General features: G+C 71.7%; 48 protein-coding genes and 4 pseudogenes (1 of these 52 only partly in view). 28 read left to right on the top strand and 24 right to left on the bottom strand.

The features are described 5' to 3' along the window. Positions 1-234 carry the start of a phytanoyl-CoA dioxygenase family protein gene (locus ACLZOT_RS38145; protein ID WP_416973739.1) on the bottom strand. 585 nt of this gene lie to the left of the window's left edge, so 234 of the gene's 819 nt are visible here — the first part of the coding sequence; the start codon lies at positions 232-234; its stop codon lies beyond the left edge, outside the window. Between the two features lie 82 nt (positions 235-316). On the opposite strand from ACLZOT_RS38145, the gene ACLZOT_RS38140 reads away from it, so the two are divergent. Genes ACLZOT_RS38140 through ACLZOT_RS38130 form a run of 3 tightly spaced genes read left to right on the top strand, consistent with a single transcriptional unit; the run spans position 317 to position 1,742 of the window. Continuing rightward, on the top strand, positions 317-1,105 hold the full coding sequence (locus ACLZOT_RS38140) for a helix-turn-helix transcriptional regulator (RefSeq protein ID WP_416973818.1): 789 nt from the start codon (positions 317-319) through the stop codon (positions 1,103-1,105). Positions 1,106-1,119: 14 nt separating this feature from the next. Then, on the top strand, positions 1,120-1,359 hold the full coding sequence (locus tag ACLZOT_RS38135; RefSeq protein WP_416973738.1) for a hypothetical protein: 240 nt from the start codon (positions 1,120-1,122) through the stop codon (positions 1,357-1,359). Further along, a complete protein-coding gene (locus tag ACLZOT_RS38130) occupies positions 1,359-1,742 on the top strand; it encodes a toxin Doc (protein WP_416973737.1) in 384 nt (127 codons plus the stop codon). The genes ACLZOT_RS38135 and ACLZOT_RS38130 overlap by 1 nt, the downstream gene beginning before the upstream one ends. A 39-nt stretch (positions 1,743-1,781) precedes the next feature. On the opposite strand, the pseudogene ACLZOT_RS38125 reads toward ACLZOT_RS38130, so the two are convergent. Further along, a pseudogene (locus ACLZOT_RS38125) lies at positions 1,782-2,810 on the bottom strand (endo-1,4-beta-xylanase); the annotation flags it as partial. Between the two features lie 369 nt (positions 2,811-3,179). Here ACLZOT_RS38125 and ACLZOT_RS38120 point away from each other — a divergent pair. Next, a complete protein-coding gene (locus tag ACLZOT_RS38120; protein WP_416973736.1) occupies positions 3,180-4,808 on the top strand; it encodes a glycoside hydrolase family 27 protein in 1,629 nt (542 codons plus the stop codon). A gap of 75 nt (positions 4,809-4,883) precedes the next feature. Next, a complete protein-coding gene (locus tag ACLZOT_RS38115; RefSeq protein WP_416973735.1) occupies positions 4,884-5,762 on the top strand; it encodes an alpha/beta hydrolase family esterase in 879 nt (292 codons plus the stop codon). A 69-nt stretch (positions 5,763-5,831) separates the two neighbouring features. On the opposite strand, the gene ACLZOT_RS38110 is transcribed toward ACLZOT_RS38115, so the two are convergent. From ACLZOT_RS38110 to ACLZOT_RS38100, 3 genes and pseudogenes are all read right to left on the bottom strand, one after another. Further along, positions 5,832-5,972 (bottom strand): hypothetical protein, encoded by a 141-nt coding sequence (locus tag ACLZOT_RS38110; RefSeq protein WP_416973734.1) that lies wholly within the window; start codon positions 5,970-5,972, stop codon positions 5,832-5,834. A gap of 19 nt (positions 5,973-5,991) precedes the next feature. After that, a pseudogene (locus ACLZOT_RS38105) lies at positions 5,992-6,096 on the bottom strand (EAL domain-containing protein); the annotation flags it as partial. A 114-nt stretch (positions 6,097-6,210) separates the two neighbouring features. After that, positions 6,211-6,969 carry a DUF4142 domain-containing protein gene (locus ACLZOT_RS38100; protein WP_416973817.1) on the bottom strand — a complete coding sequence of 253 codons (759 nt, stop codon included), beginning with the start codon at positions 6,967-6,969 and terminating at the stop codon, positions 6,211-6,213. A 535-nt stretch (positions 6,970-7,504) separates the two neighbouring features. Here ACLZOT_RS38100 and ACLZOT_RS38095 point away from each other — a divergent pair. Together ACLZOT_RS38095 and ACLZOT_RS38090 are read left to right on the top strand one after the other, a co-directional pair. Beyond that, positions 7,505-7,693 (top strand): annotated as a pseudogene (locus ACLZOT_RS38095) (hypothetical protein); the annotation flags it as partial. A 155-nt stretch (positions 7,694-7,848) separates the two neighbouring features. Next, on the top strand, positions 7,849-9,852 hold the full coding sequence (locus ACLZOT_RS38090; protein ID WP_416973733.1) for a CASTOR/POLLUX-related putative ion channel: 2,004 nt from the start codon (positions 7,849-7,851) through the stop codon (positions 9,850-9,852). A 41-nt stretch (positions 9,853-9,893) separates the two neighbouring features. Here the strand turns inward: ACLZOT_RS38090 and ACLZOT_RS38085 are convergent, their stop codons facing one another. Further along, complete coding sequence (locus tag ACLZOT_RS38085; protein WP_416973732.1) at positions 9,894-11,387, bottom strand: FAD-binding oxidoreductase; 1,494 nt, start codon at positions 11,385-11,387, stop codon at positions 9,894-9,896. 140 nt (positions 11,388-11,527) lie between these two features. After that, positions 11,528-12,109, bottom strand: a complete 582-nt coding sequence (locus ACLZOT_RS38080; RefSeq protein WP_416973731.1) for a hypothetical protein — start codon at positions 12,107-12,109, stop codon at positions 11,528-11,530. A gap of 410 nt (positions 12,110-12,519) precedes the next feature. Between ACLZOT_RS38080 and ACLZOT_RS38075 the strand changes: the two genes are divergently transcribed. Both ACLZOT_RS38075 and ACLZOT_RS38070 read left to right on the top strand, forming a co-directional pair. Beyond that, the gene (locus tag ACLZOT_RS38075) at positions 12,520-12,843 is read left to right on the top strand and encodes a hypothetical protein (protein WP_416973730.1); all 324 of its coding nucleotides are present in this window, start codon (positions 12,520-12,522) and stop codon (positions 12,841-12,843) included. 11 nt (positions 12,844-12,854) lie between these two features. Beyond that, the gene (locus tag ACLZOT_RS38070; RefSeq protein ID WP_416973729.1) at positions 12,855-13,448 is read left to right on the top strand and encodes a hypothetical protein; all 594 of its coding nucleotides are present in this window, start codon (positions 12,855-12,857) and stop codon (positions 13,446-13,448) included. Between the two features lie 162 nt (positions 13,449-13,610). On the opposite strand, the gene ACLZOT_RS38065 is transcribed toward ACLZOT_RS38070, so the two are convergent. After that, positions 13,611-14,402, bottom strand: coding sequence for a LysR family transcriptional regulator (locus tag ACLZOT_RS38065; RefSeq protein WP_416973728.1), 792 nt, complete (start codon positions 14,400-14,402; stop codon positions 13,611-13,613). A gap of 743 nt (positions 14,403-15,145) precedes the next feature. Then, positions 15,146-15,604 carry a hypothetical protein gene (locus ACLZOT_RS38060; RefSeq protein WP_416973727.1) on the bottom strand — a complete coding sequence of 153 codons (459 nt, stop codon included), beginning with the start codon at positions 15,602-15,604 and terminating at the stop codon, positions 15,146-15,148. A gap of 243 nt (positions 15,605-15,847) precedes the next feature. Here ACLZOT_RS38060 and ACLZOT_RS38055 point away from each other — a divergent pair, with 243 nt between their 5' ends. Next, positions 15,848-16,702 carry a MerR family transcriptional regulator gene (locus tag ACLZOT_RS38055; RefSeq protein WP_416973726.1) on the top strand — a complete coding sequence of 285 codons (855 nt, stop codon included), beginning with the start codon at positions 15,848-15,850 and terminating at the stop codon, positions 16,700-16,702. Positions 16,703-16,771: 69 nt separating this feature from the next. Here ACLZOT_RS38055 and ACLZOT_RS38050 read toward each other — a convergent pair whose 3' ends face one another. Next, complete coding sequence (locus ACLZOT_RS38050) at positions 16,772-17,101, bottom strand: hypothetical protein (RefSeq protein WP_416973725.1); 330 nt, start codon at positions 17,099-17,101, stop codon at positions 16,772-16,774. A gap of 248 nt (positions 17,102-17,349) precedes the next feature. Here ACLZOT_RS38050 and ACLZOT_RS38045 point away from each other — a divergent pair, with 248 nt between their 5' ends. The 12 genes from ACLZOT_RS38045 to ACLZOT_RS37990 all read left to right on the top strand — a co-directional run bounded on the left by ACLZOT_RS38045 (position 17,350) and on the right by ACLZOT_RS37990 (position 30,336). Then, a complete protein-coding gene (locus ACLZOT_RS38045) occupies positions 17,350-17,652 on the top strand; it encodes a hypothetical protein (RefSeq protein WP_416973816.1) in 303 nt (100 codons plus the stop codon). A gap of 69 nt (positions 17,653-17,721) precedes the next feature. Further along, positions 17,722-18,039, top strand: a complete 318-nt coding sequence (locus ACLZOT_RS38040; RefSeq protein WP_416973724.1) for an ArsR/SmtB family transcription factor — start codon at positions 17,722-17,724, stop codon at positions 18,037-18,039. A gap of 167 nt (positions 18,040-18,206) precedes the next feature. Continuing rightward, positions 18,207-20,435 carry an MMPL family transporter gene (locus ACLZOT_RS38035; RefSeq protein WP_416973723.1) on the top strand — a complete coding sequence of 743 codons (2,229 nt, stop codon included), beginning with the start codon at positions 18,207-18,209 and terminating at the stop codon, positions 20,433-20,435. Between the two features lie 89 nt (positions 20,436-20,524). Further along, complete coding sequence (locus ACLZOT_RS38030; RefSeq protein WP_416973722.1) at positions 20,525-21,808, top strand: sensor histidine kinase; 1,284 nt, start codon at positions 20,525-20,527, stop codon at positions 21,806-21,808. Beyond that, positions 21,805-22,464, top strand: coding sequence for a response regulator (locus ACLZOT_RS38025; RefSeq protein ID WP_416973721.1), 660 nt, complete (start codon positions 21,805-21,807; stop codon positions 22,462-22,464). Before ACLZOT_RS38030 ends, ACLZOT_RS38025 begins: the two co-directional genes overlap by 4 nt. A 49-nt stretch (positions 22,465-22,513) precedes the next feature. After that, positions 22,514-23,173: a LuxR C-terminal-related transcriptional regulator gene (locus ACLZOT_RS38020; protein ID WP_416973720.1), complete on the top strand. Its 660-nt coding sequence runs from the start codon at positions 22,514-22,516 to the stop codon at positions 23,171-23,173. 14 nt (positions 23,174-23,187) lie between these two features. Further along, on the top strand, positions 23,188-23,877 hold the full coding sequence (locus tag ACLZOT_RS38015; RefSeq protein WP_416973719.1) for a response regulator transcription factor: 690 nt from the start codon (positions 23,188-23,190) through the stop codon (positions 23,875-23,877). A 281-nt stretch (positions 23,878-24,158) separates the two neighbouring features. Next, positions 24,159-24,605 (top strand): hypothetical protein, encoded by a 447-nt coding sequence (locus tag ACLZOT_RS38010; RefSeq protein ID WP_416973718.1) that lies wholly within the window; start codon positions 24,159-24,161, stop codon positions 24,603-24,605. Positions 24,606-24,887: 282 nt separating this feature from the next. Then, positions 24,888-26,465 (top strand): hypothetical protein, encoded by a 1,578-nt coding sequence (locus tag ACLZOT_RS38005; protein ID WP_416973717.1) that lies wholly within the window; start codon positions 24,888-24,890, stop codon positions 26,463-26,465. A 217-nt stretch (positions 26,466-26,682) separates the two neighbouring features. Next, the gene (locus tag ACLZOT_RS38000) at positions 26,683-28,107 is read left to right on the top strand and encodes a streptophobe family protein (RefSeq protein WP_416973716.1); all 1,425 of its coding nucleotides are present in this window, start codon (positions 26,683-26,685) and stop codon (positions 28,105-28,107) included. Continuing rightward, a complete protein-coding gene (locus ACLZOT_RS37995; protein WP_416973715.1) occupies positions 28,094-28,810 on the top strand; it encodes a response regulator transcription factor in 717 nt (238 codons plus the stop codon). Before ACLZOT_RS38000 ends, ACLZOT_RS37995 begins: the two co-directional genes overlap by 14 nt. After that, a complete protein-coding gene (locus ACLZOT_RS37990; RefSeq protein ID WP_416973714.1) occupies positions 28,807-30,336 on the top strand; it encodes a sensor histidine kinase in 1,530 nt (509 codons plus the stop codon). The genes ACLZOT_RS37995 and ACLZOT_RS37990 overlap by 4 nt, the downstream gene beginning before the upstream one ends. A gap of 21 nt (positions 30,337-30,357) precedes the next feature. Here ACLZOT_RS37990 and ACLZOT_RS37985 read toward each other — a convergent pair whose 3' ends face one another. Together ACLZOT_RS37985 and ACLZOT_RS37980 are read right to left on the bottom strand one after the other, a co-directional pair. After that, a complete protein-coding gene (locus ACLZOT_RS37985) occupies positions 30,358-30,681 on the bottom strand; it encodes a MoaF-related domain-containing protein (RefSeq protein ID WP_416973713.1) in 324 nt (107 codons plus the stop codon). Continuing rightward, positions 30,682-31,440: a nuclear transport factor 2 family protein gene (locus ACLZOT_RS37980; RefSeq protein ID WP_416973712.1), complete on the bottom strand. Its 759-nt coding sequence runs from the start codon at positions 31,438-31,440 to the stop codon at positions 30,682-30,684. A 104-nt stretch (positions 31,441-31,544) separates the two neighbouring features. Between ACLZOT_RS37980 and ACLZOT_RS37975 the strand changes: the two genes are divergently transcribed. Beyond that, positions 31,545-32,438 carry an AraC family transcriptional regulator gene (locus ACLZOT_RS37975; RefSeq protein WP_416973711.1) on the top strand — a complete coding sequence of 298 codons (894 nt, stop codon included), beginning with the start codon at positions 31,545-31,547 and terminating at the stop codon, positions 32,436-32,438. Between the two features lie 129 nt (positions 32,439-32,567). Then, positions 32,568-35,210, top strand: a complete 2,643-nt coding sequence (gene adhE, locus ACLZOT_RS37970; protein ID WP_416973710.1) for a bifunctional acetaldehyde-CoA/alcohol dehydrogenase — start codon at positions 32,568-32,570, stop codon at positions 35,208-35,210. Here adhE and ACLZOT_RS37965 read toward each other — a convergent pair. After that, positions 35,149-35,841 (bottom strand): hypothetical protein, encoded by a 693-nt coding sequence (locus ACLZOT_RS37965; RefSeq protein WP_416973709.1) that lies wholly within the window; start codon positions 35,839-35,841, stop codon positions 35,149-35,151. The two genes, adhE and ACLZOT_RS37965, sit on opposite strands and share 62 nt — an antisense overlap. 155 nt (positions 35,842-35,996) lie before the next feature. Between ACLZOT_RS37965 and ACLZOT_RS37960 the strand changes: the two genes are divergently transcribed. Further along, positions 35,997-36,584, top strand: a complete 588-nt coding sequence (locus ACLZOT_RS37960) for a TetR/AcrR family transcriptional regulator (RefSeq protein ID WP_416973708.1) — start codon at positions 35,997-35,999, stop codon at positions 36,582-36,584. A 113-nt stretch (positions 36,585-36,697) separates the two neighbouring features. Here the strand turns inward: ACLZOT_RS37960 and ACLZOT_RS37955 are convergent, their stop codons facing one another. Then, positions 36,698-37,711, bottom strand: a complete 1,014-nt coding sequence (locus tag ACLZOT_RS37955; RefSeq protein ID WP_416973707.1) for an SMP-30/gluconolactonase/LRE family protein — start codon at positions 37,709-37,711, stop codon at positions 36,698-36,700. Positions 37,712-37,885: 174 nt separating this feature from the next. Here ACLZOT_RS37955 and ACLZOT_RS37950 point away from each other — a divergent pair, with 174 nt between their 5' ends. After that, a complete protein-coding gene (locus ACLZOT_RS37950; protein ID WP_416973706.1) occupies positions 37,886-39,694 on the top strand; it encodes a flavin-containing monooxygenase in 1,809 nt (602 codons plus the stop codon). A gap of 227 nt (positions 39,695-39,921) precedes the next feature. After that, positions 39,922-40,803, top strand: coding sequence for a S41 family peptidase (locus ACLZOT_RS37945; RefSeq protein ID WP_416973815.1), 882 nt, complete (start codon positions 39,922-39,924; stop codon positions 40,801-40,803). A 95-nt stretch (positions 40,804-40,898) separates the two neighbouring features. On the opposite strand, the gene ACLZOT_RS37940 is transcribed toward ACLZOT_RS37945, so the two are convergent. From ACLZOT_RS37940 to ACLZOT_RS37925, 4 genes are all read right to left on the bottom strand, one after another. Next, positions 40,899-41,684 carry a GntR family transcriptional regulator gene (locus ACLZOT_RS37940; protein ID WP_416973705.1) on the bottom strand — a complete coding sequence of 262 codons (786 nt, stop codon included), beginning with the start codon at positions 41,682-41,684 and terminating at the stop codon, positions 40,899-40,901. Positions 41,685-41,894: 210 nt separating this feature from the next. Then, entirely contained in the window at positions 41,895-42,674 is a 780-nt protein-coding gene (locus tag ACLZOT_RS37935; protein WP_416973704.1) for a glycerate kinase, read from the bottom strand. 268 nt (positions 42,675-42,942) lie between these two features. Continuing rightward, the gene (locus ACLZOT_RS37930) at positions 42,943-44,121 is read right to left on the bottom strand and encodes a homogentisate 1,2-dioxygenase (protein ID WP_416973703.1); all 1,179 of its coding nucleotides are present in this window, start codon (positions 44,119-44,121) and stop codon (positions 42,943-42,945) included. 44 nt (positions 44,122-44,165) lie between these two features. Further along, on the bottom strand, positions 44,166-45,485 hold the full coding sequence (locus ACLZOT_RS37925) for a hypothetical protein (RefSeq protein WP_416973702.1): 1,320 nt from the start codon (positions 45,483-45,485) through the stop codon (positions 44,166-44,168). A gap of 399 nt (positions 45,486-45,884) precedes the next feature. Here ACLZOT_RS37925 and ACLZOT_RS37920 point away from each other — a divergent pair, with 399 nt between their 5' ends. Then, the gene (locus ACLZOT_RS37920; RefSeq protein ID WP_416973701.1) at positions 45,885-46,655 is read left to right on the top strand and encodes a carbonic anhydrase; all 771 of its coding nucleotides are present in this window, start codon (positions 45,885-45,887) and stop codon (positions 46,653-46,655) included. Positions 46,656-46,723: 68 nt separating this feature from the next. Here the strand turns inward: ACLZOT_RS37920 and ACLZOT_RS37915 are convergent. The 6 genes and pseudogenes from ACLZOT_RS37915 to ACLZOT_RS37890 form a co-directional block, all read right to left on the bottom strand. Then, a pseudogene (locus tag ACLZOT_RS37915) lies at positions 46,724-47,461 on the bottom strand (LLM class flavin-dependent oxidoreductase); the annotation flags it as partial. A 98-nt stretch (positions 47,462-47,559) separates the two neighbouring features. After that, complete coding sequence (locus ACLZOT_RS37910; protein WP_416973700.1) at positions 47,560-48,417, bottom strand: alpha/beta fold hydrolase; 858 nt, start codon at positions 48,415-48,417, stop codon at positions 47,560-47,562. A 93-nt stretch (positions 48,418-48,510) separates the two neighbouring features. After that, on the bottom strand, positions 48,511-49,404 hold the full coding sequence (locus ACLZOT_RS37905; protein WP_416973699.1) for a LysR family transcriptional regulator: 894 nt from the start codon (positions 49,402-49,404) through the stop codon (positions 48,511-48,513). A gap of 140 nt (positions 49,405-49,544) precedes the next feature. After that, positions 49,545-50,135, bottom strand: a complete 591-nt coding sequence (locus ACLZOT_RS37900; protein WP_416973698.1) for a hypothetical protein — start codon at positions 50,133-50,135, stop codon at positions 49,545-49,547. Between the two features lie 278 nt (positions 50,136-50,413). Then, on the bottom strand, positions 50,414-50,563 hold the full coding sequence (locus ACLZOT_RS37895) for a hypothetical protein (protein ID WP_416973697.1): 150 nt from the start codon (positions 50,561-50,563) through the stop codon (positions 50,414-50,416). Between the two features lie 34 nt (positions 50,564-50,597). Then, positions 50,598-57,078: SDR family NAD(P)-dependent oxidoreductase (locus tag ACLZOT_RS37890; protein WP_416973696.1), on the bottom strand; the 6,481-nt coding region annotated here is incomplete at its 5' end.

Here is a 57,078-nt window from a genome sequence, read left to right as displayed (position 1 = left end):
GCTCCGTACGGCGCCCGCGACGACGGGCAGGGCGAGGAGGTCGTGGACGAAGGTGTCCGGCGCGAACGCCTTGTCGAGGGGGGTGCCGTAGGGGACGCCGGGCAGGTCCCGGTCCAGGGCGGCCACGGCGCGTTCGTTGATCCCGGGCGGCACCACGCCGTCCAGCCGCAGGAATCCCCGCGCGACGAAACGGGCCACCTGAGCGGACGTCAGGAGTTGTTCGCTGGTTGACATACGACGAACGTACGGGCGCCCACCGCCCCGGTCGTGGGCCGGAATCGTCGACTGCTGGTAGTTTTCCGTCCTCGTGGACCATGTGACCCTGCGGCTGGACGAGCCGCCCGCCGTGGTCGGCGCCGGGATCGGGGTGCACGGCGTCGCCACCACCCATGACGTGTTCCGGCTGCCCGACCTGTGGCAACTGCACCTCTACCACTACGAGGGCACCCTGTCCCTGGGCCGCTCGGCGCACGCCATCCGGCCCGGGCACGTCAGCCTGGTGCCGCCGGACACGGAGGTGCACTTCCGCTACCGGGGCAGGTCGGAGCACCTGTACGTGCATCTGCGGCTGCCTCGGGGCGGGAGCGCGCGGACGGTGCCGGTGATGCAGGACGCCGCCGACGAGGGCCCCCGGCTGGCCGACCTGCTCCGGCACGCCGTGACCGCTGTGCCGACGGCTCCCCCGCATGCGACGGCCGCGGTGTGGGCGGCGTTGTGGCGGATCGCGGAGCTGCCGGGGAGCGAGGGGGACGGGCAGGTCCACCCCTTCGTCGCCGCCGCGCGGGCCCATGTCGAGGAGCGTCTCGCGGGGCCGCTGTCCGTGCCGGACGTGGCCCGCGCCGTCGGCATCTCGCACACCCACCTGACGCGGGTGTTCCGTGCCGAGACCGGCCGGACCGTCGTGGCGTACATCCGTCACCGGCGCCTCCAGCGCGCCCGCCACCTGCTGCTGTCGTCGACCCTGTCCGTGACGGCGGTCGCCGCGGCGGTCGGCATCGCCGATCTCCAGGCGTTCAACAAGGCGTGCCGCCGGGAGCTCGGGGCGAGTCCGCGGGAGATCCGGGCCGCCTCTCCCGACTCGCTGGCGCCTCGTGGTACCGGCTAGGTACCATGCCGGGTATGCCCTCACTGAACGTGACTTTCACCGAAGAGGAAATGGACGGCGTCCGCGCCGCGGCCGCGGCCGAAGGCAAGAGTCTCAAGCAGTACCTGCACGACCTCGGGGTCCGGGAGCTGCGCCGCAAGCAGTTCGTGGCCGGCGCCGCGTCGTGGGCGGAGAAGCTGCGCGAGGAGTTCGACCAGGCGTTTCCCGACGAGGTGCCTCCTTCGCAGCGTGGCGACGGGATCGCCGCGGCCTGATGAGCGAGACCCTGTACATCGACGTGTCCTGGCTCCTGGACGTCCAGGAGGCCGCGCTCGGCACCGACGACGTGTCGGTCACCGACTACTCGGCCCTGGTCGCGGCCGTGGCCCGGCACCGGACCCGGATGCCGACGCTGGCCGCCTCCAATCCGGACGCCGCCTGGCGGGCCGCCGCGCTGCTGCACACCATCACGCGCCTGGAGCCGCTGCCGCACCGCAACAGCCTGTTCGCCGCGTTCGTCGCGACCCAGTACCTGGACCAGTCGGGCGAGGGCATCAACCCGCCCTACGGCGCCCTGTCCGACCTGATCCGCAAGTGCCGCGAGACCCGGCTCACCATCTACGCGGTCGCGGACACGCTGCGTTCCTGGCGGATATGAGCGACCGCGGGACGGTGAGCCGGTGACGGTTCAGGAGCGGGAGGCCGGGGTGCCGCCCATGGTCGTCAGCACCGCGTTGTACGCGGGCTTCTTCCCGCCGCCGTTGTTGAACAGCAGCGGGCTCTCACCGCTGCGCCACGAGTCGCTGTCGCGGATGCCCCACACGGTGATCCCGTTGCAGCGCGCGACGTTGAGGCAGGCCCGCACGGCGTTCGAGTAGGCCGAGGTCCCGGCCTGCGCGATGTCGAGTTCGGTGATCTGTACGTCGACCCCGAGCGCGGCGAAGTTCGCCAGCGTGGTCTGGAACGTGGACGGCGGTCCGCCGGTGCCGAAGTGGGCCTGGAAGCCGACGCAGTCGATGGGCACGCCGCGGGACTTGAAGTCGCGGACCATGCGGTAGACGCCCTGCGTCTTCGCCGCGTTCCAGTCCTCGATGTTGTAGTCGTTGTAGCAGAGCCTGGCCGCCGGGTCGGCGCCGCGCGCGGTGCGGAACGCGGTCTCGATGAAGCCGTCGCCGAGCCGGTCCTGGAAGACCGAGGAGCGGTGTCGGCCGCTGCCGCCGTCCTCGAACGCCTCGTTGACGACGTCCCAGGAGTGGATGCGGCCCTTGTAGCGGTTCGCGAGCTGCGTGATGTGGTTGTTCATGACGCTGCGCACGGTGTTCGCGTCACCGATCGACTTGACCCAGTTGGGCAGTTGCTGGTGCCACACCATCGTGTGCCCGCGCAGCTTCTGCCCGTGCGAGGACGCCTGGCCGGCGATCCGGTCGCCGGGGCCGAAGTTGAACGAGCCGCGGGAGGGTTCGACCGTGTCCCACTTCATCTCGTTCTCGGCGGTGACCTGGTTGAACTCCCGGTTCAGGATGCCGGTGTAGGTGCCGTCGCCGAGCCGTCCGGAGGCGACCGCGGTCCCGAAGTAGCGCCCGGACTGGGCGGCTTGAGCGCCCAGCGTGGACGCCTTCACGGCGGGTGTGCCGTCCGGTGAGGCCGTCGCGGCGGTGCCGCCGGCCAGCAGCGTGACCACCACCAGCGCACCGAGCAGGGCGGGGTGTCGTGTGCGGGGATTCATCGTTCTCCTCGAACGGTTGGGGGGTTGGGGCGTGCGTGGAGAGAGGGGCGAATCGACGCGTCGAGCAAACTGGATGATAGGAGGCCCAGAGATCCCGTCAATATGTCTCGCATGATTCGATGGTGAGAGCGAAATGTTTCGAGGATGGGGACGTTCACACCTGAGCCCGTTCACCTGCTTTCACCTGCCGAAGGAGTCCCCCTCGGCCCGATCGGCCGTCAGACGCTGTTGACAGTCCTGGAACTCCCCTTAACATCCGTGACACCCACGATCCGAAATCAGCTCGAAATTTCGAACGCCGCGTGCGGGTCGTATACGCGGTGCGCGTCGACCGCCCGGATCAGTCATCCCCTGTCTGATGGAGCCCTCATGCTCAGACGCACCCTCCGACTCCTCGCCGCCGCAGCGCTGACGGTCTCGGCCTCCGTCGCCGCCGTGGTCCCCTCCCCCGCCTCGGCCGCGCCCGGCAGCCCGGCGCTCACCCCGCCGCTGGGCTGGAACAGCTGGAACAGCTTCGGCTGCGGCGTCACCGAGGCCCAGGTCCGCCAGGCCGCCGACGCGATGGTGTCCTCCGGCATGCGCGACGCCGGGTACCGGTACGTCGTCGTCGACGACTGCTGGTTCGACCCGCAGCGCGACGCGTCCGGCGCCCTGCGCGCCCACCCCTCGAAGTTCCCCGGCGGGATGAAGGCGCTCGGCGACTACATCCACGGCAAGGGCCTCAAGTTCGGCATCTACCAGGTCCCCGGCGACCGCACCTGCGCCCAGACCACGGGCGCCTTCCCGGGGTCCACCGGCAGCAGGGGCCACGAGGCGCAGGACGCCGCGACGTTCGCCTCCTGGGGCGTCGACTACCTGAAGTACGACTGGTGTTCCTCCAGCGGCACCCGTGACGAACAGGTCGCCCGCTTCGGCCTCATGCGCGACGCCCTGCGCGCCACGGGCCGGCCCATCGTCTACAGCATCAACCCCAACAGCTTCCACGCCATCACGGGCGACACCTACGACTGGGGCCAGGTCGCCGACCTGTGGCGGACCACCGAGGACCTCCTCGACATCTGGCAGAACGGCAACACCAACAGCTACCCGATGGGCGTCGGCAACGTCCTCGACGTCAACGCCCCGCTCGCCGCCCAGTCCGGCCCCGGCCACTGGAACGACCCCGACATGCTGGTCGTCGGCCGCCCCGGGCTCAGCCTCGCCGAGTCCCGCTCCCACTTCGCACTGTGGGCGCTGATGGCGGCCCCGCTCATGGCGGGCAACGACATCCGGACGATGTCCGCCGACATCAGCGCGGTCCTGCGCAACCCCCGCCTCCTCGCCGTGAACCAGGACCCGCTGGGCGCGGGCGGACGCCGGGTGCGCGACGACGGGAGCACCGAGGTCTTCGCCAAGCCCCTGGCGGACGGCTCGGTGGCCGTGGGCCTGTTCAACCGGGGTTCCGCGACCGCGACGATCAGTACGACGCCGGCTCAGGTCGGCCTGTCCGGCGGGCCGTTCACCCTCACCGACCTGTGGACCGGCGCCACCTCGACCGGCGCCCTGTCGGCGAGCGTCCCCGCGCGCGGCGTCGCCGCGTTCCGGGTGACCGGCGGCACCCCGCTCGCCTCGACCGCCGGGCGCCTGCGCCATCCGGCGTCGGGCCGCTGCCTCGGCGTGACCGGCTCCTCCACCGCGGCCGGGGCCGCCGCCGCGATCCGGGGCTGCGAGACGGCCGCCGACCGGCAGTGGACCAGCTGGGCGGGCGGCGAGATCCGGGTCTTCGGCGACAAGTGCCTGGACGCCTACGACCAGGGCACCGCCGACGGCACCCGGGTCATCACCTGGCCCTGCAACGGCCAGGACAACCAGAAGTGGACCACCGCCTCCGACGGCACGCTGCGCAACGTCCACGCCGGCAAGTGCCTCGACACCGACCGCGGCGGGACCGGCGAGAACACCACGCTGGTCCTGTGGACCTGTGACAACCGCGCCGGCCAGCGGTGGACCCGCGCCTGACCGGCCCTCACCTTCTGACAGAGACTGGGGAGTTCACCGATGAGAAGGACACGCACCGCGTTATGGTCCGCCGTCGTGGCGGCACTGATCGTGCTGGGCTCGGGCGCCCCGACGTCCGCCTCCGGCGCCGCGTCCGCCGGCGTGGCGGCACCGACCGCCGGGTGCGGCAAGGCGCCGACCCTGACCAGCGGGACGTACACGATCCAGAGCGGCGGCAAGAACCGCAGCTTCATCCTGAAGGTCCCGGACGGCTACGACCGCAACCGCCCCTACCGGCTGATCTTCGGCTTCCACTGGCTGGGCGGCAGCTCCACCGACGTCTCCACCGGCCGCACGGTCGAGACGGGCACCTGGGCCTACTACGGCCTCCAGCGGCTCGCGAACAACAGCGCGATCTTCGTCGCGCCCCAGGGCCTCAACAACGGGTGGGCCAACTCGGGCGGCGAGGACGTCACCTTCACCGACGACATGATGCGGCGCATCGAGGGCGACCTGTGCGTGGACACCACCCAGCGCTTCGCCCTCGGCTTCAGCTACGGCGCCGCCATGTCGTACTCGCTGGCCTGCTCCCGCGCGACCGTCTTCCGTGCCGTCGCCGTCCAGAGCGGCGGGCTGCTCAGCGGCTGCTCCGGCGGCAACCAGCCCATCGCCTACCTCGGCGTGCACGGGCTGCGGGACAACGTCCTCGGGATCTCCGGCGGGCGTTCGCTGCGTGACCGGTTCGTCCGCAACAACGGCTGCACCGCGCAGAACCCGCCCGAGCCCGCACAGGGCAGCCTCCAGCACCGCGTCACCACGTACGCGGGCTGCTCGGCCGGGCACCCGGTCGCCTGGGCCGCGTTCGACGAGGGCCACATCGCCGCCCCGCAGGACGGCGCCCCCGGCGACAGCGGCTCCCGCACCTGGCTGCCGGGCGAGGTCTGGCGGTTCTTCAGCCAGTTCCGGTCCGCCTGAACCATCTGAAGGAGAGGGTCCGCCCGGGTGGCACGCGAGGGGAGGTCGCGGCTCACCCGGGCGGACTCGTCAGGGCAGGTCGCGGCTCGGCCCTGCCCGCAGGCGCGTCCCTTCCATCAGCACGGCGATCCCGTCCGCCGGGACCGGTCGGGAGGACAGCCGCCCCTGTGCCGTGTCGACGCCCTCGGCGGTGACCGTCAGACCCGGCACGCCGACAGACTCACGAACACCGAGGGTGATACCAACGGACCAGGGCTTCCACTCCGTACACCCGGTCGTCCGCAAGGCCCACCAACGGCTGGTACTCCAGGGCGAGTTCACCCCGTTCGACGGCAAGCTCGATCCTGGACGCCCGGAGCCGAACCCGAACTCCCCAGGACCTACCGACGTGAGGTTTTTTCCCCGCCTCCGTACGGGGAGTTCATGGCCGGCGCCGCGGTCCTCGCCGTCAGTTCTTGCCGTCGCCCGGGGCCGCCGTCACGCCGTCCTCGCTGCCGGCGATCCTGTCGATGTCGATCGGGGTGGAGGTCGGGTTCGGGGGTGGGGTGAGGACGGTGACCTGTTGGCCGGGGATGCCGGGTGGCGGGGTCAGGTCGGAGTCGGGCAGGGCCGGGGAGACGTTCTGCTGGGCGAGGACCTGGTCGATGTCGACGAGGCCGGTCTGTTCGAGGCTCGCGATGTGGTGCAGGAGGATGTGGTCGGCCTGCTCCGCCAGCGCGCGTACCAGCGTGTTCCTGGTCGTGGTGCGGATCTCCGCGACCGTGGTGAAGAACGAGCCGTCCGTCTGGCGCAGGATGTTGGCGAAGTCCCGGTCGAACTGGGCACCCTTGCTGTCCGTGGTCAACTGGTTGACGAAGCCGGTCTGTTGGGGGCTCGCCCGGTTCGGCAGCGTGATGTTCAGCAGCGGGGCGATCTTGCGGCAGGTCAGGTCGAGGGCGGCGTGGCCGTCGACGAGGTGCCGTCCGGCGGTGACGACGCCGTCGTCCGTGCCCTTCTCCACGCCCATCCGGCCGACCGGGTGCTCCCACAGTCCGGCCGCCCGTACCTTGACCACGAAATCCCGGTCGCCCTCGGTCAGCGGACCCCACTGGGTGTCGGCGATGACCCTGGACGCCGCCGCCGAGACGGTCCTGACGCCCAGTAACGACGGGTAGACGAGAGCGGCGAGCGTCACGCTCAGCGCACCGCCCACGAACAGCGTCCCCATCGCGTTGCGAGAAACCCGCACCCTGCCTCCTGCCTCGTCGGGAAGCCCACCGCCGCATGATCGGCGGAGCCACACGCCGAGGAGTACGCAGACGAACGCCGCTCCATTCACTCGGGCGACCGAAAAAGTTGCTGGGCGGAGTGCGGGGAGGCCCGGAACGCCACGTCCCGTACCGGGAAACACCGGGCCGTGGACGTCCACGCGTTCATCCAATCCGCCCTCACTGCCGATACAGAGAGCCCAATTATGCGAGCATATCGGGCAATTGAACGCCCAGGGCAAGGCAGTGCAGCATCTAACCAATTGCAAAATTAAGCAACTCATACAGATGACCCAACCGCAGGTACACGCCCTTCAAGGCACCCGAACCCAGGCGATAATGATTCGCTAGAGCAAATCCAGAGCCTCGGATCCCGCCGTACACCCAATGCGGGTGATGACCTCAGCGAGCAAGCATCATTGAGCCCCGTATGAAGCGAACCAAGCGGATCCTCAGCGGACCGGCCGGCGCCCTGGCAGTCCTGATCAGTCGGACTGGAACCGGACCTCTTCCACGATCTACCTCTGGTCCGACGCGCAGTACTCCGGCTGCACGGCCGTCACCTCCGCGGGCCCGACCGGCAAGGGCAACTTCTTCCCCGCCTACCGGGACTTCTTCAGCTCGGTGCAGTTCGACGGACTGGGCGGCCCGAGCTGCGGCACCCCGCCGGGCGAGGACGGCTAGGCGGCACAGCGCGTCCATGCACCCCTCCCCCTCGCCCTCGAACACGACCGACGGTTGCCCGAAAGAGTGAAAGTGCCGGTGGAACGGCGTGTCGTGGGCGAGGGGATTGGCACGCTTCGTCTTTCGGAGGCAGGTGTGGCGATCAGGGAGCGGATGTGGAGCGGCGACAGGGGCGGACTCACCTGCACCATCGGGTGCGTTACCTGTTCGACAGGACGTTGGCCCGGAGTACGGGCACGCTGCTGGGGTGGCTGGCGCTGAGCTGTCTGGCGATCGTCGTGCCGGTCAGCGCGCTGCTGGTGTGGACGGATCCCGATGCGCCGCGTTCGCTGTCGGGGCGGCTGATCCAGGTGGGGCGTACGAGTGCGGAGACCCTGCGTCTGGGGGCCGCCACGGGGGCGCCGGTGCGGATGCTGCTGTCCGTGATCCTCGGGCTGATCGCGCTGCTGTGCGTGTCGACGGTGATCGGTGTCGTCACCACGGGTCTGGGGGACCGGCTGACGGAGTTGCGGCGGGGGCGTTCGCGGGTTCTGGAGCAGGGGCACACCGTGGTGCTCGGCTGGTCGGACCAGATCTTTCCGCTGGTCGCCGAGTTGGTCGCCGCACGTCCTGTGGGGGTGCGGCATGTGGTGACGGTTCTCGCGGACCGGGATCCGGCGGTCATGGAGAGGGAGTTGGCCGTCGTGGTGGGGTCGGCGGGCGGTGTGCGTCTGGAGTGCCGTTCCGGTGCGCCGGCCGATCCGGACGCCCTGGCGCTGGTGATGCCGGGGACGGCGCGGACGGTGACGGTCCTGCCGGTCGAGGACGGCGAGGGCGCCGAGAACGCGGACGGCGACCTCATGGTCGTACGGACCCTGCTGGCCCTGCGCACCCTGCTCCCTGCCGAGGGCGGTCCGCGGGTGGTGGCCGCGGTGCATGACGGGCGTCATCTGCCGGCCGCGCGGCTCGCGGCCGGGCCGCGTGGGACCGTGCTGGAGACCGACCGGACCACCGCGCGGCTGCTGCTCCAGTCCGCCGGGCACCCCGGGATGTCGTCGGTGGTGCGCGATCTGCTGGACTTCTCGGGGGCCGAGTTCCATGTCGGTGAGGTGCCGCGGACAGCCGGGACGACCTTCGAGGACGTGGCGTTACGTCTGGAGACGGCGTGTGCGGTGGGGCTTGTGCGGCCGGACGGCACGCTGTCGCTCACGCCGGCGCCGGGGACCGTGCTGGGGCCGGGTGACCGGCTGGTGACCGTGGCCCACGACGACGTACCCGTGCCGCTCGACGACCGCTGTGCCGAGGTCGATGTCTCGGCCGTCGTGCCGCCCCGGCCGTGGCCGGAGCCTCCCGCGCGGCTGCTGCTCCTGGGGTGGAACCGCCGTGCCCCGCTGATGGTGGACATCCTGCGCCGGACCGCGCGGCCCGGTTCCGTCCTGGACGTGGTCGCCGGCCCGGCCACCGACGTCCCGTCGTACCGGGACTCCTCGGCGCTGAGTGTCGTGCACCGGGCCGGGGATCCGGCCGCCCCCGAGACCTTCGGCGGGCTCGACCTCGACGTCTACGACAGTGTCGTCGTCCTCGGGGCGGACCGGGGGGCACGCCCCGAACGGTCCGACGACCGGACGCTGTTGAGCATGCTGATCCTGCGTTCCCGGGAGGAGCGGACCCGGCGGGTGCTGCCGGTGGTCGCGGAGATGCGCGACCACCGCAGTGGGCGGATCGCCCCGCTCGGCGCGGCGTCCGACGTCGTCCTGAGGGGTGAGCTCACCGCGCTGCTGATGGCCCAGATCGTGCACGACCCCGAACTGGCCGCCGTGTTCGAGGAGATCTTCGCCGTGCGCGGCGGAGCGCTGGCACTGCGCGCGGCCGACCACTACGTGGTGTCCGGGCGGGAGGTCTCCTTCGCCACGGTGGTCGCGGCGGCCCTGCGGCGCGGCGAGTGCGCGATCGGCTACCGGGCCCACGACCCGTACGCGCACCGCCCCTACGCGAGCGTCCGGCTGTGCCCGGGGAAGTCCGAGCGGCGGGTGTGGAACGCCGGGGACGAGTTGCTGGTGCTGACGGCGGGGCGGGTCCAGGCCGACCCGGAGCGTCGTCCTGTGCCGGGGATGCGGGCTGAGCACGGGGAGGAGGGGGACGCGCCGCCGAGCGCGCCGGAGGCCGGTATCCCCTTCTGAGGCCGACGACGGCCGCCGGCGGACCGAGCGGGCTGTCCCCTTCAGCCGATGGCTTGCCGGTAGCGGAACAGGCCGGACGGGTCGTAGCGGTGCTTGACGGCGGTCAGGCGGTCGTAGTTGGGGCCGTAGTAGGCGTGCTGCCAGTCGCGCAGGTCCGGGTCGGGGAAGTTGACGTAGGCGCTGTGGGTGGCCAGGCGGTGGCGGAGCATGTGGTGGGCGGTGCGGGTCTGCCGGAGGAGGGAGCCGACCTCGGCGGGTGGGGTGCCGGGTTTCCAGTGGGTGCCGATGTCGATGACGAAGGTGGCGTCGCGGTGCGGGTAGGCGGTCTCGTCGGGGCGGGGTGCGGCGCTGTCGCCGCCCATGGCGAAGAGGGTGACGTAGCCGGTGGCCCGGGCGGGTCCGGGACGCCAGCCGCGGGCCCAGTCGGCGATCGCGGCGACCGTGTCGGGGGTGGGCCACCGGTCGGGGACGAGGGACTTGGAGGCGTAGGCGTCCTTCGCGCCGAGGGGGTCCATCAGGTAGTCCTGCGCCGACCAGAATCCGCGCTCCTCGACGAAGACCCGCGCCGGGCGCAGCCGCAGCAGGGGGGCGAGCAGGCGGCGCAGGGTCCTCTCGTCGCCGATCCGCTGCCCGAGGAGCCCGAGCGTGGCGGTGCCGTCGCCGGCGTGTCTGAAGCCGATCCGGACGTCGAAGTCGTTGTGCCGGTCCGCGTCGAGGACGTACCGCACCTCGTCCATCACCTCCACGCCGGCGTCCAGGGCGAACGTCAGGTCGAACACCGTGGCGCGCAGCCGGGCGACGGGTACGGCGTCGAAGACGAAGCCGGTGTTGATGCCGAAGTTGCCGCCCGCCCCGCCCCGGCAGGCCCAGTACAGGTCGGCGTTCTCGTCGGGGGCGGCGCGTACCGGTGTGCCGTCGGCGAGGACGACCCGGGTCTCGGTGAGCCGGTCGCAGGTGAGGCCCCACTTGCGGTCGTTGAACCCGAGTCCGCCGCCGAGGGTGAGTCCGGCGACCCCCACTCCCGGGCAGCGCCCGCCGGGGAAGTACAGGCCGGCCGCGCGGGCCGCGTACACGTCCGAGTTCGTGGCGCCGCCGCCGAGGCGCAGTCGCCGTCCTCGCGGGACCACGTCGTTCATCGCGCGCAGGCTGATCACCAGGCCGGGGGTGGTGGAGTACCCGGCGTAGTTGTGCCCGCCGGAGCGGGCCGCGAACGGTACGCCGTGCCGGGCGCACCACTTGATCGCCGCGGCCACGTCGCCCTCGGTCGCGCAGGTGAGGACGGCGGCCGGGCGCACGGACGCGTAGCGCTGGTTGTCGGGTGTCGCCCGTGCCGCGTACTGCGCGGTCCCCGGGCGGTGGAGAGCCGCGGCCGGGCTCAGACTCCGTCGCAGCGCACGCCACGCGGCCGGGTCGACACCGCCGTCCGCGGGCCGGAGCCGGGCGGCGGCCGCGCTTCCTGCGCCCAGCCCGGTCAGGCTCCCCGAGGCGAGGGCAGCCGCCCCGGTCCGTAGTGCTTCTCGTCGGCCGATCTCCACGGACGATTCCCTTCATGGTCGGTACCGGCCCTGGTCCGAGGGCCGGACCCACCATGAAGGGAAGGCGGGGCGGTCGTTCGCCGTGACACCGGGGAACGAGGACGGTTCACGCTGATGAACCACCTGCCGCCGGAGGGGGCTCAGATGAACGGCAGGACGAAGTCGTATCCGGCCACGGAGTGCGCGTTGCCCGCCGGGCAGCGGCCGTTGGTCGGGTAGCCGTAGTAGTAGAGGCCGTAGCACCTGGGGCAGAACCGCCAGTTGCGCTGGGTGCCGGCGGTCTCGGGGATGTCGTGGGGCAGGACGAAGTCGTACCCGGCCGCCGCGTGCGCGTTGCCGGCGGGGCAGCGGCCGTTGTCCGGGTAGCCCCAGAAGAACATGCCGTAACACTTCGTGCAGAAGCGCCAGTTGTGCTGGGCCGTCGGGGTTTCGGGGATGCTGTGCGGCAGGTTGAAGTTGTAGCCCGCCGAGTCGTGGCCGCCGCCGGCCGGGCAGGCGCCGTCGGTGGGGTAGCCGCGGAAGAACATCCCGTAGCACTTCACGCAGAACCGCCAGTCGGCCTGGTTCGCGCGCACCGCCGCGTTCGCCGGGCTCGCCGCCGCGCCCGCCGCGAGGGCGACGCCCGCCAGCCCGGCCGCCGTGCCGCCCAGGACACGGGCCAGGACCGTTCTGCGGGCCGGACCGCTTCTGCTCGTGCCTTCGTCTCGTGTCGCGAAGTCCATGCGTCCACCTCTTCACCGGTGAAACTCTTCACGAAGCCGATCGGCATTCGATGCGATGAGTATTCGGCCGATCTCTCTGCGTAGTCAATGGGTTTCGGGGGGCGCGCGGGAGCGCTCCCGTCCGACGGGGCCGGCGTTCCCGTGCATCCCCTGGCGGCGGGCAGTTACCGAGGAGGTGCTCGGCGGCGTGCCGGAGGTCGGGACCTGCGACGGCCGGCCGGTCCTCCTCGACGGCACGCTGGGCTGACTGCCCGGGATCAGCGTCGAGTTCGAACGCCTCCTGGCCCCCGCCACCGGTTACTTGCGGGCAAGTTGCGTGGTGCTTGCGTGGTGCCCGCGGTGCGGTAGCTGCCACTGTTCGGAGCATTCCGGCACTCATCGGAATACTCCTCCACGCGAAGGGCAACGCAGTGAAAAGGATCAAAGCGGCCGCCGTGGTGACGGCGGCGCTGGCCGGGGTGGCGGTCGCCACGGCGCCGGCTCAGGCCCATGAGTGGTCCGTCGACATCTGGCGCAACGACTGCCGGTACACCGGCTACAGCAACCACACCTACGCCTACACCCAGAAGGTGTCGGGGAACTGCTCGGGGCACGCGTGGCTCCGGGTACGCGACGGCGACACCATAAGCAGCTGGTTCAACGCCTCAAGGCTGGTCACGTATTCCGGTTACGACATCAAGGTGAGCGACCACAAGAGCTGCGCCGACTGCTCGTACAAGACCATCCGGCACTAGGCGCTCCCGGCATGAGGTGCCAGCATCTCGGCGGTGCCGCGCTGCTGCTCGCGCTCGGCCTCGGCGGATGCGGTCAGGGAGCGGGAGGGCCGGTCATATCGACGCCGACGGCCCAGTTCCACGACTACATCGGCGCGCGGGAACGCGAACAGGGCCGGGCCGGGCAACAGGCCCTGCTGGCCGACGGTTCCGCCGGCCGCGGTGACTACGAGGCCGCCGTGTCCGGGCTGCGCGCGTGCCTGGCACGAGGCGGCGTGACGCTCGTGAACCACGGCTGGAATCCGGTGAACCACCAGAGGATGAGCCTGTGGTACGAGAGTCCGTCGATGCCGGACGACGAGGTCGCCGCCTACGGCGATCAGTGCCACGCGGCTCACGTGGCCGACGTCGAGCTGCGGTACGCCGAGCAGCACCCGCCGCGTATGTCCGGCGCCCTCCTGGCGACCACCCGCCCGTGTCTGTCGGCCGCCGGCATCGCGACCACGGGGCACGAGACGAGCCTCTCGGAGCTGCTGGAGGCCACGGACCGGAAGAAGGATGTGCTCGCGTGCGTGACGGGGGGCGTCACGAAGCTCTATCCGGACAAGTCCTTCATCGTGAGCTGACCGCCAGTGGAGCCCGCCGGCCGCGCAAGCGCCCGGCGGGCTTTCCGCGCGCCCGGAATCAGGGCGCCGAACCGCCGGGCCCCGTCCCACCGCAGGCCCTGATGACCGCGGCGGTCTCCCGTACGACGCGGCCCGCCTCCGGTGCCGCCGCCAGCCATGTGGTCATCGTCGGCGGCAGGCCGGCCGGCGTCGCCCACCGCCACCCGGGCAGCCGGGCGGCAGCGGCGTGCTCGACGACGAGGACCGCGTCGCAGCCGGTCGCGTGGGCGTGGGCGAGGAGGTGCTCGGTGAACTGCGCGAAGCGCCAGTACGGCCGGACCCCGGCGGCCCGCGCGGCGGCGACGAGCCCGTGCTGCTCGGCGGGCAGCCGGTCCTGCGCGTGCAGCAGGACGCGTACGCCGTCGAGGTCCGCCAGCCCGAACCCGCCCCGCTCCGCGAGCGGATGCCCGGGCCGTACGGCGATGCCGAGCAGATCGTGGCGCAGTTCCCCGGCGTTGAGGGGATCGGGGGCGGCCGGTGGACGAGGCCGAGGTCCAGGAGCCTGGCGCCGAGCAGCCGGAGCTGTTCGGAGCTGGTGGCCTCGACGTACTCCAGGGCCACGTGCGGCAGGCGTGCGCGGACCGTGTCGACGAGGGCGACGAGCCAGGTCCCGTCGGTCCCGGGCGGGACGCCGAGGGTGACCGGCTGCCGTGCGGTGGCGGCGCCGGCGACCGTCTCGCGGGTCGCGTCGGCCAGCGTGAGCAGTTGGTGGGCGTGCGGGAGGAGCATCTGTCCAGCGGGGGTGAGGCGTACTCCGCGCGAGGTCCGTTCCAGGAGCCGCTGTCCCAGCTCGCGTTCGAGCTGGGCGATCTGCCGGCTGAGGGACGGCTGGGACACGTGCAGGCGCAGGGCGGCCCGGTTCACCGAGCCCTCTTCGGCGACCGCGACGAAGTACCGAAGGTGACGCAGTTCCATCCACTCCCCCGAGCGCCTCCGGTCATGCCCGGCGAGCATAACGGCTCTGCCGGACGGGACTTGGACGGTGGCCGGGGTGCGGGGCGGTCAGGAGTCACCGTCGGCGCACCCCCTGCACGGCACGCCCGCTCCCCTGTCCCCGAGGCGGGAGTCGCCCCGATGTCCTTCGTCGATCTGCCCGCCGGGCGGATGTTCTCCGTCGACCGGCCCGCCCCGCCCGCCGCACGGCCGCCCGGGGTGCTCGGTGCGCCGACGCTTCTGGTGCACGGGCTGTGGGACAACGCCGAGACGTGGGTCCAGCAGCTTCCCCGGCGGCGCTGCTGGAGCGCCGGGGCACCGGCCCGGTGGTGGTCGGGCACTCGATGGGTGCGTCGGTCGCGCGCTCCTGGATCAGCCCCTCCTCCGTGTCCGGCAGGAACCACTCCAGCGCTGCCTGGAGCCGTTCACGGGGGTGCGTGATCAGCGTGATCGACCCGCCCATCCGCCGCGCGATCTTCCGCAGTGTCAGCTCGGTCAGCCCGCCGTCGCTCAGCGCTTCAAAGACGCCATGACGATGTCGTGGACCCGCTTCTCCGGATCCACGTACCTCGGCACCGAGCCCTCCCGCCGCTCACGCCCGGCCGATCGTCCGCACACTTTGACGGCCACTGTCATACAACGGGCGCAACACGGCGACACAGCGAAAGCCGGGGCCGGGGGCCATACAGGGCCCCGGCCCCGGAAGTGCCGTCAGACCGGCCCCGTCAGGCGACGACGGAGATGGCCGCGCAGCTGGAGAAGGTTCCCTTCACGACACAGGCGTCGCCGTAGTACGTGTGGGTCTCGGTCAGGTCCCCGGTCCCCCACGGGCTCCAGTACGGCGCTCCGTGTCCGCGCGTGGTGACCTTGTGCGAGTCGGAGGTGCGCAGGGTCGCCTCGATGCCGTAACCGTCGGTGACGTTGTCGTAGGCGATGAGCGCGTCGCCGGGGTCACTGTTCCCGTCGCCGTCGAGGTCGCCGCCGGGGTCCTGGCTCCACCAGACCTGGCCCGCGTAGATGCCGTCGAGGTAGAGGTTGAACCCGCCGTACGGAGAGCGCAGCACGTCGATCGCGACGGCGGTGGTCTCCTTGGCGGCGGGCTGTGCCTGTGCGGCGGTCTGCGTCCCGAGGACGAACCCGAGGGCCGCGAGGCCCACCAGGGCGTGCTTGAGATGTACGCGCATGAGAATCCCCCAATTCAGAGCTGCGTGACGGGCGGCCTGGAAGCCGCCTCGGCGCATATGCAAGCACCTCACCTTGTCGGGGACACATCAAAGATCGAGATTCGGACAATGATCTGCCTGAAAACCACCCACCACACCCGCCCGCCGAGGGACAGGGCAACGGTGCGGACAAGGGGGTTTGCACGTGCCGTAGCGGCATGTGGTCGAGTGGGCGGCAAGCACCCCGTCGAGAGGCTCCCTCGCATGCCGTATCCCGCCGTCCCCCGCCGCGTCAAGATCGGCGATGCCGCCGCGTTCGCCGGGACGACGCCCCGCGCCATCCGCCACTACCACGCGATCGGGCTCCTCGCCGAACCGGATCGCGGTGGCGACGGCCGGCGCCGCTACGGGTACGACGACATGATCCGCCTGCTGTGGATCCGCACGATGGCCGATGCGGGCATCCCCCTGGACGACATCCGCGCCGGCCTCGAAGGCGGCGCCGGCATCGACCAGTCCCTGGCCCGGCTGGCGGAGTCCCTCGCCGCCAAGGCCGCCGCCATCGAAGCGCAGCGGGCCGCCGTACGCCGTCTCCGCGCGGCGGGCAGCCCTCTCGGCCTGCTCTCCCCGCTGGTCGGTGACCGCCTGCGCGATCTGCCGCCCGGCTCCCTGCGTACGGCCGATCTCGACACCCTCCTGATCACGGAACGCGTCTTCGGCCCGCTGGGCGCCGCCGCCCAGGCCGACCGGTTCGTCATCCTGGCCACCCGTCCCGAACTGCGGGCCGAGGAGGACCGCCTGACGGACGCCGAAGCGGCCCTGGACGACACCGTGTCCCCCGACGACCCCCGTATCGAGGACCTGGCCGCCCGGCGGTGCGCCCACGAGACCGCCCTAGCAGCCGCCGTCGCCGGATCCGGCCTGGACGAAACCCTCGATCTCCTCCTGGACCAGGAGGACGAGGAGATCGAGGAGAAGGGCGGGGCGCGGATGAGCGTGGCGGAGGCCGTCACCAAGATGCCGTACGACTTCTCCCCGGCCCGTGTCCGGTACGAGGAACGTGTCATCGACCTGCTGTACACCGCCGACCAGGCCGACGGCACCCCGCAGACCTGCTGAGGGACGCCGCCGGCCGAGGTCCTCCTTCAGGGCCGAGCCCGAAGGGGGACCCTCACCGTGGATCCGCGATCACTGGTCGAGAGCCGGCCAGCCGCCCGCGCCCGCGATCTTCCGCTCGGAGCAGACGATCTGGTCGCCGCCGCCGTTGGTGGCTATGCACGAGTCACCCTTGAGGAACCAGTAGTAACCCGACTCGTTGGAGAACGCGATCCCGTCCAGGTCGCGCGCGAAGCGCGTGCCCGCCAGCGCCGGCCATGCGCCGCTGGCGGTGATGTCGATCTGGTCGACCAGTAACTTGTCGCCGGCCATGTTGGTCTTGAGGCACTTGTTGCCCTTGAAGATCCAGTAGCCGTTGCCGACACACAGGAGGGTGTCGATGTCGTGCGTGAAGTCCTGCATGGTTACGCCTTCCCATCTCTCATGCCGTGACCGAACCAGCGTAGAAACGAACCAAGAGGAGCACAGCATCCCAATCCGGCCACAGCGAGGGGTAGTTGTTCATTTACGACATCGAGCCACCCGCCTGGTCTCTCTCAACCTCTCCTTACCCACACATGCAAGGATTGCTATATATTCACTTCAACATGAACGACCCGCGACAGCACCACCCGCGGGCCGACGATCAGCGCACCCAGGAGCACGAGCACATGAGCACCGTCACCGAGCACCACACCCACGAGGACCACGCGCACACCCACGGCGAGGGCTGCGGCCACGTCGCCGTCCCGCACGGCGACCACACCGACTACGTCCACGACGGCCACCTGCACCGCACGCACGACAGCCACGTCGACGAGTGCGCGCCCGCAGGTCACGGCGTCCACGAGGGCCACGACCACCAGCACGGCGAGGGCTGCGGTCACGTGGCCGTGCCGCACGAGGACCACGTCGACTACGTGCACGACGGCCACCGGCACGCCGCGCACGAGGAGCACTGGGACGACCACTGAGGCCCAGGGGGACCCCGGGGACGATTTCGACACAAACCGAAAACCATTGTCACATGCTAATGTGCGCATGTGACGTCTTCCCCTCCCCCGGCCTCCCCCGACGACGAGCCGGTACGGTCCCTGCAGGCGGCCAGCGACCTCCTGAGGGCGCTGGCCTCACCTGTCCGCATCGGCATCGTCCGCGAGCTGTCCCAGGGCGGGAAGTACGTCCACGAACTGGTCGACACCCTCGGGGTGAGCCAGCCCCTGGTCTCCCAGCACCTGCGCGTCCTGCGCACCTCCCGCATCGTGACGGCGAACCGCCGGGCCAGGGAGATCCAGTACGCCCTGACCGACGACCACGTCGCGCACATCGTCCTGGACGCCATCCGCCACGCCCAGGAGTGACGCACGGCGGCCGGTACTCGGGGACCAGGGACACCGGTACCGGGGTACTACAGGTCGCGCCCAACTGGATCCCACGGTGCCGGGAATCGGCCGAGATCCACTCCTAGCTTGAGGTCAGGACCGTTCAGGTCCCTTCTCCTGACCCTCATCTCTCACGGGAGTGCACCGTGGCTACCTTTCTGTACCGGCTGGGCCGGCTCGCCTTCCGGCGACGACGGCTCTTCCTCGTCTTGTGGATCGTCGTGCTGGCCGCTGTCGGGGTGGGCGCGGCGAACAGCCCCGGCACGTCGACGGACGACTTCACCCTCCCCGGCACGCAGTCCCAGAAGGCGATCGACCTGCTGGGCAAGGAGTTCCCGCAGGCGTCGGCCGACGGTGCCACCGCACGGGTCGTCTTCGAGGCTCCGAAGGGCCAGACGCTGACCTCCGGCGGCAACAAGTCCACGGTCGAGTCCCTGGTGGCCGGCCTGAAGACCGGGTCCCAGGTCGCGAACGCCTCCGATCCGTTCACCGCCGGACAGGTCAGCGAGGACGGCACGATCGCGTTCTCCCAGGTGACCTACAAGGTGCCGAAGTCCGACCTAGACGACGCCTCCTCCGACGCGCTGACCAGGGCCGCCGCCGAGGGCGAGAAGGCCGGCCTGACCGTCAGCCTGGGCGGCAACGCGGTCCAGGAGAAGAGCAGCAGCAAGGCGGCCGAGATGATCGGTCTCGTGGTCGCCGCGTTCGTCCTGGTGATCACGTTCGGCTCGCTGCTCGCGGCGGGGCTGCCGTTGCTGACCGCGATCATGGGGGTCGTGGCGGCGGTCTGCGCGATCACCATCGCGACCGCGTTCGTGGACATGTCCTCGGCCTCCACGACACTGGCGCTGATGCTGGGCCTCGCGGTCGCCATCGACTACGCCCTGTTCATCGTCTCCCGCTACCGCAGCGAACTGCGCGAGGGGCACGAGCCGGAGGAGGCGGCGGGGCGTGCCCTCGGCACCGCCGGGTCGGCCGTGGTGTTCGCCGGGCTGACCGTGGTCATCGCGCTGGCCGGGCTGAGCGTCATCGGCATCAAGATGCTCACCACGATGGGCCTGGGCGCCGCCTTCGCCGTAGCGGTCGCCGTCGTCATCGCGCTGACCCTGCTCCCGGCGATGCTCGGCTTCGCCGGGACACGCATCACGAAGGGCAAGCTCACGACCAAGCGACTGCGGGCGCAGGAGCGCGGCGAGGGCGAGACGATGGGCGTGCGCTGGGGCCGCTTCGTCACCCGCAACCCCGTCAAGATGCTCATCGGGTCGGTGGCCGTCCTCGGTGTGCTGGCGATTCCCGCCCTGTCGATGCGGCTGACCCTGCCCGACGACAGCATGGCCGCGCCGGACAGCACCCAGCGCGCCGCCTACGACACCCTCAGCAAGGGCTTCGGTGAGGGCTTCAACGGCCCGCTGACCGTGGTCGTCGACGCCCGCGACAGCAAGGACCCGCAGGCCGCCGCCGAGAGCGCGTACGCCACGGTCGGCAAGCTGCCCGACGTGGCCGCCGCCCGGCCCGCCGTGTTCAACGAGGCCGGGGACGTGGCGCTGATCGGCGTCGTCCCGAAGAGCTCCCCGTCGAGCGAGGACACCCAGGACCTGGTCAACGCCATCCGGGACCACAGCGCGGCGCTGCACACGGACACCGGCGCCGATCTGCTGGTCACCGGGACGACCGCCGTCAACATCGACGTGTCCGCGAAGCTGGGCGACGCGCTGCTGCCGTACCTGGCCATCGTGATCGGCCTCGCGCTGATCCTGCTCCTGCTGGTGTTCCGCTCGATCCTGGTGCCGGTGAAGGCGGCGCTCGGCTTCCTGCTGAGTGTGGTCGCCACCCTCGGTGTGGTGGTCGCGGTCTTCCAGTGGGGCTGGCTCAAGGACGTCTTCGGCATCGACGAGGCGGCGCCGATCGTCAGCGTCCTGCCGATCTTCATGATCGGTGTGGTGTTCGGCCTCGCCATGGACTACGAGGTCTTCCTCGTCACCCGGATGCGCGAGGAGTACGTGCACGGTGCCGAACCGACCGAGGCCATCGTGGCGGGGTTCCGGCACGGTGCCCGGGTGGTCACCGCCGCCGCCGTCATCATGATCGCGGTCTTCTCCGGCTTCCTCCTGGACGACACCGCGCTGATCAAGTCGATCGGCCTGGGGCTGGCGGCGGCCGTCCTCTTCGACGCCTTCGTCGTCCGGATGACGATCGTCCCGGCGGTGATGACCCTGCTCGGCCGCCGGGCGTGGGCCCTGCCGGCGTGGCTGGAGCGGGTCCTGCCGAACGTGGACGTCGAAGGCGAGAAGCTGCGCCACACCCTGGCGGCGCGGCAGGCGGACGGCCCGGCCGGTGAGAAGCCGGAACCGGCCGAACCGCTGCGCCACGGCTGACCCGCGCTCTTCCCGTCGCCCCTCCGCCCGTCGGCCCCTCCCCCGGGTCCGGCGGGCGGATCCCGCCCGCACCGTGAAGGGCGTCCCCCGTGACCTCGACGAACGCACCCGGCGCCGAGCGGGTGCAGCGGATTCCCGCACCGCTGATGAGCGACCCCGAGTACCGCGTGATCCGCTCGGTCGTCCTGCGGATCGCCGCCGGACGCCTGGCCGACCAGGCCCACCCGCGCGTACGGCGCTGGGGGGTGCCGGCGCTGTGCGCGCTGATCGGCCTGCCCGCCGTGCTGCACACCTCCGGCACCGTCGACGCCGTGATCACCGCGGCCCTGTCCCTGGCGTACGCGGTCCCGCTGCTGTGGCGGGAGCGCCGGCCGCTGCTGGTCTTCGCCGTCACCTCGGCGGTCCTCGCGGTCTCGTTCCCGCTCGACGCGCTCACCGGTTCCGCCTGCGCCTGGGTGAACGCCCTGTACCAGGTGGGCCGCCACGAGTCGCCCCGCCGGCTGGCCGGCGCCGTCACCGTGGCTGTCGCGCAGGTCCTCGTCTGGGCTTTCTTCGCCCGCAGCGGCAGTCAGCTGAAGCAGATGACGCGCCCCGACGTGGTGACGCTCATGGCGGCCCTGCTGCTGGCGGCGTGCGCCGGGCTCGGGCTGGCCGGGCGGCTGGTGAACGCCGCGCTCGCCGCGCTGGAGAAGGAGCGCGACCGGCAGGGCCGGCTGGCCGCCGCCGAGGAGCGGGCCCGGGTCTCCCGGGAGATGCACGACATCCTCGGTCACACCCTCGCCGTCATCGTCGGTCTCGCCGACGGGGCCGCCGCCCTCGCCGCGACCGACCCCCGCAGCGGCGCCGACACCCTGCGGATCATCGCCGACAGCGGCCGTGACGCCCTGGGGGAACTGCGCCGCCTCCTGGCCGTCATCGGCGACGACGACACCCCGCACGACGAAGCCCCGCTCGCCCCGCAGCCGGGCCTGTCCGACCTCGACGCGCTCCTCCAGCGCGTCCGCGCGGCCGGCCCCACCGCCACCCTGCGCACCGACGGCGACCTCACCGGCCTCACCCGGGGTCTCCAGCTCGCCGTCTACCGCATCGTCCAGGAAGCCCTCACCAACAGCCTCAAGTACGCGGGAACCGGCACGACGGTCGAGGTCGCCGTCACCGCCGACGCCCACGCCGTCCACGTCGTCGTGGCGGACACCGGCCCCGCGCACACCCCGCTGGAGAGCCGGCCGGGCGGCGGTCGCGGCCTCGTCGGCATGCGCCAGCGCGCCGCGCTCTACGACGGCGGTGTCACCGTCGGCCCGAACGCCCGCGGCGGCTGGACCGTCCGCGCCCAGCTCAAGTCCGCCCGTCCACCACAGGAGCCGCCCGCATGACCACCGTCCTCATCGTCGACGACCAGGCCCTCCAGCGTCTGGGCTTCCGCATGCTGCTCCAGGCGCAGTCCGACATGACCGTCGTGGACGAGGCCGTCAACGGCGGCGAAGCGGTCCGCAAGGCGGCCGAACTGCGCCCCGACGTCGTCCTGATGGACGTCCGGATGCCGGGTATGGACGGCATCGAGGCCACCCGCAGGATCGTCGAGTCCGGGGGCCGCTCCAAGGTCCTCGTCCTGACCACCTTCGACCTCGACGAGTACGCCTACGACGCGCTGCGCGCCGGAGCCAGCGGCTTCTTCCTCAAGGACGCCCGGCCCGACGAACTCGTCGTCGGCATCCGCGCGGTGGCCGCCGGGGACTCCGTGATCTCCCCCGGCATCACCCAGCGCCTCATCGACACGTTCACCCGGCGGGCCCCCGCGGGCCGGGGCGCCGAGCACGAGCACCGGCTCGCCGCCCTCAGCGAACGCGAGCGGGAGGTCCTCGCCGCGGTCGCCTCCGGCTGGACCAACACCGAGATAGCGGACCGGCTCCACCTCGCCGAGTCCACGGTCAAGTCCCACGTCAGCCGCGTCCTCGCCAAGATCGGCGCCCGCGACCGGGTGCAGGCGGTGATCTTCGCGTACGACGCGGGAGTGGTACGGCCCTCCTGAAGCCGCCGGTACCGGCCGCCCGCCACCGCTTCCCCCCACGGAGCCCCCCATGACCACTGTCCTCATCGTCGGCGACCAGGCCCTCAGACGCCTCGGCTACCGCGCCCTGCTGGAGACACGGACCGACATGACCGTCGTCGGCGACACGGCGGCCTGCTCCGAAGTGGGCGGTATCTGCGCGCAGTCGCACCCCGACGTGGTCCTGATGGACGTCCCCGTGTCCCTCGCGGGCAGCATCGAGACGATCCGCCAGGTCACGGCGCCGGGTGCGCACCAGGACGTCCCGCGCTCACCCCGCGTGCTGGTCCTGTCCCCGGCCGACGTCGACGAGCACGCGCTCGCCGCGCTGCGCGCCGGTGCCACCGGCCTCCTGCCGGAGACCGTCCGGCTCGACGAGCTGACCGTCGCGCTCCAGGTGGTGGCGACGGGGCAGGCGGTGCTGTCGCCGAGTCTGGCGCGGCGGCTCGTCGACGCCTTCCCGTGCGGCGCCGGCGAGGACGGCCGGCTGGTCGCGCTCACCGGACGCGAGCGCGCCGTGCTCGTCGAGCTGGCCGCCGGCCGCACCAACGCCGAGATAGCCGGACGCCTGTCCGTCGGCGTCACCACCGTCAAGTCCCACGTGAGCCGCATCCTCGCCAAGACCGGTGCCCGCGACCGCGTGCAGGCCGTGGTCGTCGCCTACGAGACCGGCCTCGTCCGGCCGGCCTGACACCAGGAGGAACCGTGCGTGTACTTCTCGTCGAGGACGACCGGGACGTCGCCGACTGCGTACGGCGCGGCCTCGCCCGGCACGGTCACGTCGTGACCTGGGTGTCCACCGGGCGGACGGCGCTGGCCGCGCCCCCGGCGGACCTGGTCCTGCTCGACCTCGGGCTGCCGGACATGGACGGGCTCGACGTCTGCCGGGAGCTGCGGGCGCGCGGTGACGTGCCGCTCATCATGATCAGCGGCCGGGACGGCGAGACCGAGAAGGTCGTCGGCCTCGAACTCGGGGCCGACGACTACCTCGTGAAGCCCTTCCCGGTCCGCGAACTGGCCGCCCGGATACGCGCTGTGCACCGCCGCTCCCGCGATGCCGGGTCGCCTTCGCAGGTGGCGTGCGGCAGGGTGACCCTCGACCGGCGAGCGCACCGCGTCTTCCTGGACGGGGCCGAAGTCCCGCTCGCCCGCAAGGAGTTCGCCCTGCTCGCCTTCCTCACCGAACGCGCGGGGACCCTGGTGTCCAGGGAGCACATCATGGCTGCGGTGTGGGACGCCAACTGGTTCGGCCCGACGAAGACCCTCGACGTCCATGTCACCGCCCTGCGCAACAAGTTCGGCGACGCGCTGACCATCGAGTGCGTCCGCGGAGTCGGCTTCAGACTCGGCCCCGGACCGGGACACCAGGACACCTTCGTCCCGTCACGCCGTTGACACGGAACCGCTCGCCGCCCGATCGACGATCGCGGTCCGGCCGCCCAGCCGTCGTCAAAAAGCCCTGGTCTCCTTACGCACGTTCCAAAGCGACTGAACGCGCTGACCGAGTGGCTGAACAGCAAGCTCGTATGGCTGGAGTTCCATCACCTCGTCCTGACCGGCACGCTCCTCGGGGTGATGGTCTGCTGCGACCTCGGCGGCGCGATCGGCAACGCGGCCGTCGCCTTCGGCATCGTGGGGGTGAGCGGGGTCGACCGGCCAAGTTCAACCCGACCGACATGACGATGATGGCCGCCGTGGTCGCGGCCGGGATGGTCCCTGCGCTCGGCATGTCCCTCGCCACCGTCGTCCGGGGCAGGCTCTTCACCCCCGCCGAACGGTCCTACGGCAAGGTCGCCTGGCTGTTCGGAGCCGCCTTCATCCCCGAGGGCGCCGTCCCCTTCGCCCTCGCCGACCCCCTGCGGGTGATCCCCGCGGGCATCGCGGGCGGAGCCGTCACCTGCGCCCTGACGATGGCCTTCGGCGCCACGGTCACCGTCCCCTACGGCGGCCTCCTCGCCGTCGGCGACATGGGCCGGCCGCTGCTCCTCGTCCTGGCCGTCGCCCTCGGGGCGCTGGTCACCGCCGCGACGGCCGTGGTCCTCAAGAGCTACGCCAGGAAGCCCGCCCCGGTGCCGGTGAACGCGCCGGGCAAGGTCCGGCGGAAGGCGGCTGCCGTGGGGTGAAGCGGTGCCGGGTGACGTGTGTGCCGTGGCGGCGCCCGCCTCGGGGGTCGCCGCGGCGAGCCCCTGCTCGACCAGCAGCGTCCGGGCCGCCCACACCATCCGGTACGCGAGTGCGAGCCGGCCGTGGTACCACGGTGCCGATTCCCTCGTACCGGCGTCGCATTCCACTCCGGATCGCCCCAACCCTCCTTGTGACCAGGTGAGTTGCCTTGTTCCATGCGAGGCGCAACGCCGACCGACGTGTCCTCGGCGGCACGTCACCCAGCCAAGGAAGGGCGAACCATGCCCCTTGCCGGTACTGCGGGAATCAAGCGGTTCACCGCGTTACGCGCCATTCCCCTCCTCGTGGTCTCCACAGCCCTCGTGACCGTCATGAGCACACCGGGCGGCGCGCACGCGGCGACGACCGCGCCGCCCGCGATCCCCAGCACGCAAGACCCCTCCGCCGGACCGGACTTCACGGGCCGCCCGGCCGAGGCCCAGCCCCTCGCCCCGCAGCCCCGGTTCGATCCCCAGGTCTCCACCATGCACGGGGACGCCGGGAACACCAAGGTCACCTCCGCCCCCGGCCCGCTGGGCGCGAACCCCCGGGTGACATCCGCCCGGGCGACCGCCGGCACCCTCCTGTGGGACCGGCAGGGCGGACTGTCCGCCGGGTACGTGGACACCTCCTCCGGTACGGCGTCGTACGGCATCTCCGCGCTGGACCCCGCGACGATGGCGGTCGAGTTCTCCTGGGCGGCGCCCTCCGGTGCGCACCTCAACATCCCGTACATGTCGATGAACGAGCACGGCCGGATCCTGGTCAGTTCACAGGAAGGCCACGTGTACGTCGTCCGGCGCGACGGCGGCTCCTTCTCGGTGGAACGTGACATCGACCTGACCGCCCAGGGAGCCCTGCGCCCCGGGGAACCGCTGCTCAACAGCTCCTGGGACGCGCAGGGCGACATCTGGTTCACCACCGGCGCGGTCACCGGCACCGACCCCGGAACCGGCACGACGATCGGCGTCCTCGACCAGGACGGCACCGCCCGGGTCCGCCACCTCGACGAGCAGATCGTGGAGAACGGCATCGCGGTCAGCGGCACCACGGCGTACGTCGTGACAGGGCCGGCCGGCGCGGCGGACCACGCGGACGCCACCGGCTCCCTGTACGCGCTCTCGGCGGAAAACGAGGGGGCACCGGAGATCCTGTGGGAGGAGCCGTACGCGGCAGGGGACGCGGTCAAGCCCGGCGGTTTCGCGCGGGGTTCGGGGGCCACGCCCACACTGCTGGGTGACCGGTACGTCGCCATCACGGACAACGCGGACGACCAGATCGACCTGCGGGTGTACCGCCAGGGGGCAGTGCCCCAACTCGTGTGCAGCGTCCCCCTGTTCAGCGCCGGAGCCAGTGCCAACGACATCGGCGCCATCGGGTACGAACACGACGGGCAGGCCAGTGTCGTCGTCCTCGACGACTACAACGCGCCCGTCCTGCCGACGGCGTCCTCCGACGTCGACGGCCCGCACAACGACATGACCGCGATGGCACCCGGCGTCCAGCGGATCGACGTCGACGCGGACGGCACGTGCCGGACCGTGTGGACCACCCCGGAGCGGATCAAGTCGGTGCCCGTCCTGTCGGCGGCCACCGGGCTCGTCTACGGCTACGGGCAGGACGCGGACCTCGCCGCCGACGGCACCTACGTCTGGTACGCCGAGGCGATCGACTTCCGGACCGGAGAGGTGGTGTGGAAGAAGCGCACCGGGGCCGGCGGCACGTTCAACGACATCTTCGCGCCGGCGAGCCTCGGTCCCGACGGCACGTTCTACCAGCGGGTCGCCGGAGGGCTGGTGGCCGTGAAGGACGGCGGTTGAGAGAGGTTCTGGGAGGTTTCTGAGAGGTGCGGCCGGGGCACGGCCTCGGCCGCACCTCACCCGGTCCGGCTCTCAGGAACCTCCCAGAACCTCTCCGGAACCGTGCAGGGACGGCCGACACGCTGGGCGCGTCCCGTTCCCGGAACCGAAGCGGAGTGTTCCTGTCGTGCCTGTCACCACTTCCCCGCGCCCTCGCGGGTCCAGGACCGCCCGGCCCGTGCCGCCCCCGCGCGACGGCCGGTACGCACACGCCGTCGAAGGTGCGGTGGCCGCGCTGTGCGCGGTGCTCGCCATGGTCGTCGTCGCTGCGCTCGCCCTGTCCCTGCTGGACGCGGGGTCAGTCGGCTCGCTCGCGCCGCTGACGGCGGCCGTCGCCTCCCTGGCCGTCGGGGGTTCCCTGAGCGCCGGGCCGGACGCCTCGGGTACGGCGGAGGGTTCCGGTCTCGCGGGCCTGTTCGGCGGCGGGGGCGGCATGGGCCCGGCCATGAACGGGTCGGCGGACGTGATGCCGCTCGGGGTGACGCTCGTCGGGGCCGTCGTCCTGTGGTTCCTGTTCTCCCGGCGGCTGCGCCACCAGCGGCCCGAAGCCGGTGAACTGGCCGCACGCGCGGCCGGAGCGGGGGCGGCGGCGCTGTTCGCGCTCATGATCCTCGCGGCCCTCGCGAAGGGGACGATCACGCTGCCCGCGTCGATGACGGACCGGGGGGAGAGCGACGCGGGGGGCGGCATGCTGGGCCGTCTCCTCGGCGGCGGGGGTGAGGCGTCCGCGCCCACGATGGCGTACCACGTGAGCGTGGCGTCGGCGGCGTTCGGCGCCCTGCTGTGGGTGGCCGTGGTCCTGGGTGTGGGCTGCGTGACCAGCCGCCATGTGAGGGTGCCGCTCGGCGGGGCGGTGGACCGCGTACGGTCCGGCTGGGCGCCCGCGCTCGGGGCGGTCGTCCGGATGATCCTGATCGTGAGTGCGGTAGCCCTGCTGGTGCTCGCCTTCGTCGGACTGATGGCCGGCGGAAAGGCGGCGAAGCTGGCCGGCGCCGCCCTGCTGCTGGCGCCGAACGCGGTGGCGGCGTTCCTGTCGCTGGGGGTGGGGGCGCCGTGGACGGCGTCGGCGGTGCAGGTGAAGAGCGAGGGCGGCAATCCGCTGGCCGGTCTGATGGGTGCGCTGGGCGGCGGCCGGCGGCCGGTGGAGCCCGACCGGCACGAACACCTGCGGGCGGTGTCGGCGGCCGGCTGGCCGCTGTGGCTGGTGGCACTGACGGTGACCGGCCTCGCGCTGACGGCCTGCGCGTACGTCGCGACCCGGAACGCGGACCCGCGGCACATGCGCCCCCTGCACCCCTACCGCGGCCCCCTCGCCGCGCACGTCGGCCTCGCCGAGCGGTTCGGGCTCGTCACGGCCGCCGTGTTCGGCATGGCCTGTCTGGCGGCGGAGGCGTCCGGGCGGTTCGGGGCGAGCATGTTCGGCAGCGAGATGGGCGGCAAGGAGGCACGGTTCGACGGCAGCCTGCTGATGACCCTGGGGGGAGGACTGATCGTCGGCGCCGTGGCCGGGATGGCCGGCAGTCTCCTTTACCGGGCGATGACGTCCAGCCCTCGTATCCTCCCTCGCAAGCCCCCCGAGGAGGTACCCGTTGACCGTCGCTGAACAGTCCGGCGCCGCGAACCTGCTGGTCGTGGACGACGAGCCGACCGTACGGGAGCTGCTGTGCGCGGCGCTGCGGCACGCGGGCTTCACCGTCACGTCCGCCGCGACCGGCGGGGAGGCGCTGGAGGGCGCCCGGACGGTCGCACCGGACCTGGTGCTGCTGGACGTGATGCTGCCGGACATGGACGGCTTCGAGGTGATCCGCCGGCTGCGCGAGGGGCACGCCCCCTCGGCCGGCGGACACGTGCCCGTCGTGTTCCTCACGGCCCGCGACACCACCCGCGACAAGATCGACGGCCTGCACCTCGGGGGCGACGACTACGTCACCAAGCCGTTCGACCTCCAGGAGCTGATCGCCCGTATCCAGGCCGTCCTGCGCCGCACCGGCGGCGACCCGGCGGCGCTGCTGCGGGTGGCCGACCTGGAGCTCGACCCCGAGGGCATGCAGACGACCCGGGCGGGCCGGCCGGTGCGGCTGTCGCCGACCGAGTTCCGCCTCCTGCGCTATCTGATGGCCAACGCGGGCCGTACGGTCTCCAAGGCGCAGATCCTCGACCGGGTGTGGGAGTACGACTTCAGCGGGGACACCGGCATCGTCGACACGTACATCAGCTATCTGCGCCGCAAGCTCGACGACGGCGGCCCGAAGCTGATCCACACCGTGCACGGCGTCGGGTACGTGCTGCGCGGGCCCCGGTCATGACGCGCGCCCGGTGGACGCGTGCCTCGCTGCGCAGCCGTGTCCTGCTGATCGCCGTCGCCCTCCTGACGGCCGGGTTCACGGCGTTCAGCCTGCTCACGGGGAACGCGCTGCGCGCCTATCTGGAGCACCGGGTCGACGGCCAACTCCGGGCGGCGGCGCAGGTGTTCGCGCTGCTGCCGCCGGTGACCGACGTCCACCGCACGCCTCCGCCGGGCCTCGCGGACTTCAGCACGGACGTGCTGGGCAACCCGGTCATCACGTACGTCGACGACGACGGCACCGTACGCGGCAGCGTCGACTCCCTGGCCGGCCCGAACCGGGACGCGCACGCGGCGGGGCCGGCGCTGCCCGAGCTCACGTCGGTGGCGGTCGCCGAGCGCGGTGGGCGGCCGTTCACCGTGGACAGCACGCGCGGGGACGGGCGGTGGCGGGTGGTCGCCGTGCCCCGAGGGACTCTGTCGGGGCCCGGGAGTGTGCTGGTGTCCGTGTCGCTGGCGGAGGTGGACGCGACCGTCGACCGGATGTGGCGGATCTACGAGGTGACCGGGCTGTGTCTGCTGGGGGCGCTGGCCGTGGCGGGCTGGTTCGCGGTGCGGTCCGGGCTGCGGCCCCTGTCGGACATCGAGCGGACGGCCGCCGAGATCGCGGGCGGCGACCTGTCGCGCCGGGTGCCCGAGCGGGCGGGGCCCGGCACCGAGGTCGGGCGGCTCGCCTCGGCGCTGAACGGGATGCTCGGCCAGATCGAGGCCGCGTTCGCCGCGCGCGCCGAGTCCGAGGCCCGGATGAGCCGGTTCGTCGCCGACGCCAGCCATGAGCTGCGTACCCCGCTGGCCGGCATCAAGGGCCTCACCGACCTGCACCGCATGGGGGCCGGGATCGACGACACCATGGACCGCATCGCCCGCGAGTCCGACCGCCTCACGCGTCTCGTCGAGGACATGCTCCTGCTCGCCCGCCTCGACGAACAGACCGCCGCTCCCCACGGCCCGGCCGCGCTCGACCTGGCCCCCGCCGACCTGCGCACCCTCGCGGTCGACGCCCTCCACGACGTACGGGCCCTGGACCCGGCCCGCGCCGTCGCCCTCACCGGTCCGGACGGCGACGGGCCACCGGCCTCCGCGCCCGCTCTCGCCGACGAGTCCCGGCTGCGGCAGGTCGTGACCAACCTGGTCGGCAACGCCGTCACCCACACCCCGCCCGGTACCCCGATCCGCGTCGGCGTCGGCACCCTCGGCGGATGCGCGGTCCTCGAAGTCGCCGACCAGGGGCCGGGGCTGACCGACGACCAGATCACCCGGATCTTCGACCGCTTCTACCGCGCCGACACCTCCCGCACGCGCGCCACCGGGGGCTCCGGCCTCGGTCTCGCCATCGCCCGCTCCCTCGTCACCGCCCACGGGGGCCGTATCGAGGTGCACTCGGTCCCCGGGCGCGGGGCGACGTTCCGGGTGCTGCTCGCGGGGGACGCGGACGAACTGCGGCCGTCGGCGCTGCCGGGCGAGGTCGCCGCCGGTGTTCAGCGGTGAGCCTCGGCGAGGGCTCGGGGGTCAGGCCGTTTCGAGGGTTCCCGTGTGGAGTTCTGCGACGCGGTGGCCGCCGGTCTCGTACGTCCACAGCGCGTGGACCGTCAGGGAGCCCAGGTTCATGACGTGGGTGACCGTCATGCCGGACTCCTCGACCCAGCCGACGACGAAGATGCCGGGGGCGACTTCGGCGGCGTGCAGGGCGACGTCCTCGCTCGCGCCCCGGGTGGGGCCTTCGAGGGTCTCGTAGTGGAGGGCGGTGCCGTCGGCGGCGTAGGTGTTGCGGAAGACGACTCCGTTGTCCACGCGGAGGACGAAGGTCCGGCCGGCGTAGCTCAGCGCGCTCATTCAGAACAGGCCGTTGGTGTGCGGGAGTTCGGCCGGGACCGGGGCGATGACGTCCCAGTGCTCGACGATCTTCCCGTCGGCGATCCGGAAGAGGTCCCAGTAGGCGACCGGCACCCCGAACTCGCCCTCCGACTGGAGCAGGACGAGGTCGCCCTCGGCGACGACGCGGTGGATCGTCGTGTAGACGAGGTTCTTGCCCTGCTCCGCCCAGCTCGCGGCGGCGGCGCCGAAGCCGGCCAGGCCGTCGGCGGCCTCCGGGTTGTGCTGGTGGTAGGTCTCGGTGGAGATGTAGTCGGTCAGCACCGAGTAGTCGGCGCCCTTGAGGACCTTCTCCGCGAAGTCCAGGACGAGCGCGCGGTTGGCCTCGGTGCGGTCCAGATCGCCGGGCTCGGCGGGGCCGTCGGTCTGTGTGCGCCCGGAGGCGGTGTCCGTGACGAGCGGGGTCAGCGCGTCCCAGTGCTCGGCCAGCCTGCCGTCCGCGTCGACGCGGAACAGGTCGAAGGCGACGAGGGGCTGCGGCCCGAAGCCGTGGTAGGTCCCGTGCAGCGCCACCAGGTCGCCGTCGGCGATGACCCGGGCTCCGTCGTAGCGGAACCCGTCCGTGAGGGAGGAGACCAGGCCGCGCAGGGCCTCGGGGCCGTCGGGGGCCAGCGAGCTGTGCTGGCGGTAGTCGGGCGAGACCCAGCGGTCGACGGCGGAGGGGTCCTTCTTCCCGAAGAGTTCCCCGGCGGCCTGGACGACGCGTTCCTTGTTGCTCATGACAGCTCCCTTTCGCCGTGACGCCGTCGCGCGGCGCCGTTCGGTTCGTCTCCTCGATCCTCGGCGGCGGGGGGCGGGGAGGCGAGGTAGCATCCGGAAGCGTCATGGTGGAAAGTGGACAGGCAGACGAAGCGCCCGGTATCGCGGCGGTGGGTTTCCGCAACCCGGACCGGTCCCGGCTGGGTCTGGAGGTGGTGCGGTACTCCCAGCTCACAGGCCGTGTCTCGGATGAGACCCGGACCCGCTCGCACCGCCCGGACTTCCATCTACTGGTCCTGACGACGGCGGGGACGGCACAGGTGACGGTCGATTTCGTCAGCCGCCCGTGCGCACCCGGCACGCTCCTGCACATCCGCCCGGGTCAGGTGCACCGGCTGTTCCATCCGTCCGTCGACGGCATGGAAGCGGACCTGGTGCTGTTCACGGCCGCCTTCCCGCCCCGCCTCGACCGCATCGCCCCGCTCCTGAGCCATCTGCCGGGACCGGTCGCCCGGCAGCTCGCCGACGACGAGTACGCCGGGATCGCGCGGACCATGGACGACCTGGCCACCGAGTACCGCCGCGCCACCGCCGGACCCGGGGCGCCCGGCGCCGCCGCCGACCTGCTCCGTCTCCTCCTCGCCACCCTGCTCGTCCGGATGACCCTGCTGCCCGGCGACACCGGCCCCGCCGCGAGCAACGACCTCTTCCGCCGCTTCCGGCACGAGCTGGACCGCTCCTACGCGACGACCCGCGGCGCCGCCGACTACGCCGCCCGCGTCGGCTGTTCGCCGCGCACCCTCAACCGGGCGTGCCAGGAGGCCACCGGCCGCACCGCGAAGGCGCTCATCGACGCGCAGGTCGCGCTGGAGGCGAAACGGCTGCTCGCGCACACGGACCTGCCGGTCGCCACCGTCAGCCGGCGGCTCGGCTTCAGCGAACCCACGAACTTCGGGAAGTTCTTCGTCCGCGAGACCGGCAGCACACCGGGGGCTTTCCGCGCCCAGGAACAGGGCTGACGGGGCGGGCCGGTTCAACCTGTTCAACCTGGTCGGGCCGTCGCAGCGGGGTTTGAGTCGGTCCTCGCGCGGGCGGAGCGTCTTTCATGGGGGCGTCGTACCGTCTCGCCTCTCGCCGCTGGAGTGTCCATGCCCGCCTCTGTCCGGTCCATGTCCCCCACCGCCGTATGCCCTCCTCAGCAGGTCCGCGATCCGGTGGACACGCTCGTGGAGCGGGCCGCGGCGGCGCTCGCGGCGTTCGAGCGGCTGGACCAGGAGCAGGTCGACGCGCTGGTGCGGAAGGCGGCTCTCGCGGCGCTCGGCAGCCATATGGATCTCGCCCGGCTGGCGGTGGAGGAGACGGGCCGGGGGCTGGTCGAGGACAAGGCGGTGAAGAACATGTTCGCCTGTGAGCGGATCACCCACCGCATGGCCGGCCTCAGGACCGTCGGCGTCGTCAGCCGCGACGAGTTGGACGGGATCGTGGAGATCGCCGACCCGGTGGGGGTGGTCGCCGCGATCGTCCCGATGACGAATCCCACGTCGACCGTGATCTTCAAGTCGCTGATCGCGCTGAAGACGCGCAACCCTGTCGTCTTCTCCTTCCCCCGTGCCGCGCAACGGTGTTGTGCGCAGGCCGCCCGCATCGTGCGGGACGCGGCCGTCGCCGCGGGCGCCCCCGCGCACTGCCTCCAGTGGACGGACGACTCGTCCCGGCAGACCACCGAACGGCTGATGCGTCACCCGGGGGTCGCGCTGATCCTCGCGACGGGCGGCGCCGGGCTGGTGCGGGCCGCGTACTCCTCGGGCAAGCCCGCCCTGGGCGTCGGACCGGGCAATGTGCCCGCCTACGTCGACGAGGGCGCCGACGTGGCGAGGGCCGTGCACGACATCGTGCTGTCCAAGACCGCCGATCACGGGATGATCTGCGCGTCCGAGCAGACGGTGATCCTGCACGAGGGGATCGCGGACCGGGCCCTGCGCGAGTTCGAGCGCCTGCACGCGCATGTGGCCTCCCCGCAGGAAGCGGGTCTGCTCACGCGGTACTTCTTCGGCGGAGACGGCCAGGGGGCGGCGCTCAACCCCGACGCCGTGGGCAGGCCGGCCGCGTGGATCGCCGACGCCGCCGGGTTCGCCGTACCCGCCGACACCTCGGTGCTCCTGGCCGAGGTGTCCGGGGTGGGCGCCGAGGAGCCCCTGACGCGCGAGAAGCTCTGCCCGGTGCTGTCGGTGGTGCGGGTGCCCGACCGCGAGCACGGGATCCGCCTCGCCGAACGGACCGTGTCCTTCGGGGGGCTCGGTCACACCGCGGCCGTCCACACGCCGGACGAGCGGCTGGCCGAGGAGTTCGGGCTGCGGGTCAAGGCGGTCCGGGTCGTGTGGAACTCGCCGTCGACGCACGGGGGCATCGGGGACGTCTACAACGCGTTCATGCCCTCGCTCACCCTCGGCTGCGGCACGTACGGCGGCAACGCGGTCGCCGGGAACGTGCACGCCGTCAACCTGCTGAACATCAAACGGATCGGACGGCGCACCACGTCCATGCAGTGGTTCAAGGTCCCGCCGAGGATCTACTTCGAGCCGCACAGCCTGCGCTACCTCGCCGACATGCCGGGCGTCCGGCGCGTCATGCTCGTGACCGGTCCGGGCGCGCGGCGGCGCGGGCACGTGGGGCGCGTCCTGGACGTCCTGGGCCGGCGACCCGATCCGGTCGAGGTGGACGTCGTCGACGGTGTCGAGGCCGAGCCCACCCTCGACACCGTCCGGCGCGGGGCGGCGCGTATGCGGGCGTTCGGCCCCGAGACCGTCATCGCGCTCGGCGGCGGGTCCGTGATGGACGCGGCGAAGGTGATGTGGCTGCTGTACGAGCATCCGGACCTCGACTTCGCGGACCTGCGCCAGAAGTTCTCCGACATCCGCAAACGCGTCGTCGCCGTCCCCCGGGCCGAGGCGCGGGCCCGGCTGGTGTGCGTGCCCACGACCGCCGGCAGCGGCGCGGAGGTGACGCCGTTCGCGGTCATCACCGACCCGGTCTCCGGTCTGAAGTACCCGATCGCCGACTACGCCATCACCCCCGACGTGGCGATCTGCGACCCGGCCCTCACCACCGACCTGCCGCCCGCCGTCACCGCGGACTCCGGTTTCGACGCGCTCACCCACGCCGTCGAGGCGTACGTCTCGGTGCACGCCTCCGACTTCACGGACGGCCTGTGCCTCAAGGCCGTCGACCTGGTCTTCGGGCATCTCGAACGGGCCGTGCGCGGTGGTCCGGGCGACCCGGAGGCACGGCAGCGGATGCACAACGCGGGCACCATCGCGGGGATGGCGTTCGGGAACGCGTTCCTCGGCGTCGTCCACGCGATGTCCCACACGCTGGGAGCCACGTACGGTGTCGCGCACGGCCGCGCCAACGCGCTGCTGCTGCCGCACGTCATCCGCTACAACGGCACCGTGCCGGGCAAGCTGACCGGCTGGCCCAAGTACGAGACCTACCGCGCCCCCGAGCGTTTCCAGGACATCGCCCGCGTCCTCGGCCTCCCGGCGTCCGACCCCGCCCGGGCCGTCGAGGAACTCGCCCGAGCCGTCGAGGAGTTGCGCGACAAGGCCGGCATCGAACCCTCCTTCCAGGCACTCGGCGTACCGGAACGCCCCTTCCTCGACGCCCTTCCCGAACAGGCCGTCAACGCCTACAACGACCAGTGCGCCCCCGCGAATCCCCGCATGCCGCTGTTCACGGAGCTGGAGACACTGATGCGTACGGCCTATTACGGCGGCCGGGACCCGAAGGGCTGACGGGCTCGGGCCGACAGTTCGGTGTGGACCTTTCTCGCCGCCTCCAGTTCGCCGGTGCACCGGCCCGGTTCGGCCGCGGCCAGTTCCTGGTAGAGGGTGAGGGCCTGCTCGGCCGGGGCAGGGCCTCGGTGCACCGGCCGGCGGCGAGCAGGAGGAGCACTGTCCGGTAGGCGCACTGGGCCAGCAGCGCGCGGTACCTGCCCGGCTCGGCGGTGTCCAGCCGCTGGTAGGTGTCGCGGGCGAGCACCGTGATCTCCGAGGCGGCAAGGCCGGGAGTGCCGTCCCCGCCGGGTCCGCCCGGGCCGCCGGAGCGCCCGTTCAGGCCCTGGCCGTCCGTCCCGGCCGGACCCGTGACGCCGGCCGTGCCGGGCAGGCCACCGCGGTTCACCTCGCCGCCGCTGCCCCGGTACGTCTCGGCGACCAGCAGCAGCGGGTTGCCGGGGAGTCCGGTGAGTTCGTAGCCGTTCGCGTGCGCGATCTCCCGTGCGACGAGCGCGATGCGTTTCTGCGGCCCGACCTGATGGTGGGCGAGCTCCGCCAGGATCTCCCTCTTCAGCGCGGCGTCGACGAGGGTGCTGTCCCGGACGCAGATCCAGTCGACGGGGATCGCTTCGCCGGCGGGTGTGGTCATGACCCGTTCCCCTTTGCAGCTCGCGGGTGCCAGCACGTCCTCACGGCCGAGAACGACGGTCCATGCCCGTACCGCGCAAGGGCCACGCGCCGGGCGAACCGGACCGATCGACCAGAAGCTCACCGTCCCGGGTGACGTGCGGATATTCTCCCGGGATGACTCGGCAACCCCCGCCCGGTGAACGGCGGTCCGCGAACGAGGGCCCCAAGGCCGCCGCCCGTAACCGGGCCGCCCTCGTCGCCGCCGCCCGGGAGATCTACGCGGAGTCCGGCCTGCGCGCTCCGCTCTCCGCCATCGCGAAGCGTGCCGGGGTCGGGCAGGCCGTGCTGTACCGGCACTTCCCCGACCGTTCGGCGCTGGTGTTCGCGGTGCTGGAGGAGAACGTCGGGCAGATCGAGCGGGCGGCGCAGAGCGTGGGCCTCGCGGACGTCGTCGGTGTGCTGACCTGGCATCAGACGGAGTCGGCCGCGTTCGTCGGCATGCTGCACTCCGAGGGCGTGGGCAGCCACGCCGAAGTGCCCTCGTACGCCGCGGAGTTGTCGCGGCGGGTCGAGCGGGCGCTGCGGCTGCGGCTGCCGGACGGGCATCGGCTGGCGGCGCGGTCCGAGGACCTCATGATCGCGGTGTCGATGGTCTCGGGCGCCGTCACCGGCCCCACCCGCGAGCAGCGGGAACACCGGGCGACGGCGGCGTGGCGGCTGCTCGGGGTGGAGGTGGGACCGGTCCGGCCCTTCACGGGGTGAGGGGCGTGGTCCGCTGCCGGAGCGGCGGGTTCCCCGGCCCGCGCCGGCGGCCGCCGTACTGCCGGGTTCCCGTGGACATCAGCCCCCGTCGCACTGCCGGATTCCCCTGCGCATCAACCCCCGTTGGACTGCCGGGTCCCCTTCGCCAGCGCGTCGAAGGCGTACGCATAGCCGCCCGCGGACCCGCTGACGGTCATGTACGCCCTGGTCCCGCCGGGGGTGATGGCGACGTTGGTCGCCGAGGTGAGGCCGGCGGCGTCGCGGGCGGGGACCTCGACCGTCGCGAGGTGTTCGCCGTACTTGCTGTACACGGCCATGGCGGGCCTGCCGTGGAGTCCCTGGTAGAGGTTGCCGTCGGCGTCGACGGCGATGGAGTCGGTCTGGGCGAGCCCGCCGTCGACCCGGACGGCGGTGTGCCGCGAGGCCGTCAGGCCCTTCTCCCCCAGCAGCAGGTAGAGGATGCGGTTCTGGGTGAGTTCGCTGACCCACAGCCCGCGGTGGCCGGCGTCGAAGGAGATGCCGTTGGGCGCGGCCAGGCCGTCCGCGAGGACGGTGGCCCGCTGTCCGTCGCGGTCGAGGCGCACTACGCGGCCAATCTCCTTGCCCTCGGACATGCCGCGTGAGTCGCTGATGTAGAGGTTGCCCTCCGGGTCGAAGGCGAGGTCGTCGGGGTTCATCGGCGCCCCGTCGACCTCGCCGGAGAAGAAGGTCCGCGGATCGCCGCCGTCGGGGGCGAGGCTGACGATGTCGCCGTGGGCGAAGTCGGTCAGGTACAGGCGTCCGTCGTACGGGCTGAACTGGGCGGACGTGTAGGCGCCCCGGCTGTCGGTGTACAGGGGGCGCGCGGTCTTGGCGCGGACGTCGACGCGGTGGACCTTGGGTGCGCCGGCGGGTGCGGTGACGTCGACGACGAGCAGCTTGCCGTCCCGGTCGAAGACGGGGCCCTCCAGGAGGGTCATGCCGGTCTGTTCGTGGACCTCGGTCAGCCGCAGCACCTTCTGGGCGCGGATCGTCCCCGGCCCGCGTGCATCGGTCGCGGGTCCGGCGGCCTGCGTACCGCACCCGGTGAGCGCGAGCACGCCGAGGACGGCGAGCCCGGCGAGGGGTCTGGTCGGGAGTCGTCGCATGACATCACTCTTCCTGTCCGAGGGTGTGCGGGCGCAACCGCCCCACCAACCGGACATCACTGTCCGGTCCCTGTTACCGTAGTGCACAGGCCGCCCAAGTCCACTGCGCGCCCGTGCAGTTCACGCCTCGGACGGTCCCATGACAGCGAACCGCAAGGAACGAGGTCCCCCCACATGGCGAATTCGCACCCGTTGTCAGACACGGCACTCACCGACCTGCGGGAGCGCTACCGGGCCGAACGGGAACGCCGGGTACGGCCCGACGGCGCCCGCCAGTACCTCGGCGCCGCCGCCGAGTTCGGCTTCTACGCCGACGACCCGTACACGCCGGACACGGCCGAACGGCAGCCGCTGCAAGACCGGGTGGACGTCGTGGTCGTCGGGGGCGGCTTCGGCGGCCTCCTCGCCGGGGCCCGGTTGCGTCAGCAGGGCGTCCGGCGGGTCCGCGTGGTCGAGACGGGCGGTGACTTCGGAGGGACCTGGTACTGGAACCGGTACCCGGGCATCCACTGCGACATCGAGGCGCACGTGTACCTCCCGCTGCTCGACGAGACGGGCTACATCCCGGAGTGGAAGTACGCGCCCGGGGACGAGATCCGCCGCCACGCCGTCCGGATCGCGGAGAAGTTCGACCTGTACGCCGACGCCGTCTTCTCCACCTCGGTCACCTCCCTGACCTGGGACGACGCGTCCGAGTCATGGACCGTCACGACCGACCGGGGCGACGAGTTCCGGGCCACGTACGTCATCACCGCCACCGGCACCCTGTCCGAGCTGAAGCTCCCCGGCATCCCCGGCATCGAGACCTTCGCCGGCCACACCTTCCACACCTCGCGCTGGGACTACGCGTACACGGGCGGCACCCCGGACGGCGGCCTCACCGGCCTCGCGGACAAGCGGGTCGGCGTGATCGGCACCGGTGCCACCGGCGTGCAGGTCGTGCCGAAACTGGCCGAGGACGCCCAGCACCTGTACATCTTCCAGCGCACCCCCTCCAGCGTCGACGTCCGCGCCAACCGGCGTACGACCGCGCAGGACGTCGGCGCCGACCGGGACGGCTGGGCCCGTGAGCGCCGCGACAACTTCCTGGACCTCGTCTCCGGCGAGCCCGCCTCGACCGACCTCGTCGCCGACGGGTGGACCGCCTCGGCGGGCCTGCTGGAGAAACTGCTGCCCAGTTTCCGCCGCTCCGGCGACCGGGCCGCCTTCGAAGCGGCCTACGAGGCCGCCGACGCCGCCAAGATGAACGAGCTCCGCGCCCGCGTCGAACAGATCGTCACCGACCCGGCGACGGCGGACCGGCTCAAGCCCTGGTACCGGTACGCCTGCAAGCGGCCCACCTTCTCCGACGCCTACCTCCAGGCGTTCAACCGCGCCGACGTCACGCTGGTCGACACGGCCGACACCCACGGGATCGAGCGCGTCACCGAGCGCGGTGTCGTGGTCGGCGGCACCGAGTACGAGGTCGACTGCCTGATCTTCGCCACCGGCTTCTCCGTCGGCAACTCCGGCCTCTCCTCGGGCAGACTGCCCGTCCACGGCCGCGCCGGGGTCCAGCTCCAGGCGACCTGGCGGGAACACGGCCCGCGCACCCTGCACGGCTTCACCACCCCCGGTTTCCCCAACCTCGTCCAGCTGGGCGGCGTACAGGGCGCCAGCAGCGTCAACTTCACGCACGTCCTGGACGAGCACGCCGTCCACGCGGCGGCCCTCATCGCCGCCGCCGAGTCCGAGAACGCCATCGTCGAACCCACCCACGAAGCCACGGACGCCTGGCTCACCGTCCTCACCGAGGGAGCGCCCGACCACGCGTGGTTCCACGCCGAGTGCACCCCCGGCTACTACAACGCCGAAGGCAAGGGCCGCCCGAACACCTCCAGCGCCTACCCCCACGGCGCCTCCGCCTTCCACACCCTCCTCCGCCACTGGCGGACGGAGTCCCTCGCCGAGATCCTCCACCCCAGGACAACCGACCGCGCCTGACCGATCCACCGGCGTCCGGCCCGGAGCACCCCATGATCCACGGGTAGGGTTGATCACTCGTCGAGAGTTCGTCCGGGGGACAGACGGTGCGGAACCACTTCCTGCGTACGGCGGCCTGCCTCGGCCTGGCCGGTCTCCTGCTCGCCGCGACGGGGTGCACGAGCCGTCCACCGGCTGACGCCCTCTCATCCGGCGCCCGGACCTACTTGTCACGGGCGCTGGACATCATGGAGGACCACTCCCTCCTCCGTCACCAGGTCGACTGGGAGACCGTGCGCGGCAAGGCGTTCACAGAGGCACGCGGCGCGCGGAAAGCAGCGGACACGTACGGGGCGATCCGCTCGGCGCTCCGCTCCCTCGGTGACGGACACAGTGTCTTCTGGGAGCCGGACCAGGCGACGGAGGTTCAGGGAACCAGCGCGGTCAGTCTGGACGGTCTGGAAGGCCGCCCCCTCAAGGGCGGCGTGGGCTACCTCTCCTTGCCCCGCGTGCAGGGGGCCCAGGCGGTGTACGACCAGTACGTGCGGCGAGGTCGGCAGGCCGTGGCGCGGGCCGGCGGGGCCGAGGCGTGCGGGTGGGTGGTGGATCTTCGCCCGCAGACCGGGGGCACCATGTGGCCCACGCTCGCCGTCGTGGGTCCGATCCTGGGCGATGGCGAGGTCGGCGCTTTCGTGGATGCCGACGGCAACAGGTCCGTCTGGTCGATCGAGCACGGCAGCCCCTATACGGACGGTCGGCCAGAAGGCTGGGCGGACGGCCGGCCGTTCACCGGGAGCGCCCCGCCGGTCGCGGTGCTGACCGGCAGGAAGACGGCCAGCGCGGGGGAAGCGGTCGCCGTGGCCTTCCGGGGACGTTCTGACACCCGTTCCTTCGGCGAGCAGACCTCCGGCGTGCCCACGGGGAACGAGCCGTACCGCCTGTCGGACGGAGCTGTACTGCTCCTCACCAAGGTCAAGGACGCCGACCGAACGGGCCGCGCCTACGACGCGCCGATCCCACCGGACGAGGAGATCGTCAAGGACCCCCGCCCGGTGGCCGCCGACCGGGACGAGGTCCTGGAAGCCGCGCAGGACTGGCTCCTCCGGCAGACCGCCTGCCGACGCCCGTGACCTGCTCCGATGCGGGTCGCAGAGAAACCCCTCCCCGTCGACGACGTGGATCCAAGGTCAAGCCCCGCGTGGCACTCCGGGTGAGGTATCCCCCGTCACCGGGATGCGGTCCAGGCACCGGTAGCAGTGTCGAGGACTTCCTCGTTGAGCGGGCGGTCCGGGTGGCTGAAGGCTCGCATCCACTCGACGACGTCGCCGTTCTTGTCCTCCAGCCGGAGGACGACCATGAGGGCCGGGCTGTCGAGGTGCAGGCCGAGGTGGTGGGCGACGACCGGCGGCGGGGTACTCGCCTGGATCTGCCGGTGGATCTTGGCCACCTCGATGCCCTCGGAGTGGAGGATCACCGCCATCGGTCTGCTGTTGAGGTCGCGGCTGCGGTGCCGCTCCCCCACTTCGGGAAGCTGCACGTTGTGCGTCACCGCCACGACCTCGTCGCGGCCGCGCGGGCCGAGGGTGCGGATCGCCTGCCACAACTGGCTGCCCGGCGGGCGGCCGAACGCCCGGCACGCCGCGGCGGGGGCGATGTCGGTCCCGGAGGTGACGAGCCGGTATCTGGCCGACGACCGGCCTGCCAGCAGGGGGTAGAAGTCCGCCGCGAGGGTTTCTTCCTCGGGCGGGAAGAAGATCGCACGGCCGCGTCGCCCTCTGCCGCGATCGACGAGCCCTTCTCTCGTCAGTCGCTCCAGCGCGCCCCGTGAGGTGATGACGCTGACTCCGAACCGTTCGGCCAGTTCCTTCTCACCCGGGAAGTTCGCGCGGTCCACCCACAGGCCGTCCACGATCTCCGCCTTGAGCTGCCGGTAGATCTGCACCTGCATGGGGACGTCGGAGGCGAGAACAGAGGAGTGATCGGCCGTCTTCGACGTCAACGGAGTGGTCACGACATCAACCGTACATTCACGTGTGTCTATGTGAACATGACGACCGACCACTCGGGCATCTGCCCCGGGCCGGCAACCAAGCCGTCGTGCCGGCCATCTTGCTCGCCCTGCTGTTCCTCACCGTGGGAGTACCGAAGGCCGCTTTGCCTTCGGCCGTGAGGCAGAGGTCCGCCGTGGCCAGGTGGCTGTCGAAGTGGGTGAGCTGTCGGATCAGCTGTGCCCGGGCACCAGTTCGGCGCGCAGCGCGAGCAGGGCGGCGCTGAGGCCGCCGACCGCGCCTCCGTTCGCGGCGCCGACGCCGAGGAGGGGAGCGAGGCGGCGCAGTCCGTCGTCGAGGAGTTCGACCGTGCGGGAGTCGGCGCCCTTCTGGGGGCCGAAGACCTGGGCGGTGCCGTCCGGTCCGAACAGGGGGCTGACGACGTCGGCGGCGACCACGGGTTCGACACCGGCCAGGCGTTGTCGTGCCGGTGCGAGGTCGACCGACGCGATGCGGGCCAGGTCCGCTCCGCTGCCGGCCAGCGTGTTTCCGTCCGCGTCGAGAACCGCGGCGCCGAGGGACGCGAGCAGTCCCGTACCTCCGTCCATGGTGGCGGTGCCGCCCAGGAAGACGATGATCCTCCGGGCTCCCCGCCGGACCGCTTCGAGGAGCGCAGCGGCCAGGCCGGCGCTGGAGGCTCGCAGTACGTCGTGCTCGGCGGCCGGCGGCCCGGCCCAGCCGATCACCTCGGCTGCTTCCACGAGGGCGGTCCCGTCGTCGAGGCAGCCGAAGGGCACCTTCACCGGGCGGCCGAGCGCGTCGACGGTGTCCACACGGACGACCGTGCCGCCCCGCGCCGCCTGCACGGTGTGCCGTGAGCCTTCCCCGCCATCGGCGAGCGGGTGCTCGACGGGTGTGCCGCCTGCCGCACGGACCCCTGCCGCGAGAGCGGCGGCGGCCTCGGCGGCGTCCAGCGAGCCACGCATCTTGTCCGGAGCGCAGACGACGCGCATGGTCGTTCCCTTCGTCGGAGGCTGAGACCGACCGGCGGTGGAGCTCTTCGCCTGCCGGTCGGTCTACAAGCTGTCGGCGGCCGCACACGGCTCAGACGGTCATCCAGCCCAGTACCGGGGTCGACTGGAGGTAGATGATCACGGCGAACGCGGCCAGGAGGCCGAGGCTCCAGCCGAGCACCTTATGGACGGATAGGGGTAGGCGGGTGCGGTCAGCGGGGTGGTGAGGCTGGTGAGGATCTGTTCGGTGCGCATGGCGAAGCTCCCGTCAGGCGTTGCGCCAGGTGGTCAGGTAGTAGGGGTCCTCGGTGGCCAGTGCGGCCTCGCCGAGTTCGAGCGGGCGGAAGGTGTCGATCATGACCGCGCGCAGGGGCTTGATGCCGACGAGACCGGAGTTGTATGCCTCGACGGCCTGCTCCAGCTCGCCGGTGTGCGGACCGTGGACGAAGCCGGCCGGATGCCAGGTGATGGCGCCCTCGCCTATGGCGTGCGCGCCGCGTGCGCCCGCTGCCGCGTCGACGTAGAACATCAGCTCGTCGGAGTCGACGTTGGCGTGGTTGTAGGGCACGATCACCGCGTCCGGGTGGTACTCGGCCTTGTGCGGGACGAAGGAGCAGATCACGAAGCCTGGCGCCTCGAACGCCTGGAACGTGTTCGGGGGCTGGTGGATCCGGCCGATGACCGGCTCGAAGTCGTCCATGTTGAACGCGTACGGGTAGAGGTGGCCGTCCCGGCCGACGACGTCGAACGGGTGGTGGGCGTAGGTGTAGCGGGTGCCGCCCGCCCGGTGGCGGACGTACACGTCGACGTTCTCGCCCTCGACGACGTACGGCTCGGTGGGCGTCCGCAGGTCCCGCTCGCAGTAGGGGGAGTGCTCCAGGAACTGTCCGCGGGCGGAGAGGTAGCGCTTGGGCGGGTGGATGCCGCCGGTGGACTCCGCGATCAGCAGCTGTAGCGGCTCGTCGCCGGTCGGGACCCATCGATGGGTGGCGGAGGTCGGCATGATGACGAAATCGCGCGGGCCGACGTCCAGGAGGCCGAACGTGGTCTCGACACGGGCCGTACCGGACTGGACGAAGTACATCTCGTCGCCGATGGCGTTGCGGTACAGGGGGCTCGGCCGGTCCGCCGCGACGTAGCCGACCCGTACGTCCTGGTTGCTCGCGAGGAGCCGGCGGCCGGTGACGGCGTCGCCGCCCTCGTCGAGCTTGCGGGTCTGCACCAGCCGGGGCTTGAGCGGGTGGTTGGGGGCGGTCTCCCGGCCGGGGATCTCCCAGGTGTCGACGCCGGCCAGGTCCGTCGGCGCGTGGGTGTGGTACAGAAGGGCGGAGTCCGAGGAGAAGCCCTCGGTTCCCATCAACTCCTCGCGGTACAGCCCTCCGTCGGGCTTGCGGAACTGGACGTGGCGCTTGTGGGGTACCTGGCCCACGGAGCGGTAGTAGGGCATCTCTGCCTCCAGAGAAGGGTGTCGGGATGTCGAGGCGGCCGTGGTCAGGACGCGCTGACGCGTTCGGCCAGCCACTTCGTGACGATCTCTCCGGCCTTTTCACGCGGGTCGTAGTCGACGGGCGCGTCCGGCAGCAGGAAGAGGTAGTGGTGGGCGTGGTCGAGGGTGACGAACTCCTTGTCCGCCACCGGGACGCGGGAGAAGATCTCCCGCTGTTCCTCCGGGTAGGCGTCGGTGTCGCCCAGCGGTGCGACCACGAGGGTGGGGACGTCGATGTGCTCGGCGGCGCGCGCCCACTCGGCCCGGGCCGACAGCCCGCTCCAGGTCGACAGCCAGGCCCGTGCGGTGAGCACACGGCCGAGGGCGTGCGGACCGTAGCCTCCGCGCAGGGGATGCCCGGAGGCGAAGATGCTGCCGGGGGCCCGGTGGTTGGGGTGGATCGTGGGGTCCGTGTGCGCCGGGTTGGCGACCGTCCCGTAGATGCTGAGATACGGCGACATCAGCGCGCGGCGGGCCAGGGGTGAGCCGAGGTCGTCGCGGTCGACGACGCGCCGGGTCTCCTCGTAGTCGGCGATCAGGGTGCGGGCGCTGACGTCGAGGCGCCGGGCCCGGGCCCGCTGCCCCGCGCGGTACGCGGCCAGCCATTCGAGGCCGTACGTGCTGGGCTCGGGGAACGGCCGGTAGCCGTTGGCCGGGTTGAACATGTCGAGCGCCGGGTCGATCGCCGTCGGATTCGACTCGTCGGCCACGGCCGGGTCGAGCATGTTCAGCATGATGATGCCCTCGCCCGCGTGCGGGGCGAGCGCGACAGGGAAGTCGGCCGACGGCATGTCCTCCTGGGCGAACCGGGTCGGCTGCCCGTGCGGACCGCGCGTGTGGCGCTGCCCGGGCGGCAGGGACGCCTGCCACTGGTAGTACGACAGGAGCGAGGTTCCGCCGCTGTTGCCGACCAGCACGACCTTCTCGAAGCCGCGCTCCTTGAGCATGCGGATGCCCGCGGCGGTGTCCAGGACCACTTCCTCGTGAACCATGTCGCTGTCGTTGTTCAGCGCCCGGCTGGTCTGCCCCCACACCGCGTATCCCGCCCGCAGGAGGTACGGGCCGAGGTAGTGCCGGGACTGGTTCTCCCTGGGGTGCATGAAGACGGCGACCGCCTTGGGGCGGGGGCCCGGCGGCAGGTGCAGCAGCCCGAAGGAGAACGCTCCGTCGGAGGCCGTGATGTCGACGAACTCCCTCTGCGCGCCTTCGGGGAGCTGATCCACCCAATAGGCGTTGACGCTGCCGCGCTTCACCCGCTCCGGTGCGACGAAGAGTTCGGGAATCGGGAGTTCGGGCAGGCGGTACCTGCTGTGTGAGGTCCTCAAGGACGAGAGAGGAAGGCTGAGCACCCGAAGGCTTAAATCACATATTCATAGGTGAACTATTGATTGTCAACCGGCGACCGGTTCCAGCGCCGTGTCGATCGACATGCGGCCGCCCGGTCGTACGACGAGATGCGCGAGGAGCGCGCCACCCGCCCTGCGGCACGACGACCAGCGCCGTCGTTCTTTGCCGCTGCGGGTCTTTTCTGTCCGCCGGTTGTGATCCGGCGGCCGGGCTGTTGCCACATGCGGCCGATGTCCTTGCGGTGCCGCTCGGACGCATGCCCCGAAGCCGGCCGCCTTCACAGCGCGCCTCGTCCCGACTCGGCCAACAGGGCAACCGAGCCCGGCAAACAGTCAGATCTGCAGTCTTTTACCCGCAGTACCGCAAGGAGAACGACCATGGTCAGCACCCCGCACCCACAGCGCAGAGCCATCCTCACCGGGGGCCTGCTGGCCTCCGCGGCCCTGTTCACCGGGTGTTCGTCGAAGGCGAGCGACACGAGAACGCCGGCCACGGCGACTGTCTCGGCATCCGCAAGTGCAGCCGCGAGTGCAGCCGCGCCGCCGGACTCGCCCTGGTCGGCGTTCGCGCGGCTGATGGCGGGCAACGAGCGCTGGGTGAAGGGCGAGCTCCAGCACCCCGACCGGGATCCCGAGCACCGAAAGTTCGTCGCCCCCAAGCAGGACCCCTACGGCGTGATCCTCTCCTGCATCGACTCCCGGGTGCCCCCGGAGCTCCTCTTCGACACCGGCCTCGGTGACCTGTTCGTGCTGCGCACCGGCGGCGCCGTCGTGGGGCCCGTCGTGACCGGCTCCGTCGAGTACGGCCCCCTGACCTCCGGCACCCCGCTGATCGTCGTCCTCGGACATCAGCGCTGCGGGGCCATCCAGGCCGCCCACAAGGCGATGAAGGCCGGCGAGAAGCTGCCGGGCAAGCTCCAGGCCATCTCCGACGCCCTCAAGCCGGCGTACGACGAGGCGGTCAAGGGCGAGCACCCCGACCCGGTCGACGCCATGATCCGCATCCACACCAAGCAGACCTCGGCCGCCCTGCGCACCAACAGGGACCTCGCCCCTTTGGTGAAGAAGGGCGACCTGGCCGTGGTCAGCGCCTACTACTCGCTCGGCACGGGCCGTGTGGAAGTCCTCACCGGAACGCCCTCCGCCTGAAATCCGTCCGCCCGGCCCCGCACGCAGAGGCCCCGAGGTCCAGGTGGGGGACCAGAATCCGGGTCGGTTCAGTCGCCGTTCTCGTCGACGCCGGTTTCGGCCGGGCCGTCACGCAGTACGCCTCGCACCTGGTCCAGTGTCACTGTCTCCGGATCGAATTCGGCCAGCCACCAGGTGGCGCCCGCCTCGACGTAGGGCGTCGGGTCGGTGCCGGGCGGGAGGGGGACGGCGATGTCGTAAGGGGTCGTTGCCTGTCGGCGGAGGTCGGTGAGGGTGGTGACGACGTCGGCGAGCTGGTCCGGGTGTTCGAGATTGACCGGGAAGAACCCGTCGTACCGGGAGGCGCGGCGCATCGGTTTCGCCTTGCCGGGAAAACCCGCGGCCCACACGGGCACGCCGGGCCGCTGAACCGGTCGCGGGAGGAAGGAGACGCCGTCCACGGTGTAGTGCCGGCCGTGGTGGTGCACGGGCCGGCCGGACCATGCGGCGGTGAGGATCTCCAGCGACTCGTCGAGCATCTCGCCCCGGAGCCGGTCGTCGAGTTCCTCGCCGGTCGCGCTCAGCTCGCCGGCGAAGCGGTCGCTGCCGAGGCCGACGCCGAGGGTGAGACGTCCGCCGCTGAGCCGGTCCAGTGTCGCGGTCTCCTTGGCGACCTTGGCCGGCCGGCGGCGGGCGAGGGGGGTGACCATGGGGCCGAACCGGAGGCGTTCCGTGACGGTGGCGACCGCCGCCAGGGTGATCCACGGGTCGGCCACCTGCGAGACCGGCTCCCGCCAGCGCAGGTGGTCCCATACGAACAGGCCGTCCCACCCCGCCTCCTAGGCCCCGGCGGCCAGCCGCGCGACCGCCACCGGGTCGGCGAGTTCGTCGAAGAGCGGCAGCCAGAGCGCCGAACGCAACCGGGTCATCGTCGTCCCCTTCCCGTGTGCCGGAGCAGAGCCGGGACGAATACGTCCCACAGGGGCTTCGGCAGGTCGTGCCCGGCCCCTTCCAGGACCAGCAGCTCCGCGCCGGGAACCGCGTCGCGCAGCGCATGACCGTGCGGGAGGGGGAGAGCCGGGTCGTGGTCGCCGTGCACCACGAGGGTCGGTGCCTTGAGGGAGGCGAAATCGCGGGACGACCCCTCGAAGAGCATCGCGTAGTGGTTGACGAGGGTGGACGCGATGTCGCGTGTGCGGGCCACGTCCCGCTCGACCAGCGCACGCGTGGCGGTCTCGTCGAAGTACGGCGAGCCGCCCGAGTACGCCTTCGCCGAGGCGACGACGTACTCCACCACCGCGTCGGAGTCGGCGGGGTCCGGTTCGGCCGGGACGGCGCCGGCGAGCTGGTCCGACGGCGACGGGAGGCCGTCCGCGCCCGTGGAGGTGGAGACGAACGTCAGCGACTCCACCCGGTCGGGGTGGTCCACCCCGAGGATGAGCCCGATGCCGCCCGACATGGACCGGCAGACGACATGCGCGCGTTCGACGTGCAGGGCGTCCAGGATCCCGAGCGCGTCCCCGGCCAGGTCGGTGTAGGCGTAGCCGGGGCGTCCGGGCGGGTAGTTGGTGGATCTGCCGGTGTCCCGGTTGTCATAGCGGATCACGAACCGGCCGCCGTACGCGATGCGTTCGCACAGTTCGGTCTCCCACCACAGCATCGAGGCGGCCGCACCGTCGATGAGCAGGACGGCAGGGTTCGCGGGGTTTCCGAAGGTCTCGACGCACAGCTCGGCATCGTTGATCGCGATGAGTTTCTCGCCGTTCGAGAGGTGATTGGTCATGAAGAGCACGCTAGGCGGATTGGCGCATCGCGAAAAGCGATGTTTCCTTATCAAGTCAATCGCCATAAGCGATGATTCTGGGTCCCGCCGATGTCACATCTGGCCGACCAGCTCTTCGGCGACCTCGCGTGCGACCTCGATGGCTCGGGCCGCGAGCGGCGACTGAGTGCGTCCGGCCGGCCAGTACAGGTACCACGTGCTGACGGGCGACGGTTGCAGCCGGTGGATGCCGAGCCGGTCATCGGACCAGGCGTCGGATCCGCGCAGGGCGAGTGCCGGCAGCACCGCGGAGCCGATGCCCGCCCGCACCATGGACACGATGGATTCGTGACCTGCGGTCCGGAACGCGATCCGAGGCCGCGCGCCGCCGGCGGCCAACGTCCGCTCCAGCCAACTCTGGTGAAGGGTGGCGGGCCAGGCGACCATCGGTACACCGTCGAGCAGTTCCACCGGTACGGGTCCGTCGGGGAACGCGCCCGACTGCGCCACCAGGAGGTGCGGCTCGTCGAGCAACACGGCATGTTCGACGTCGCCTTCGAGGCGGTCGTAGTGGAACAACAGGTCACGATCCCCGATCTGCGGATTCTCCGGCTGTACCTCGGACAGCCTGATGTCGCAGCCGGGGTACTCCCCCAGCAGCCGACGGACGACCGCCGGCAGGATCGTGTTGGTCGCGCCCTGGAAGGTGCCGATGTCGATGCGGCCGTTGCCCGCCCTGAAACGATCGACGGCGTCGCTCAGCGCACCCGCTCTCGTGAGCAGTTCGCGGCCGTGGGCCAGGACGATCTCGCCGAGAGGGGTGATCCGCACCCGCCTGGGCCCCCCGGGCCTGTCGAAGACGGCGCCGCCGACGGCCTTCTCCAGCGCGGCGATCTGCTGACTCACCGACGATTGCGTGTAGCCGAGCAGGCCCGCCGCTCCCCCGAATGTTCCTTCATCGGCGATGGCGGCCATGGTCCTCAGGTGGCGCAGTTCGACGTCAGTCATGGCATTGACTATAGCTATTGACGATCAAATTGATCAGAATTTATCGCTTCTGGCGATGTACTGGTGATTCCAGAGTGCCGGGTGGTGCGGGGGAGAACCCCGTCCGCCGCACCACCCGCCCCTGCCAAGGCCGCCTGTGCCTAGTACTCACCCAGCCAGGAAAACGTCTGGTAGTGGTCGAATGTCGCGAAGACGTTGCCGGTGAGCGGGTTGCGGATGATGCGCCGCAGACCGCGGTTCTGTGAACGCGACGAGGTGCGCTCGTCGATGTCGTACTCGACGTACGGAGCGGTTCGGCCGTTGCCGGTCGAGAAGGCCCGGGACGACGGCTCGCCTCGATGCTGCTCCAACCCGGCGAGGGTGCCGTCGCGGTCGTTGAAGCGGCCACCGTAGTAGATGAACCGGTCTGTTCCCGCCCTGCCGTTCCAGAAGTCGAACCAGCGGCCCCCGTCCTCCTGAGGGAGCCACCCGTGAGCGAGCTGCGGGTTGAGACGACCGACGCCGAGTTTCCCCCGGGGCACGAAGCGGTCGATATCGTGGTTCGCCCAGAAGTCCGCCGCCTCCACCGCATCGTTCCACTCCTGGGTGGAGATCCGCGGGGCTCCGGGCGGCGGGTTGTTGCACCACTGGGTGCAGGCACCCGGCGGTGGTGCGGCGATCGCGCTGCCTGCCGCGCCGCCGACGAGGGCGAGCATCACACCCGCGATGGTCAGCGTGCGGCGAACGCGCATCCGGGGCTTCTCACGGTGTTCCGCGTCAGACGCGGACACCGGGGCGAGGGAGGAAGACACCTCGTGCTCCTTGACTCGTTCCAGTGTTCCCCCGGGGCGATCCGCCGCTGCCCGAGTTCCTTCCCGACCGCACCGGCCTCGCCGTGCACGTCGCCGGAGAGGGAGGTCACGGTCCACTTCGGGAACGCCGTACGCCCGTAGGCGAAGGGGTCGACGATGAGCCGCAGCGAGGGTTTCGCCGACGCATGATCTGTGAGCAGCCCTCGCCACGGCAACACCTAGGTCTGGAGGGTGGCCGTGTCGTCCCACAGACCGCGCGGCAGGCTGGAAACGGACACCGAACGATGCGTTTCCAGCAGCAGGGCCGGCGACTGCCGGGGTCTCCTCGTGGGCGGCGTGGCGAACCGGCCGTCGACGCCGGACTTCACCGGTCGCCCTCCTCCGTGGCGACGGAATGCCGGACTACGGCCGTTCGTCGCGGCGGAACTGCCGGTCGATGAAGTCGAGGACCTCCTCCTCGGTCGCGTCCTGAAGCTTGGTCACCGTCTCGGCGTGGTCGTCGGTGCCGACGGGGCGGAGTGCGGTGCGCCATCGCGACACCACCGCGTCGAGCCGGGAGGTGATCGCTTCGGCCTCGGGGTGTCCGCCGGCGCCCGGTCCCGCCGGCAGGGACAGCAGGGCCGCTTCCAGCCTGTCCAATTCGGCCAGCACGGCCTGTTCGGGACTCTCCTGGGTGACGATCAGCCGGCCGACGAGGTAGTCGGCGAGGACGGCGGGCGAGGTGTGGTCGAACACCAGCGTGGTGGGCAGGGGCAGGCCGGTCTTGTCGACCAGCTGGTTGCGGAACCGCACCGCCGCCAGCGAGTCGAACCCGGCGTCCCGGAAGGAGACCTCCGGCGCGACCTCACCGGCACTGGCGTACCCCAATGCCGTCGCCGTCTCGCGGCGCACCAGATCCCGCACGTACTGCTCGGCCTCGCTCCCGGGCATCCCGGCCAGCCGCTCGGTCAGCGACTCGCCCGCACCGGCCGCGGAACCGGTGCCCCGGGTCGCCCGAGCCGGCAGCAGGGAACGCAGCAGCGCGGGCACCCGGACGGCTTCCTGCCCGAGCCTGACCAGGTCCAGCGGCGCGGGGACGACCGCCGCCAGGCCGTCGAGCAGCGCCTGGTCGAACAACTGGACCGCCGTCTCGGCCGTGATCGGCCTCAGCCCCAGCTGCTTGGCCGCCCCGGCGGTGTCGTCGAACAGGCCCCAGGCCAGGGAGACCGCCGGCAGGCCGCGTGCCCGGCGGTGCTCGGCCACGCCGTCCAGGAACGCGTTCGCCGCCGCGTAGTTGGCTTGTCCCGGCATACCCAGGACTCCCGACACCGAGGAGAACAGGACGAACAGGTCGAGGTCCAGGTGTTCGGTGAGCTCGTGCAGATGCCAGGCTCCGTCGGCCTTCGGCCGCAGGACCTCGGTGACCCGTTCACCCGTCAAGGACGTGACGACACCGTCGTCCAGTGCTCCGGCCGCGTGCACCACCCCGACCAGCGGATGTTCCTCGCCGATCCCGGCCAGCAGCCGAGCGACCGACTCGCGGTCCGCCACATCGCATGCGACGAACTCCACCTGGGCGCCCAACTCGGCGAGCGTTTCCCGCAGTACGCCCGCCTGCGGCGCCTGAGCCCCGCGACGGCTGGCCAGAACCAGGTGCCGTACGCCGTGACCGGTGACCAGGTGCCGGGCGAACAGTGCTCCCAGCGCACCCGTGCCTCCGGTCACCAGCACAGTGCCCTCCCCTGCCGGCGACGGCCGCGCAGTCCCGCCGCCGGTCGTCCGGACCAGCCGGGGAACCAGCAGCTCACCGTCACGCACCGCCACCTGCGGCTCGGTCGCGGCAGCCGCGGCTATGCGCGCCCAGGGCACCGACCCACCGCTGGCGTCACCGGGGATGTCCACCAGGGTGATCCGGTCCGGGTGCTCCGACTGGGCCGACCGCACCAGTCCCCATACCGCCGCACCCGCGAGATCCACCACGGCCTCGCCCTCGCTCGCCGCGACGGCCCCGCGGGTGACCACCACCAGCCGGTTGTCGGGCAGGTCGTCCCGGGTGACCCACGCCTGGAGCCGGGTCAGCACGTGCCGTACCACCCGATGCACCGCGGCCGGCAGCTCAGCGTCCGCGGGAGACACCGCAGGCGATTCGGCGACGAGGATGTCCCAGGGCTCGTAGGACTGGGCGGCCTCGGTGATGTCGCCGAACCGCAGGAATCCCGGCTCCGGGAGGTCGCTGCTCACCTCACCGAGCAGCGCCACCGAATCCTCGTCCCCGGTGTCCTCCAACGATCCGACCGGCACCCACTCCACCCGCAGAAGGCCGTCCTCGGCATCAAGGGTTTCGGTGAACACTCGCTCCCACCGCGAGAGCTGGGCCGTCGCCACGGCGTTGCCGACTTCGTCGGCCAGGTCGAGCCGGTACCCGTCGTCACCCACCGGGGTCAGGGCGACCCGCAACGCGGTCGTGCCCGTGGTGTGGAGCGAGACATTCGTCCACGTCGACGGCGACCGGACGTCCCCGGGCGCGGCAGCGATCAGCAGGGGGTGCAGAGCCGCGTCGAGCAGGGCCGGGTGAATGCCGAATCGGGTGGACTCCCCGGTCGCCTGTTGCGGCAGGGCGACCTCGGCGAACACCGCGTCGGCCCGCCGCCACACCGCCCGTAGTCCCTGGAACACCGGCCCGTATCGGTGGCCGCGCTCGGCGAGCATGTCGTAGGCGTCCTCGACCGGTACCGGCCGGGCGTCCACCGGCGGCCACGTCCGCTCGGTCCACCCGGGTTCGCCGCCCGGTACGGCGAGCAGACCGGTGGCGTACGAAAGCCACTCGTCGTGCGTGTTCTCCGGACGCGAGTACACGGCGACCGAACGCCGGCCCTCCTCGTCGGGGCTGCCGACCACGACCTGCACCTGAACCGCACCCCGGTCGGGAATCACCAGGGGCGTGTGGACGGCCAGTTCCTCCAGAGCAGCGCACCCGGCCTCGGCACCGGCCCGCATCGCTATGTCGACGAGCGCCGTCACCGGCAGAACGACTGTCGCGCCGATGTGGTGATCGGCCAGCCACGGGTGGGTGGCCTGCGACAACCGGCTGGTGAACACCAGCTCGTCACGGTCGGCCAACCGCACCACCGCACCGAGAAGAGCATGACCGGCAGTGGACAGGCCCGCCCTGGCCACACCGCCCGATCCCGAGGCCAGCGACCAGAACCGCTCCCGCTGGAACGCGTACGTCGGCAACTCGACCCGCCGGGCCCCTGAGTGAACGAACATCGCCCGCCAGTCGACGGTCACCCCGCGGGTGTACAGGAACGCCAGCGCCGCCGTGGCGGCGTACACCTGAGGCCGGTCCCGTCGTTGCACGGCGACGAACTCGGCGTCCACGCCGTCCGGCCGAAGGCCGGTCAGCGCCGCGTCCGGGCTCAGCTCCACGAACCGGGTCGCTCCCTGCTCACGCAACCAGCCCACGGCTTCGGCGAACCGTGCCGGCCGCTCCGTGTCCGATACCGCGAACTCCGGCCATTCCTGCACGGGTTGGCCGCTCTCCAGCGACACCAGCACGATCCGTGAAGGCCGGGACACCGGGCTCCCGTTCTCGTCGTCCCCTGCGGTCACCACCCTGCGGGCATCGTCCAGCGACCACGCTCCCGCCACGTAGGCCGCCACCGCTTCGCCGGTCGAGTGCCCGGCGACATAGTCCGGCGTGACGCCCCACGACGACAGCAGCCGGAACATGGCGACCTCGAACGCGAACAACACCGCTCGCGCCCATCCCGGATCGGCGGGTCCGCCATCGGCGGCCACCGGTTCCAAGGACCCCGGCAGCCACTCGGCGAACTGTGCGCGTACTTCGTCGAACGCCTCGGCGAACACCGGGAACTCCGCGGCCAGTTCCCGAGCCGCCCGCACAGACTCGGCGCTCGAACCCGGTCGTTGACCCGCGAACAGGAAGACGACTCGACCGGCGCCTCCTCCGGCGTCACCGGTCACCACACCGGTCCCCGGTTCCCCGGCCGCAAGTCCGCGCAGGCCCTGCATCAGCTCGTCCCGGTCGGTGCCCAGGACCACCGCCCGGTGCCCGAAACTCGCCCGGGTGGAGACCAGGGCCGCGCCCACGTCCACCGGGTCCAGTGCCGGATCAGCCTCCACGTACGCCAGAAGCCGCCGCGCCTGTTCCCTCAGCGCCGACTCCGACCTGGCCGAGAGCACCCACGGCACCACCGACGGAGCAGACGTCGTGCCGGACACCGGCGTTGGTTCGGGGGCCTGTTCGAGGATGAGGTGGGCGTTGGTGCCGCTGATCCCGAAGGAGGACACGCCTGCCCGCCACGGCCGGTCGACCGCCGGCCACGGTTGTTGCTCCGTCAGCAGTTCCACCGCACCTGCCGACCAGTCCACCTCAGGGGTCGGCTGGTCCACGTGCAGGGTGGGGGGCAGTTGCCCGTGCTGCATCGCCAGCACCATCTTGATCACACCGGCGACACCAGCGGCTGCCTGGGTATGGCCGATGTTGGATTTGACCGATCCCAGCCAGAGCGGACGGTCCCGGTCCTGCCCATACGTGGCCAGCAGCGCCTGGGCCTCGATCGGATCCCCCAACCGGGTGCCGGTGCCGTGCGCCTCCACCACGTCCACCTCGGCGGCGGCCACACCGGCACTGGCCAGGGCCTGCCGTATCACGCGCTGCTGCGACGGGCCGTTCGGCGCGGTCAGCCCGTTCGAGGCGCCGTCCTGGTTGATCGCCGAACCCCGCACCACCGCCAACACCCGATGACCATTGCGCCGGGCATCCGACAACCGCTCCACCACCAACAACCCGGCGCCTTCCGCGACCCCGAACCCGTCAGCGGTCGCGGAGAACGCCTTGCAACGGCCGTCGCCCCCCACACCTCCCTGCATGGCGGACCCCGCGATGAAGACCCCTGGTGTGGCCATCACCGTCACACCGCCGGCCAGCGCCATCGAGCACTCCCCGGCGCGCAGTGCCTGGGCCGCGAGGTGCAGGGCCACCAGCGACGACGAGCACGCCGTGTCCACCGTGACCGCGGGCCCTTCCAGTCCCAACGTGTACGCGATCCGGCCCGACAGCACGCTGCTCGCGGCACCGGTGAGCAGGTATCCGTCCACTTGGTCCGCGGCGTCCCCGACAGTGTCGTACCCCGAACCCGTCCCGCCCACGAAGACCCCGGTCCTGCTGCCCTTCAACAGGCTCGGGTCGATGCCGGCCCGTTCCAGCGCCTCCCACGCCGTCTCCAGCAGCAACCGCTGCTGCGGATCCATCACCAGTGCCTCACGCGGGGAGATACCGAAGAACCCCGCGTCGAACCCGGCCACGTCCTCGACGAACCCACCCACCGGAGTGGGCCCGTCACCTGTCAGGTCCCAGCCGCGCTGTGCCGGGGACGCCGAGATGGCGTCGACACCGCCCGTGAGCAGGGCCCACAGCTGTTCCGGGCTCTCGACCCCGCCGGGGAACCGACAGCCCATTCCGACGATGGCGATCGGTTCGTCCACCGGCGCCATGGTCACCTGTGGCACCGGTACGGCCTCGACCGTGCCCAGCAACTGCTGCCGGAGGTAGGTGGCCAGCCGCGACACTGTCGGGTGGTCGAATGCCAACGTCGCGGGCAGCCGGAGCCCCGTAGCCGTTGCCAGCCGGTTGCGCAACTCCACCGTCGTCAGCGAGTCGAAGCCCATGTCCCGCAACGCCTTCTCGGGGTCAATGGCCTCGGCGGAGGCGTGTCCCAGGACGGTGGCGACGTGGCCGCGTACCAGATCGAGAAGCAGCCGTTGCTGGTCGGCGACGGTCAGGCTGGTCAGCCGTCCGGCCAGACCGGAGCCGTCCCGGTCACCTGCACGGGCGACCGGCCGGGCCGGCCCACCGGCCACCAGCCCTCGCAACAGCGGCGGCACCGACCCGCCGTGCCGTGGCAGGTCGAGCCCGACCGGGACCAGATACGCCTCCGGGCGCCGGCAGGCCAGATCGAACAGCGCCAGCCCCTCCGCCGCCGGCATGGCACGCACTCCGGCCCGGCCGAACCGGGCGTGGTCGGTGTGGCCCAGACCGGTCATGCTGCTGGTGTCGGCCCACCAGCCCCAGGCCAGCGACGTGGCCGGGAGACCCTGCGCGTGGCGGTGCAACGCCAGCGCGTCCAGGAACGCGTTGGCCGCGGCGTAGTTGCCCTGGCCCGGAGCCCCGGAGGTGGCTGAGAAACTGGAGAAGAGGATGAATGCGGCCAGGTCCAGTCCGGCGGTCGCTTCGTGCAGATGCCACGCCGCGTCCGCCTTCGGACGCATCACGGTATCCACCCGCTCCGGCGTCAACGACGTGACCGTCCCGTCGTCCAGCACAGCCGCCGCATGGATCACCGCGGTGAGCTCCCGCTGTTCTCCGGCAACCAGGCCGGCGACGGCATCCCGGTCCGACACGTCACACGCCGCCACCCGCACCTCGGCACCCAACCCGGCCAGTTCCTCGACCAACTCCGCCGCACCCGGCGCGGCCATCCCCCGACGTGACACCAGCAGCAGATGCCGCACCCCGTGACGGTCCACCAGATGGCGGGCCAACAGGCCACCCAGCCCACCGGTCCCACCCGTGATCAACACCGTGCGGTCAGGATCCAGCGGCTGCGGCACCGTCAGCACAATCTTGCCCACATGCCGGGCCTGCGCCATACAACGGAAAGCGTCACGGGCCTCCCGCACATCCCACGCCCTGGTCGGCAAGGGGGACAGCACACCCGCCTCGAACAACTCCGCCAGCTCGGCAAGCATGCCTCCCACCACGTCCAGGTCGATCTCAAGGTCGATCGCCCGGTAGTCCACCCCGGGGTGCGTGGTGGCCACCGTGTCCGTGTCACGGATGTCGGTCTTGCCCAGCTCGACGAACCGGCCCCCCTCCCGC

Origin of the sequence: Streptomyces sp. 4F14 (assembly GCF_048159485.1) — a bacterium.
In the GTDB taxonomy this organism is placed as follows: domain Bacteria; phylum Actinomycetota; class Actinomycetes; order Streptomycetales; family Streptomycetaceae; genus Streptomyces.
This window is presented reverse-complemented; position numbering and strand designations above follow the sequence as displayed.

Excerpts from the sequence above, each read along its gene's own strand:
- ACLZOT_RS38025 (WP_416973721.1), top strand. The coding sequence starts at position 21,805 with ATGACCACCGTCCTCATCGTCGACGACCAGGCCCTCCAGCGTCTGGGC.
- ACLZOT_RS38080 (WP_416973731.1), bottom strand. The coding sequence starts at position 12,109 with ATGGACTTCGCGACACGAGACGAAGGCACGAGCAGAAGCGGTCCGGCC.
- ACLZOT_RS38020 (WP_416973720.1), top strand. The coding sequence starts at position 22,514 with ATGACCACTGTCCTCATCGTCGGCGACCAGGCCCTCAGACGCCTCGGC.
- ACLZOT_RS38100 (WP_416973817.1), bottom strand. The coding sequence starts at position 6,969 with ATGGGGACGCTGTTCGTGGGCGGTGCGCTGAGCGTGACGCTCGCCGCT.
- ACLZOT_RS37945 (WP_416973815.1), top strand. The coding sequence starts at position 39,922 with ATGGAGGACCACTCCCTCCTCCGTCACCAGGTCGACTGGGAGACCGTG.
- ACLZOT_RS38070 (WP_416973729.1), top strand. The coding sequence starts at position 12,855 with ATGAGGTGCCAGCATCTCGGCGGTGCCGCGCTGCTGCTCGCGCTCGGC.
- ACLZOT_RS37955 (WP_416973707.1), bottom strand. The coding sequence starts at position 37,711 with ATGCGACGACTCCCGACCAGACCCCTCGCCGGGCTCGCCGTCCTCGGC.
- ACLZOT_RS37920 (WP_416973701.1), top strand. The coding sequence starts at position 45,885 with ATGGTCAGCACCCCGCACCCACAGCGCAGAGCCATCCTCACCGGGGGC.
- ACLZOT_RS38010 (WP_416973718.1), top strand. The coding sequence starts at position 24,159 with ATGACGATGATGGCCGCCGTGGTCGCGGCCGGGATGGTCCCTGCGCTC.
- ACLZOT_RS38045 (WP_416973816.1), top strand. The coding sequence starts at position 17,350 with ATGAGCACCGTCACCGAGCACCACACCCACGAGGACCACGCGCACACC.
- ACLZOT_RS37980 (WP_416973712.1), bottom strand. The coding sequence starts at position 31,440 with ATGAGCAACAAGGAACGCGTCGTCCAGGCCGCCGGGGAACTCTTCGGG.
- ACLZOT_RS37905 (WP_416973699.1), bottom strand. The coding sequence starts at position 49,404 with ATGACTGACGTCGAACTGCGCCACCTGAGGACCATGGCCGCCATCGCC.
- ACLZOT_RS37935 (WP_416973704.1), bottom strand. The coding sequence starts at position 42,674 with ATGCGCGTCGTCTGCGCTCCGGACAAGATGCGTGGCTCGCTGGACGCC.
- ACLZOT_RS38065 (WP_416973728.1), bottom strand. The coding sequence starts at position 14,402 with ATGGAACTGCGTCACCTTCGGTACTTCGTCGCGGTCGCCGAAGAGGGC.
- ACLZOT_RS37990 (WP_416973714.1), top strand. The coding sequence starts at position 28,807 with ATGACGCGCGCCCGGTGGACGCGTGCCTCGCTGCGCAGCCGTGTCCTG.
- ACLZOT_RS37930 (WP_416973703.1), bottom strand. The coding sequence starts at position 44,121 with ATGCCCTACTACCGCTCCGTGGGCCAGGTACCCCACAAGCGCCACGTC.
- ACLZOT_RS37965 (WP_416973709.1), bottom strand. The coding sequence starts at position 35,841 with ATGACCACACCCGCCGGCGAAGCGATCCCCGTCGACTGGATCTGCGTC.
- ACLZOT_RS38055 (WP_416973726.1), top strand. The coding sequence starts at position 15,848 with ATGCCGTATCCCGCCGTCCCCCGCCGCGTCAAGATCGGCGATGCCGCC.
- ACLZOT_RS37975 (WP_416973711.1), top strand. The coding sequence starts at position 31,545 with ATGGTGGAAAGTGGACAGGCAGACGAAGCGCCCGGTATCGCGGCGGTG.
- ACLZOT_RS38135 (WP_416973738.1), top strand. The coding sequence starts at position 1,120 with ATGCCCTCACTGAACGTGACTTTCACCGAAGAGGAAATGGACGGCGTC.
- ACLZOT_RS38120 (WP_416973736.1), top strand. The coding sequence starts at position 3,180 with ATGCTCAGACGCACCCTCCGACTCCTCGCCGCCGCAGCGCTGACGGTC.
- adhE (WP_416973710.1), top strand. The coding sequence starts at position 32,568 with ATGCCCGCCTCTGTCCGGTCCATGTCCCCCACCGCCGTATGCCCTCCT.
- ACLZOT_RS37910 (WP_416973700.1), bottom strand. The coding sequence starts at position 48,417 with ATGACCAATCACCTCTCGAACGGCGAGAAACTCATCGCGATCAACGAT.
- ACLZOT_RS38005 (WP_416973717.1), top strand. The coding sequence starts at position 24,888 with ATGCCCCTTGCCGGTACTGCGGGAATCAAGCGGTTCACCGCGTTACGC.
- ACLZOT_RS37960 (WP_416973708.1), top strand. The coding sequence starts at position 35,997 with ATGACTCGGCAACCCCCGCCCGGTGAACGGCGGTCCGCGAACGAGGGC.
- ACLZOT_RS38050 (WP_416973725.1), bottom strand. The coding sequence starts at position 17,101 with ATGCAGGACTTCACGCACGACATCGACACCCTCCTGTGTGTCGGCAAC.
- ACLZOT_RS38130 (WP_416973737.1), top strand. The coding sequence starts at position 1,359 with ATGAGCGAGACCCTGTACATCGACGTGTCCTGGCTCCTGGACGTCCAG.
- ACLZOT_RS37985 (WP_416973713.1), bottom strand. The coding sequence starts at position 30,681 with ATGAGCGCGCTGAGCTACGCCGGCCGGACCTTCGTCCTCCGCGTGGAC.
- ACLZOT_RS38060 (WP_416973727.1), bottom strand. The coding sequence starts at position 15,604 with ATGCGCGTACATCTCAAGCACGCCCTGGTGGGCCTCGCGGCCCTCGGG.
- ACLZOT_RS37900 (WP_416973698.1), bottom strand. The coding sequence starts at position 50,135 with ATGCGCGTTCGCCGCACGCTGACCATCGCGGGTGTGATGCTCGCCCTC.
- ACLZOT_RS37950 (WP_416973706.1), top strand. The coding sequence starts at position 37,886 with ATGGCGAATTCGCACCCGTTGTCAGACACGGCACTCACCGACCTGCGG.